Below are 56,126 nucleotides of genomic sequence, written 5' to 3'. Positions count from 1 at the left end.
ACGGCGAAGTCGAGGTCGACCAGCTCCGCGCGAAACATCATGTACACCTGGCTGATGTGCGGCAGGTCGAAGAGGGTATAGAGACTGAGGTCGCGTACCCGCGCGCAGGCCTCTTCCAGGGTCTCGCGGGCCGCTGCCTGTTCGATGGTCTCGCCGTTCTCCATGAAACCGGCCGGCAGGGTCCAGTAGCCACGGCGCGGCTCGATGGCGCGCCGGCACAGCAGGACCTGCTCGCCCCACACCGGCAGGCAGCCCGCGACGATGCGCGGGTTCTCGTAATGCACGGTGGTGCACTGGCTGCACACGTGGCGCATGCGGTTGTCGCCCGCTGGGATCATGCGGGTGACCGGGTTGCCGCACTGGCTGCAGAATTTCATGCCTGATCCTCGTTCATGGCGTTATCTTGGCGGTCCTGGTTCGGGCCGGCAAGCCCGCGATTCTGGCCGGCCAGCCCTTTCGTCGGGGTTGGGCGTGCGGCCGCTTTCATGCCATGATGCCGGGCAAAACAAGACTCCGAGTATGGCCATGCTGGACGAGTTGCTCCATCGCGTGCGCGATTATCGACCGCGCCCTCTGGAGGCCGGGCACAGCTTCCCCGAGGCGGCAGTGCTGGTCCCCATCACCCGTAGCGACGAACCTGAACTGGTGTTGACCCTGCGTGCCAGCGGCCTGTCGACCCACGGCGGTGAGGTTGCCTTCCCCGGTGGGCGTCGTGATCCGGAGGATCGTGACCTGGTGCATACCGCGCTGCGCGAGGCCGAGGAGGAGGTGGGTCTGCCACCGGGGCTCGTGGAGGTGCTCGGACCGCTCAGCCCGCTGGTGTCGCGCCACGGCATCCGCGTCACGCCCTATGTCGGGCTGGTGCCCGATTACGTCGAGTACAAGGCCAACGATGCGGAGATCGCCTCGGTGTTCTCCGTGCCGCTGGAGTTCTTCCGCAGCGACCCGCGCGAAGTCACTCACCGTATCGATTACCTCGGGCAGAGCTGGTACGTGCCGTCCTACACCTATGACCAATATCGCATCTGGGGGCTGACGGCGATCATGGTCGTGGAGCTGGTCAACCTGCTCTACGACTCCGGGATTGCCCTGCACCAGCCGCCCGAACACTTCATACACCTGCGCTGAGGACTGACGAGCATGAAATATCGCCTGGGAGGCTCCCGTGTCGACGCCCATCCCGAAAGCTGGGTCGCGCCCAGCGCCGACCTGATCGGCAAGGTTCGTCTGGACGCGGGGGCCAGTGTCTGGTTCGGCGCCGTGCTGCGTGGCGACAACGAGCTGATCCACATCGGTGAGAACAGCAACGTGCAGGATGGCACCGTCATGCACACCGACATGGGTTTTCCGCTGACCCTGGGCAAGGGCGTCACCGTGGGCCACAACGTGATGATGCACGGCTGCACGGTGGACGATTACAGCCTGATCGGCATCAATGCGGTCATCCTCAACGGCGCGAAGATCGGCAAGAACTGCATCATCGGCGCCAACAGCCTGATTCCCGAGGGCAAGGTCATTCCCGATGGCAGCCTGGTCATGGGCAGCCCAGGCAAGGTGGTGCGTGAGCTCACCGAGCAGCAGAAGAAGATGCTGGAGGCCAGTGCCGCCCATTACGTTCATAATGCCCAGCGCTATGCCCGAGAGCTGGTCGTTGACGATGAATGACGAGAAACCCGTGCGCTCTCCCTGCGTGCATGTCTGCGCGCTGGACGAGCAGGACATCTGCATCGGCTGTCAGCGCACGGCTGCCGAAATCACCCGCTGGGGCCGCATGGACAATGCCGAGCGCCGCGAGGTGCTGCAACGCTGCCTGGAGCGCGCCCGCGCTTCGGGCCATTTACTGATCCCCTCCTGATTCACTGTTCGAGGAACATTCATGCCCCGTATTGGAACCCCTCTATCGCCGAGTGCGACCCGTGTACTGCTCTGTGGTTGCGGTGAGCTCGGCAAGGAAGTGGTCATCGAACTGCAGCGTCTGGGTTGTGAAGTGATCGGCGTCGACCGCTACGCCAACGCCCCGGCGATGCAGGTCGCCCATCGCGCCCACGTGATCGACATGCTCGACGGCGCCGCCCTGCGTGCCGTGATCGAGAAGGAGCAGCCGCACTACATCGTCCCGGAAATCGAGGCCATCGCCACCGCCACGCTGGTCGAGCTGGAGGCCGAGGGGTTCAACGTGGTGCCCACCGCGCGTGCGGCGCAACTGACCATGAACCGTGAAGGCATCCGTCGCCTGGCGGCTGAAGAGCTGGGGCTGCCGACCTCGCCCTATCATTTCTCCGACACCTACGAGGACTACGCCGCGGCGGTGAAGTCCGTCGGCTATCCCTGCGTGGTCAAGCCGATCATGAGTTCCTCCGGCAAGGGTCAGAGCGTGCTGCGCAGCGATGCCGACCTGCAGAAATCCTGGGACTACGCCCAGGAAGGCGGGCGTGCGGGCAAGGGCCGGGTGATCGTCGAGGGCTTCATCGATTTCGACTACGAGATCACCCTGCTCACCGTGCGTCATGCCGGTGGCACCAGCTTCTGCGCGCCGATCGGCCATCGCCAGGAGGGTGGTGACTATCAGGAGTCCTGGCAGCCGCAGCCGATGAGCCCGAAGGCACTGGCCGAGTCCGAGCGCGTGGCGCTGGCGGTGACCGAGGCGCTCGGTGGGCGTGGCCTGTTCGGCGTCGAGTTGTTCGTCAAGGGCGACCAGGTCTGGTTCAGCGAGGTGTCGCCGCGTCCGCACGACACCGGCCTGGTGACCCTGATCTCCCAGGAGCTGTCCGAGTTCGCCCTGCATGCACGGGCCATTCTCGGCCTACCGATTCCGCTCATTCGCCAGATGGGGCCGTCGGCTTCGGCGGTGATCCTGGTCGAGGGCAGCTCGCAGCAGGCCAGCTTCGCCAATCTCGGTGCCGCCCTGAGCGAAGAGGACACGGCGCTGCGTCTGTTCGGCAAGCCCGAGGTCAAGGGGCAGCGCCGCATGGGCGTGGCGCTGGCTCGCGACGAGTCCATCGAAGCTGCCCGGGCCAAGGCCCTGCGCAGCGCGCAAGCGGTTCGCGTCCAGCTGTGAGCCGGCACGCGTTGTGGTGGCTGGCGACTCTGCCATTGCTGCCCATCGCGCTGCCGTTGGCCGTGCATACGCGGCGCACGGCCCTGCGCCTGCCCGTGGCGCAGGGTGAACCTTGCGGACTGGCGGGCGCCGATCGGCCGGGTGAACCGCTACGTCTGTTGCTGATCGGCGAGTCGACCGTGGCGGGCGTCGGTGTGCGGGGTTTCGATCAGGCGCTGGCAAGCTGCCTGGCTGCCGCGCTGGCCGAGCGCCTCGGCCGACCGGTGCAGTGGCGCGCCTGTGGCGAGAACGGCATCACCGCGCGCCAGGCGTGTGAGCGCCTGTTGCCGCAGGCATTGGCCGAGCCGGCTGACCTGGTGCTGCTGGTCTTCGGGGTCAACGACACCACGCATCTCACTCCGGCCAGGCGCTGGCACCAGGCGCTGGTCGAGATGGCCGAGGCTTTCCGGGCGCAGGGCTGTCACGTGGCGTTCAGCGCTGTGCCGCCCCTGCGGCACTTCACGGCGTTGCCCTGGCTGTTGCGTCAGTTGATGGGCTGGCGGGCGAGTCTGCTGGATCGTGAGCTGCAAGCGCTGGCGCAGCGTTCTGGGGCGCTGCATTGCGCACTGGACCTGCCGTTCGAGGCGCGCTACCTGGCCGAGGATGGTTACCACCCTTCGGCATTGGGCTATCGGGTATGGGGCGAGGGCCTCGCCGGGCGACTCAGTCCGCTGCTGCAGCGTCCGTCTTGACCTTTTCCACCTGCCAGACACGCACGCTCTTCACGCGGTTTTCCGCCGCCTGGAGGATTTCCAGGCGGTAGGGGCCGATCTTCAGGCAGACGCTGCTGTCGGGGATGCTCTCCAGCGCTTCGGTGATCAGGCCGTTGAGGGTCTTGGGGCCGTCGCTGGGCAGGTGCCAGCCGAGGGTCTTGTTCACTTCGCGGATGTAGGCAGCGCCATCGATGACCAGGGTGCCGTCTTCCTGCGGGTGGATGTCCGGGCTGCGCAGGCTGTCCTGGTTGCTGAAGTCACCGACGATCTCCTCGAGGATGTCTTCCAGAGTGACGATGCCGATCACGTCACCGTACTCGTCGACGACGATGCCGATGCGGCGCTTCTGCTTCTGGAAGTTGATCAGCTGGGTCGACAGCGGCGTGTTCTCCGGCACGAAGTAGGGTTCGTGGCAGGCCGCGAGCAGGGCTTCCTTGGTCAGCTGGTTGTGGCTCAGCAGGCGGGCGATCTGGCGCATGTGCACCACGCCCTCGATCTGGTTGATGTCGCCGCGGAATACCGGCAGCCGGGTGTGCGGTGTGCTGCGCAGCTGGCCGACGATGCTTTCCAGGTCGTCGTCGAGGTCGATGCCGGCGACTTCGTTGCGCGGAATCATGATGTCGTCGACCGTGACCCGCTCCAGATCGAGGATGCCCAGCAGCATGTTCTGGCGATTCTTCGGCAGCTCGGAACCGGATTCGCGCACCACGCTGCGCAGTTCCTCGGTGGACAGGCTGTCACTGGCGCGCTGCGCCGGGTCGACGCCGAACAGGCGCAGCAGGCCGTTGCTGATCACGCCTGTCAGCCAGACCACGGGATAGAGCACGCGTTGCAGCAGGCTCAGTACGCGGCTGGCGGGGAAGGCCACCAGCTCGGGGCGCAGCGCCGCCAGGGTCTTGGGGGTGATCTCGCCGAAAATCAGCACGACGATGGTCAGGCCGGCCGTCGCGATGGCGATCCCGGCTTCGCCCCACATGTCCACGGCCAGTACGGTGGCGATGGACGCGGCGAGGATGTTCACCACGTTGTTGCCGACCAGGATGGTGCCGAGCATGCGGTCGGGCCGGTCGAGCAGGCGGGTGACACGGCGGGCGCCACTGTGTCCTTCCTTGGCCAGGTGCTTGAGCCGGTAGCGGTTGAGGCTGAGCATGCCGGTCTCGGAGCTGGAGAAGAACGCCGAGCAGAGGATGAGGAAAATCAGCAGGCCGAGCAGATAGCTCGAATGAAGGTCGTCCACGACGGCTGCCTCAGATATGCAGGATGAATTCGCGTACCAGCTTGCTGCCGAAGTAGGCCAGCATCAGCAGGCAGAACCCTGCGAGGGTCCAGCGAATGGCCTTGTGGCCGCGCCAGCCGAGCTGGTGGCGACCCCAGAGCAGAACGGCGAACACCACCCAGGCGAAGCAGGACAGGATGGTCTTGTGCGCCAGGTGCTGGGCGAACAGGTCGTCGATGTACAGCGCGCCGGACAGCAGCGACAGCGACAGCAGCAGCCAGCCCGCGAAGAGGAAGCCGAACAGCAGGCTCTCCATGGTCTGCAGCGGCGGGAAGTTGCGGATGAGCCCAGATGGATGCTTGTGCTTGAGCTGGTAGTCCTGCAGCAGCAGCAGGACCGACTGGAACACGGCGATGGTCAGCATGCCGTAGGCCAGGATCGAGAACAGGATGTGGGCGAGGATGCCGGGGTGTTCGTCGATCGGGTTGATGGTGCCGCTGGGAATGAATTCCGCCGCCAGCACCGTCAGGGTGCCGAGCGGAAACAGCAGCAACAGCAGGTTCTCCACCGGAATGCGTGCGCAGGCCAGGAGGATCAGGGCGATGACGGCGCAGGCGATGAGGCTGGCGGCGTTGAAGAAGTCCAGGTTCAGGCCGTGGGCGTCATACAGCTGGAAGAACAGGCTGACGACATGCAGGCACAGGGCAAGCGTACCGAGCGCTACCAGCAGGCGTTTGTCCGGGATGCTGCGCTTGGTCAGGCGCAGCCCTTGATAAGCAGTGGCGCCGGCATAAAGGAAGGCGGCGGCAAGACTGGGCAACAGAGGGTGCATAAATCCGTGTAAGGCGAGCCCGAAAGGCGCTGAGTGTGGCACAGAAGGGTATCGGCACGAAAGACTGGCGGCGGTGTCGGCCGCTCGGCGACTTCGCTATAATCCGCCGCTTGTCGCACATCCGGTACGCCGGGTCGCACCCTATTCAAGGAACGCGCATGTTCGAAAATCTTACCGATCGCCTGTCCCAGACGCTGCGTAACGTCACGGGCAAGGCCAAGCTGACCGAAGACAACATCAAGGACACCCTGCGTGAAGTGCGCATGGCGCTGCTCGAAGCCGACGTGGCTTTGCCGGTGGTCAAGGAGTTCGTCGGCAAGGTCAAGGAACGCGCCGTCGGCACCGAGGTGTCCAAGAGCCTGACCCCGGGCCAGGCCTTCGTGAAGATCGTCCGCGCCGAGCTGGAAGAGCTGATGGGCGCGGCCAACGAGGACCTGGCGCTGAATGCCGCGCCGCCTGCCGTGGTGCTGATGGCTGGTCTGCAGGGTGCGGGCAAGACCACCACCGCCGGCAAGCTGGCCAAGTTCCTCAAGGAGCGCAAGAAGAAGTCGGTGTTGCTGGTCTCTGCCGACGTCTATCGTCCGGCGGCGATCAAGCAGCTGGAAACCCTGGCTGGCGACCTCGACGTCACCTTCTTCCCCTCCGATGCCAGCCAGAAGCCGGTGGACATCGCCAACGCGGCGATCCGCGAGGCCAAGCTCAAGTTCATCGACGTGGTCATCCTCGATACCGCCGGTCGCCTGGCCGTCGACGCCGAAATGATGGCCGAGATCCAGGCGCTGCACGCGGCGGTCAAGCCGGTGGAGACGCTGTTCGTGGTCGATGCCATGACCGGCCAGGATGCTGCCAACACGGCCAAGGCGTTCAGTGACGCGCTGCCGCTGACCGGCGTGGTGCTGACCAAGGTCGACGGCGACGCCCGTGGCGGTGCCGCGCTGTCGGTGCGACATATCACCGGCAAGCCGATCAAGTTCATCGGTATGGGCGAGAAGAGCGATGCGCTCGAGCCTTTCCACCCTGATCGCATCGCCTCGCGCATCCTCGGCATGGGCGACGTGCTCAGCCTCATCGAGCAGGCCGAGCAGACCCTCGACCGCGAGAAGGCCGAGAAACTCACCAAGAAGCTGAAGAAGGGCAAGGGCTTCGATCTCGAAGACTTCCGCGACCAGCTGCAGCAGATGAAGAACATGGGCGGCCTTGGCGGCCTGATGGACAAGCTGCCGTCCATCGGCGGCGTCAACCTGTCGCAGATGGGCAACGCCCAGGGCGCAGCCGAGAAGCAGTTCAAGCAGATGGAGGCGATCATCAACTCGATGACGCCTGCCGAGCGACGTGACCCGGAGATGATCAGCGGTTCGCGCAAGCGCCGTATCGCGCAGGGTTCCGGCACCCAGGTGCAGGACATCGGGCGTCTGATCAAGCAGCACAAGCAGATGCAGAAGATGATGAAGAAATTCACCGCCAAGGGCGGCATGGCCAAGATGATGCGCGGCATGGGCGGCATGTTGCCTGGCGGCGGCATGCCGAAATTCTGATCTCTGCAGCCCGGTCGATGGCCGGCTGGAAAAAGAGATTTGCAAACCGCCGCATAATCCTTAAAATATGCGGCCTTTCGGGCCTAGGCCCATTTTTAATGTGTGCCTCAAGTTAGCACCGACTATAGGAACGATGTTCACATGGTAACCATCCGTCTTGCTCGTGGCGGCTCCAAAAAGCGCCCCTTCTACCACCTGACCGTGACCAACAGCCGCAATGCGCGCGATGGTCGTTTCGTTGAGCGTATCGGTTTCTTCAACCCGATCGCTGCCGGTGGCGAAGTGCGTCTGTCCGTCGACCAAGAGCGTGCGACCTACTGGCTGGGCCAGGGCGCTCAGCCGTCTGAGCGTGTTGCTCAGCTGCTCAAGGAAGCTGCCAAGGCTGCTGCCTAAGCATCTTTATGAGTACGACGCCGGCCGTCGCCGAGGACCTGATCGTTCTCGGCAAGATTGTCTCGGTGCACGGCGTCAGGGGTGAAGTGAAGGTGTACTCCTTTACCGATCCCATCGATAACGTGCTCGATTACCGAAACTGGACGCTCAAGCGTGACGGTGAGGTAAAGAAAGTGGAACTGGCCAGCGGCCGCCTGCAAGGCAAGGTGCTGGTAGCCAAGTTGAAGGGTCTGGATGATCGCGAAGTCGCGCGTAGCTACGCCGGTTTCGAGATCTGCGTGCCGCGTAGCGAGCTGCCGGATCTGGAGGAAGGTGAGTTCTACTGGTACCAGTTGCAGGGCTTGAAGGTCATCGATCAGGCAGGGCAGTTGCTCGGTGTGATCGACCACTTGTTCGAGACCGGTGCCAACGATGTGATGGTGGTCAAGGCCTGCGCGGGCAGCCTGGATGATCGCGAGCGGCTGTTGCCCTATACGGAGCAATGCGTGCTGTCGATCGACCTGGCCGCTGGCGAGATGCGGGTCGACTGGGATGCGGATTTCTAAGGCTCATGCGCGTAGAAGTCATCACGCTGTTCCCAGAGATGTTCGCCGCCATTGGCGAGTACGGCATCACCAGTCGTGCGGTGAGGCAGGAGCTGCTCAAGCTCAACTGCTGGAATCCGCGGGACTACACAACGGATCGCCACCATACGGTGGATGACCGTCCCTTCGGCGGTGGCCCGGGGATGGTGATGAAGATCAAGCCTCTCGAGGATGCCCTGGCCAGCGCCAGGCAAGCCACGGGGGAGACGGCGAAGGTGATTTACCTGTCGCCGCAGGGGCGTCGTCTGAATCAGGCGGCGGTCCGCGAGCTGGCGCAGGAGGATGCACTGATCCTGATCGCCGGTCGTTATGAAGGCATCGACGAGCGTTTCATCGAGACGCATGTCGATGAGGAGTGGTCGATTGGCGACTACGTCCTGTCCGGCGGTGAGCTGCCGGCCATGGTGCTGATCGATGCGGTGACGCGCCTTTTGCCTGGTGCATTGGGTCATGCCGATTCGGCCGAGGAGGACTCCTTTACGGATGGCCTGCTCGACTGCCCGCACTACACCCGACCGGAGGTGTATGCGGATAAACGTGTTCCTGACGTGTTGCTTAGTGGCAACCACGAACACATCCGGCGCTGGCGTTTGCAGCAGTCCCTTGGTCGGACCTGGGAACGTCGCGCTGATCTTCTGGATAGCCGCTCGCTTTCTGGAGAAGAGAAGAAGCTGCTGGAGGAATACATCCGCCAGCGGGACGATAGTTAACGTATCGATGGCAGGCCGGGAGGCTTGTCTTAGGAGCGCAGCATGACCAACAAGATTATCCAGATGCTCGAAGCCGAGCAGATGAACAAAGAAATCCCGACTTTCGCACCGGGCGACACCGTTGTCGTGCAAGTGAAAGTGAAGGAAGGCGACCGTCAGCGTCTGCAGGCCTTCGAAGGCGTCGTTATCGCCAAGCGTAACCGTGGCCTGAACAGCGCTTTCACCGTGCGCAAGATCTCCAGCGGTGTAGGCGTCGAGCGTACCTTCCAGACCTACTCCCCGCTGGTCGACAGCCTTAGCGTCAAGCGTCGCGGTGACGTGCGCAAGGCCAAGCTGTACTACCTGCGCGACCTGTCCGGCAAAGCCGCGCGCATCAAGGAAAAGCTGTCCTAAGTTCGGACGCTTCTCTGAAAAAAGCAGCCTACGGGCTGCTTTTTTCGTTTCTGGGCCGCGTTGACCGATGGGTTTCGTGGCCAGGTCGATCCATAGAATGAGCAGTCGTGGCATGACCCCGAGAGAGCAGGAAATCCAGCGGCGTACCCAGTTGTCGGAAACCCGCGTGACCAAGGCGGTGTTCCCGCCGACCACCAACCATCACAACACCCTGTTCGGCGGCACGGCGCTGGCCTGGATGGACGAGGTGTCGTTCATCGCCGCCACGCGTTTCTGCCGCCTGCCGCTGGTGACCGTGTCCAGCGATCGTATCGATTTCAAGCATGCGATCCCGGCGGGGTCGATCGTCGAGTTGATCGGTCGGGTGGTCAAGGTTGGCAACACCAGCCTCAAGGTGGAGGTCGAGGTGTTCGTCGAGGGCCTTTACCAGGAGGGGCGCGAGCGGGCCATCAGCGGCAGTTTCAGCTTCGTCGCCGTCGACGAGCAGCAGAAGCCGGTGCCGGTGCTGCCGGGCTTCGCGCAGTAGGCGTGCAGCGGCTCAGGGGCGCAGGCTGACTTTCAGGCTGGCCTGCGACAGGTCGATGTTGTGCAGGCTCAGGTTGCCGAAGCTCTGGCCGGCAGGGGCGCCCTTGACCCGGATGTTGTCGAAGCGCAGCTCACCGATCGAGCTGGGCAGGTTGACGTTGAACGAACCGTCATTGTTCAGCGTCGAGCGCAGCTTGCCGGTGTCGTAGCGCACGTCGCTCAGGCGGGTTTCGGCGTCCAGGTTGTCGAGTACCGGCATCACCAGCTTGGCCAGCTGCTTGACCGTGCCCAGTCCGTCGCCGCTTTCCGCACGCAGCAGCAACCCCTGCAGCGCGTCGTCCAGGCCCTGCGCGCTGACCTCGCTCATCTCGCTGTCGCTCAGTGACTGCATGCCTCGCGGCGTTTCTTCCTGGCTGATGGTGCTGGGGGGCTGCAGGCGCTGGATGTCGGCGCTGGCCATCTGAAAGGGGGTCATCAGCGCGGCCACCAGGGTGGCGGCGAGGCGCAGGTTGCTCTGCTTCTTCAGCGCCTTGCCCAGTTGCTTCTGGGTCAGCAGACCCTGCTCCACCAGCACCTCGCCGAGGCGCTTGTGGCTGGTCAGCTGTACCTTGATGGCAGCATCCAGCTGCGCGGTGCTGATCAGTCCCTTGTTGATCAGTATCTGGCCGAGTCGAGAGTTGACGTGCTGGGACATGACGGGCTACCAAGTGTGTGATGGCATGGTGGAATCATGGGTGTGACATCCCTGTCTGTCACCCAACCAAAGATAGGCTACCCCGCAGTCGATCCCGTGGCCGCGGGTTGTTCCTCTACGGGCGCGGCAGGTGCTGTTTCCTCTGTTTCGATAAGTGCCATCAGCGTCCAGCCCGTGCCGGGTGTGAAGGCCAGCGGCTGGGTGGCGATGTGCAGCCAGCCGTTGGGTGCGCGGGCCAGCAGCAGGGTCGCGCGCTTGCCGTACAGCGCTGTGTAGGCATCCCAATCGAAGGTCTCGCTCAGGGTGGTACTGCGGACCTCGTCGCCACGGGCCAGCCGGCTGGCGAATTGAGGATAGCTCAGCGCCTGGCTGCCGATCGCCGTGCCCCGTACTTCATCGCTGCTGCGATGCTTGTCGCTGCGCCTGCCGTCGGCGCTGGTGGGCAGGGTGAAGCGCCGGTTGCTCGGGAAGTCATGGCGGAAATGCATGCAGGCCAGGGCGTTCAGCTCCGCCGACGGCGCCAGTGCCAGCAGGTGGCCGAGGCCGACCAGGTCCAGGTGCGCTTCGGCGTGTTGCGAGGTCGGGTTGCCGAAGTAGGTGGGCAATCCGGCCATGCGCGCGGCGCGGATGTTTTCCCAGCTCGAGTCGGTCAGCAGGACCTGGCTGCCGAGCCCCTGGATGGCCTTGCCCACTGCGCGGGCGACCGGGTTGGCGCCGACGATCAGGAAGCCGCTCGGCGAGGGTTCCGTCACCTTCAGCAGGCGCGCCAGCGGGCGTGCCGTGGCGCTTTGCAGCACCACGGTGCCGATGATGACCAGGAAGGTCAGTGGCACCAGCAGCTGGGCCTGTTCGTTCCCCTGCTGCTCCAGGCGCAGGGCGAAGATCGCCGAGACCGCTGCGGCGACGATGCCGCGCGGGGCGATCCAGGCCAGCAGGGCGCGTTCACGCCAGTTCAGGCTCGAGCCCAGCGTGCAGGCGAGGATATTCAGCGGCCGGGCGATCAGTTGGATCACGGCGAGCAGCACCAGCGTCGCCGGCCCCAGGGCCAGCAGGGCGTAGAGGTCCAGCCGGGCGGCGAGGATGATGAACAGGCCGGAGATCAGCAGCACGCTGAGGTTCTCCTTGAAATGCAGGATCGGGCGGATGTCCACGCCGCGCATGTTGGCCAGCCACATGCCCATGATCGTCACCGCCAGCAGGCCGGACTCGTGCACCAGCAGGTTGGCGGCGATGAAGATGCCCAGCACGGCGGCCAGCGAGGCGAAGTTGTGCAGGTATTCCGGCAGCCAGCGGCGGCGCAGGACGATACCGAAGGCCCAGCCGGCGGCGGCGCCGAGCAGGCTGCCGCAGGCGATCACAGCGGCGAAGGTGCTGAGGCTCTCGCTCAGCGCATTGCCCTCGCCGTAGCTGACGATGAAGGCGAAGGTCACCACCGCCAGCAGGGCGCCGATGGGGTCGATGACGATGCCTTCCCAGCGCAGGATGTTGGCGACTGCCGACGTGGGGCGAACCACGCGCAGCATCGGGGCGATCACCGTGGGGCCGGTCACCAGCGTCAGGGTGCCGAACAGCAGGGCGAGGTCCCAGGCGAAGCCCAGCAGGTAGTGGCTGGCCAGGCTGATCACGGCCCAGGTGAGCAGGGCGCCGAGGGTCACCAGGCGATGCACGACCTTGCCGATCTCGCGCCATTCGGAGAGGTGCAGGGTCAGGCTGCCTTCGAACAGGATCAGGGCGACGGCCAGCGAGATGAAGGGAAACAGCAACGGGCCGAACAGCTCCTGCGGGTCGAGCAGACCCAGCAGGGGGCCGGCGAGAATACCGCCGAACAGCAGGAACAGAATGGCCGGCAGGCGCAGTCGCCAGGCCAGCCATTGGCTGGCCAGTGCCAGCAGGCCGATGCCGCCCAGGCTCAGCAGGATCTGTGTTTCGCTCATCGAATCTCCCTATCTGGTATTTCTGGAAACTGCCTGCGTGGCCATCACTGCGTCGAAAACAGGCGCAAAGTGCTCATTGCATAGCGGGTAGACTGCACGTCTTCGCCTGTTCTTGCCTTGCGCTGGCTGCCTCGCCCACGGCTATGGAGTTGCCCTATCGCGGTGAGGCTGTGGAAAACTAGCGGCACATTTTGTCATGGGTCGTCGATGTCAACGTTAACTCATCCCCTGATCGAGCGCTTCCTCGAGGCGTTGTGGTTGGAAAAGGGGCTCTCCGCCCATACGCAGGCTGCCTATCGCAGCGACCTGGAGCACTTCAACGCCTGGCTGGATGCGCGTGGCCTGGCGTTGCAGCACATCGGCCGCGACGCGATTCTCGATCACCTGGCCTGGCGCCTGGAGCAGGGCTACCAGGCGCGCTCGACGGCGCGCTTCCTGTCCGGGCTGCGGGGGTTCTACCGTTTCCTGCTGCGCGAGACCCTGATCGGCGAAGACCCGACGTTGCAGGTCGACCTGCCGCAGATCGGTCGGCCGCTGCCCAAGTCGTTGTCGGAGGCCGATGTCGAGGCCCTGTTGCAGGCGCCCGATCTGGACGACCCCATCGGCCTGCGCGATCGCGCCATGCTCGAGGTGCTCTACGCCTGCGGGTTGCGGGTCAGCGAGCTGGTGGGCCTGACGCTGGAGCAGGTCAATCTGCGCCAGGGGGTGTTGCGGGTGTTCGGCAAGGGCAGCAAGGAACGCCTGGTGCCGCTGGGCGAGGAGGCCATCGCCTGGATCGAGCGCTACACGCGCGAGGCGCGCCCGCTGTTGCTCGGCGGCAAGCCCAGTGACGTGCTGTTTCCCAGCCTGCGTGGTGAGCAGATGACCCGGCAGACCTTCTGGCACCGGATCAAGCACCAGGCCCGTGTCGCGGGGATCGCCAAGGCACTGTCGCCGCATACCCTGCGGCATGCCTTCGCCACCCACCTGCTCAACCATGGTGCCGATCTGCGCGTGGTGCAGATGCTGCTGGGGCACAGCGACCTGTCCACCACGCAGATCTATACCCACATCGCCCGCGCGCGTCTGCAGGAACTGCACGCCCAGCATCATCCGCGCGGCTGATCGCGGATGAACGAAACCCCGCCGTCGTTGCCGAGGGCGGGGTGCGTTCTGCCGGTGGTTTATTTCAGGCTGTTCTTCAGCGCCTGGGCGGCCTGGTCCATGGCACTGCGTACCGCCGGGACCTCCGCGACCACGTTGAGCAGCCCGTAGTCATGGATCATGCCGTTGTAGCGCACCGAGGTGACCGCGACGCCGGCGGCGTTCAGGCGGCGGGCGTAGGCTTCGCCTTCATCACGCAGCACGTCCATCTCGGCGGTCTGCACCAGTGCCGGCGGCAGGCCCTGCAGCTGTTCCAGGCTGGCGCGCAGCGGCGAGGCGTAGATCTCGTTACGCTGCTTCGGGTCGCTGGTGTAGTTGTCCCAGAACCATTCCATCATGCCGCGGGTCAGGAAGTGGCCTTCGGCGAACTGGTTGTAGGACGCGTTGTTGAAGTTGGCATCGGTGACCGGCCACAGCAGCAACTGGAAGCGCAGCTTCGGTGTGCCGGCGGCCTTCGCCTTGAGGGCGACCACGGCCGCCATGTTGCCGCCGACGCTGTTGCCGGCCACGGCCAGGCGCGAGCCGTCGACACCGATCTTGCTGCCGTTGTCCGCGACCCATTTGGTCGCTGCATAGGCCTGGTTGATCGCGGTCGGGTACCTGGCTTCCGGCGACGGTGTGTAGTCGACGTAGATCGCCGCGGCGCCGGAGCCCACCACCAGGTCACGGATCAGCCGCTCGTGGGTCGGATAGTCACCCAGTACCCAGCCGCCACCGTGGAAGAACATGAAGCCGGGCAGTACGCCGCGAGCGCCTTCGGGACGCACCACCTTGAGGGTGATGGCTTGGCCGTCCACATCGATCGTCCTGGTCTCCACGGTGATGCCGGACAGGTCCACCTTGACGCTGGCCTGGGCGCCCACCAGCACGCCGCGGGCGTCTTTCGGGGCGAGCGTTTCCAGGGGCTGGCCAGCACCTGCGGCCAGTGCGTCGAGGAAGCCCTGGGTGTTGCGTTCCACGCCGGGGCTGCCGGCGGCGAAGCTGTTGCCGATGGCCAGGGCGAGCAGCCCGGCGGTCAGGGTGCGAGAGATGTTCATGGTCAAACTCCTGTCGTTAGGTAGGGCTGCTGGGTTCAGTTCTGGTTGCTGCACACGCTGGACAGCTGTTCGTAGTCGAGGACGTGCACCTCGCCCGCGCTGTTGCGGTAGGTCATCTTCGCCGTCACGACCTCGCACTGCGGGCTATTCGGCACCTCGATGGCGATCACCTTGGCGATATCCAGGTCCTGCCCGTAGCGATAGGGCGTGGCTTGCGCGCCGTGGGCGACGCTGGTCAGCGAGGCGCCAAGCGAGAGAATCGTCAGGGCGATGGCGAACAGGGGGCGGGTTTTCATGCTGCTTCTCCTCTCGGGCAGCGCTCGGGTCCTGGCCGCGAGCGCTGGCTACTGTCTGTCAGACGATGGTCAGGGTGACGTCGATGTTGCCGCGGGTGGCGTTGGAGTACGGGCAGACGATGTGCGCGCGATCCACCAGGGTCTGTGCGGCTTCAGGGGCGAGGCCGGGCAGGCTGATCCGCAGCTCGACCTCGATGCCGAAGCCGGTGGGGATGGCGCCGATGCCTACGGTGCCTTCGATGAAGGTGTCAGCCGGAATGCTCAGCTTGTCGCGAGCCGCGACGAACTTCAGCGCGCCGAGGAAGCAGGCGGAATAGCCGGCTGCAAACAGTTGCTCGGGGTTGGTGCCGTTGCCGCCTGCGCCGCCGAGTTCCTTCGGGGTGGTCAGGGCGATGTCCAGGATGCCGTCGGAAGAGACGGCGCGGCCTTCACGGCCACCAAAGGCTTCGGCGGTTGCACGGTAGAGAACGTTTTCGATGGTCATGGCGGTAATCCTCTTGGGTTGGGGTTGGATGGAGTGGTTCGCCAATGATTTGTGCGCTAACCATTCCATGGGGCGAACTGTATTGCGCAAAAGATTTGCACGCAAGATAAATTTATCGAGTATTTCGCTATATGGATATTCTGCGCAGGAATAAGTGGCGAAGAGGGGCGCGTAAAATGCCCGTGTGCTGCTGGCGCGTGCGCCGTCTGTTAGCTGTTCGGCTGTCTGCGATGCCATCTGTGGTAGGCTGTTGCGATTTTCACCGGTCCGTCGTTCGACAGGAGTGTTCATGTCCCTGACCCGTATTTCCGCTGCCCTGGCGCTCATGCTGGGCGCTGGCGTCTCGATGGCTGCAGAACCTGACCAGGCCATTCGTCAGGCGCTGAAGTCGCTCGACGCCAACTTGCCGATCGAAGCCATTGCCGAGAGCCCGATGTCGGGCATCTATCAGGTTCAGCTGGAGGGTGGGCGGCAGCTCTACACCAGTGCGGACGGCCAGTTCCTGATCCAGGGCTATCTGTTCCAGGTCAAGGATGGCAAGGCGGTGAACCTCACCGAGATCGAAGAGAGTCGTGCGGTGGCCAAGCAGATCAATGCCATTCCGGCCAAGGAAATGGTGGTGTTCGCGCCCAAGGCGCCGAAAACCCATATCACCGTGTTCACCGACACCGATTGTGGCTACTGCCAGAAGCTGCACAGCGAAGTGCCGGAGCTCAATCGCCTGGGCGTCGAAGTGCGCTACGTGGCCTTCCCGCGCCAGGGCCTGAACAGCCCGGCAGCCAAGGAGCTGGCCAGCGTCTGGTGCAGCAAGGATCGCCAGGCGGCGATGAACCTGGCCAAGACTCGTCAGGCGGTGCCGGAGGCGGACTGCGACAACCCGGTGGCCAAGCAGTATCAGCTGGGCCAGATGATCGGTGTCAACGGTACGCCGGCCATCGTGCTGGCCAACGGCAAGATGATTCCGGGTTACCAGCCGGCGCCGCAGCTGGCCAGGATCGCCCTGGAGTCGAACGATTGAGTGCGGATTGACTAACAAACAGCCGCTTCGTAATGTGCGGCTCTTTTCGGCGGCCGGGGCTTGCTCCGGCCGTTTTATGCAGTGCTGATGGGGATATAGAGCGTGAAGCCGGTCAAAGTGGGTATCTGTGGGCTGGGGACCGTAGGTGGCGGTACTCTGAATGTACTCAAGCGCAACGCCGAGGAAATTACCCGGCGTGCCGGTCGCGGCATCGAGATTGCCCAGATCGCCATTCGTTCGCCCAAGCCGCAATACGACACGACCGGTATCCAGATCACCCGTGACGTCTTCGAGCTGGTCAACAACCCGGACATCGATGTGGTCGTCGAGCTGATCGGCGGCTACACCCTGGCCCGCGAGCTGGTGCTCAAGGCCATCGACAACGGCAAGCACGTGGTCACCGCGAACAAGGCGCTGATCGCCGTACACGGCAACGAGATCTTCGCCCGTGCCCGCGAGAAGGGCGTGATCGTCGCGTTCGAGGCGGCGGTTGCCGGTGGCATTCCGGTGATCAAGGCGATTCGCGAAGGCCTGGCGGCCAACCGCATCAACTGGCTGGCCGGCATCATCAACGGCACCGGCAACTTCATCCTCACCGAGATGCGTGAGAAGGGGCGTGCCTTCGAGGACGTGCTCAAGGAAGCGCAGGCGCTGGGTTATGCCGAGGCCGATCCGACCTTCGACGTCGAAGGTATCGACGCCGCGCACAAGCTGACCATCCTGGCCTCCATCGCCTTCGGCGTGCCGCTGCAGTTCGACAAGGCCTATACCGAAGGCATCACCCGGCTGACCACTGCCGACGTGAACTATGCCGAGGCACTGGGCTATCGCATCAAGCACCTGGGTGTCGCCCGTCGCACCGAGGCCGGCATCGAGCTGCGCGTGCACCCCACGCTGATCCCGGCGGACCGCCTGATCGCCAACGTCAACGGCGTGATGAACGCGGTGATGGTCAATGGCGATGCCGTCGGCAGCACCCTGTACTACGGTGCCGGCGCAGGCATGGAGCCGACCGCCTCGGCGGTGGTGGCGGACCTGGTGGACGTGGTGCGTGCCCTGACCACCGACCCGACCAATCGCGTGCCGCACCTGGCGTTCCAGCCTGACTCGCTGTCCGATCACCCGATCCTGCCCATCGAGCAGTGCGAGAGCGCCTACTACCTGCGTATCCAGGCCAAGGATCACCCGGGTGTGCTGGCGCAGGTGGCGAGCATCCTCTCCGAGCGTGGCATCAACATCGAGTCGATCATGCAGAAGGAAGCCGAGGAGCAGGACGGCCTGGTGCCGATGATCCTGGTGACTCACCGTGTGATCGAGGCGCGCATCATCGACGCCATCGCTGCCATGGAAGCGCTGGACGGCGTGACGTCGCCGGTCATGCGCCTGCGTGTCGAGCAGCTCAACTAACAGTAGCTGCAAGCGCCAGGTCTCAAGCTGCAAGCGGAGCGCTGCTTCTCTTGTGGCTTGGGGCCTGTAGCTTGTCGCTCAAACCGAAGGTTTGAAATACATGCGCTATATCAGTACTCGCGGCCAGGCGCCGGCCCTGAATTTCGAAGACGTGCTGCTGGCCGGCCTGGCCAGTGATGGTGGCCTCTACGTGCCGGAGAACCTGCCGCGCTTCACCGTAGAGGAAATCGCCTCCTGGGCGGGCTTGCCGTACCACGAGCTGGCGTTCCGCGTGATGCGCCCGTTCGTGGCGGGTTCCATCGCCGATGCCGATTTCAAGAAGATCCTCGAAGAGACCTACGGTGTCTTCGCGCACAGCGCCGTGGCGCCGCTGCGCCAGCTGAACGGCAACGAGTGGGTCATGGAGCTGTTCCACGGTCCGACCCTGGCGTTCAAGGACTTCGCCCTGCAATTGCTCGGTCGCCTGCTCGACCACGTGCTGGCCAAGCGTGGCGAGCGCGTGGTGATCATGGGGGCGACCAGTGGTGATACCGGTTCCGCTGCCATCGAAGGCTGCAAGGCCTGCGACAATGTCGACATCTTCATCATGCACCCGCACAACCGGGTGTCCGAAGTGCAGCGTCGGCAGATGACCACCATCCTCGGCGAGAACATCCACAACATCGCCATCGAAGGCAACTTCGACGACTGCCAGGAGATGGTCAAGGCCAGCTTCGCCGACCAGGGCTTCCTCAAGGGCACCCGTCTGGTTGCGGTCAACTCGATCAACTGGGCGCGGATCATGGCCCAGATCGTCTACTACTTCCACGCCGCGCTGCAGCTCGGCGCGCCGGCGCGTTCGGTGGCCTTCTCGGTGCCGACCGGCAACTTCGGCGACATCTTCGCCGGTTACCTGGCGCGCAACATGGGTCTGCCGGTCAGTCAGCTGATCGTCGCCACCAACCGCAACGACATCCTGCACCGCTTCATGAGCGGCAATCAGTACGTCAAGGAAACCCTGCATCCGACCCTGTCGCCGTCGATGGACATCATGGTCTCGTCCAACTTCGAGCGGCTGCTGTTCGACCTGCACGGTCGCAATGGCGCCGCCATCGCCGGTCTGATGGACAGCTTCAAGCAGGGTGGCGGCTTCAGTGTCGAGGAAGATCGCTGGGTCGAGGCGCGCAAGCTGTTCGATTCGCTGGCGGTGAATGATGAGCAGACCTGTGAAACCATCACCGAGGTGTACAAGGAGTGCGGCGAGCTGCTCGATCCGCACACGGCCATCGGCGTGCGCGCAGCGCGTGAGTGCCGTCGCAGCCTGGCTACGCCGATGGTGGTGCTGGGTACCGCGCACCCGGTCAAGTTCCCCGAGGCGGTGGAGAAGGCCGGTATCGATGCGGTTCCGGCGTTGCCGGCGCACCTGGCCGACCTGTTCCAGCGCGATGAGCGTTGCACCGTGCTGGCCAACGACCTGAAGGTCGTGCAGCAGTTCGTCGCGGCGCATGGCAATCGCGGCAAGCCGCTCTGAGTCGTCTGTCAGTATGCAACCGGCGCCCCAGTGGCGCCGGTTTCGTTTGGGCCTGGCTCAGAGGCTGAAGATCAGCACCAGCAGCGCCGTCAGGGCGATCAGCGTCAGCCAGATCAGGGCATTGAGGCGGCTGGCGCGGAGGATGGCGGCGCCGCGCAGGTGGACGGGAGGGTTGTCCTCCAGATACTGGTCGATGCGGCGTTCGGCCTCCTTCTGGTCGGCCGCCAGGTATTCGCTGAGCAGGTCGATGGCGGCCTGGCGCTGCTCGGCATGCAGCAGCTGGCGTACGGCGGGTGGCAGTTCGTTCATGCTGCTGTCGCTCTCCTGTGCGGGTCGGTTGGGGTCATAACTGCGACCGGGTTAGCGCTTTTTTCCGTGCGCCCTGCGTGTGGCTGAGGTTTAATTCGACACGTCGCGAATGGATGCGTTCTAGCCCGATCATGGATGAGTCCTGGCCCCTGCCTCTTTTCTTTTCGTTCCCGTCTGCTGATCGGCTCGTTTCGTGCCGAGGATGACGCCTGCGCGTTCGCCTGACGAACGGCATCACATTTATCACATGTAATCACTTTACGACTCACATGTAAGGGTCTAGGCTGTTGTTCATGGAAAGCAAATCATCAGCCCATTACCAGCGTCTTTATCGTCAGCGCCTGCGCGAGCAGGGGCTGGTGAAGAAGGAAGTCTGGATCTTGCCCGAGCACGCACCGCTGCTGGTTGCGTTCGAGCGCAAACTACGCCAGCCGCAGTCGACGCTGGTTCCGATGGAGAAGGAGGAGGATATGAGCATGCCTCAGGTTTGGACCGCCAAGGCGCTGCATGAGGCGCTGGCGGCAACGGAGTTGTTCCAGAGCGGGCAGGCCGGCATCGAGCTGATTCAGGGCGCCGACGCCAGTCTGCACATCACCATGCGCGAATATGGCGACCTGCCGCTGTTCGTTGCCGTGTTCGGCGAACAGATCATCGTCGAGGCGCTGCTCTGGCCCGCGGCGGACGTGAAGGACGTCGCTGCTTTCAACGAGGAAGTGCTGCGCACCCACAAGCTGTTCCCGCTGTCGTCCATCGGCCTGGAGAAGATGGTCGACGGGCGCGACTGCTACACCATGTTCGGCGCACTGAGCTCCTACTCCACGCTGTCCGATGTGGTGTTCGAGATCGAGTTGCTGGCGGACAACGTGATCAAGGCCACCGAAGCCTACGAAGGCTTCCTCAAGACCGGCGCCTGAGAGGAGAGTATCCATGAACGTCTGGAGCAAATTGCTGACCGCGCTGCGTGGCGGCGCCAACGAGATGGGCGAGGCCGTGGTCGATAGCCAGGCCCTGCGTATTCTCGACCAGGAAATCCGCGACGCCGACAGCGAGCTGCGCAAGTCCAAGGAAGCCCTCGCCGAGATCATGGCCAAGCACAAGCTGGCCAGCGACAAGGTGAGCAAGAGCGCAACCAGCATCGCCGAGTACGAGCAGTACGCTCTCAAGGCGCTGGAAGCGGGCAACGAGACCCTGGCCAAGGAAGTGGCCGAGAAGATCGCCAACCTGGAGGTCGAACAGGCCAGCGAGCGTGAGCAGGCCGAAGGCTTCGCCGCCAGCGTCGCGCAACTGCGCAAGGCCGTGAGTCAGGCCGAGGGCAACATCAAGCGCCTCAAGCAGCAGGTGGATACGGTCAAGGCCACCGAAAGCGTGCAGAAGGCGCAGATGGCCGTGGCCCAGCGCTACGGCGGTTCCCAGGCCAAGCTGCAGACGGCGGTCGAGTCGCTCGAGCGCATCAAGCAGAAGCAGGCCGAGCGCGGCGCGAAGATGGAAGCCTCGGCGGAACTCGCCGCCACCAGCGCGCCGGACGACTCGCTGGAAGCCAAGCTGCGAGCTGCGGGCATCAAGGCCGACAGCGCCAGTGCCGACAGCGTGCTGGCGCGCCTGAAGGACAAGTCCAAGGCCTGATCGAGGCTGCATGAACCGGCAGGGGCGAGTGATCGTCCCTGCCGTATGGATTCAGGACAAGGAAAACCATGGAACTCTTCCTGCAGACCGCGCTGTCGTTTCCCACTGCCATCTACAGCTTCCTGCTGTGCGTGGCGGTCATCTATTGGCTGGTGGTCGCGGCCGGCCTGCTTGATATCGACCTGCTCGACATCGAGGCCGACTCGGTGATGGAGGGCGGCGCACAGACCGAAGGCCTGGCGGGGCTGCTGTACAAGCTCAAGCTCGACGGCGTACCGGCCACGCTGGTGCTGACCCTGCTGTTCTTCTTCGCCTGGTTCGCCTGCTACTTCATCGAACTGTGGCTGCTGCGTCACCTGCCGCTGGGCATCCTGCGCTATCCGCTCGGCCTGGTGGTGATCGTCGCCTCCTTCCTCCTGGCGGCGCCGCTCTGCGCGGCCATCTGCCGGCCGTTGCGCCCGCTGTTCCAGAAAGTCGAGGCGATCAGCAGCAAGTCGGTGCTGGGTCAGGTGGCGGTGGTCCGCAGCGGCAAGGTCACCGAGCGTCACGGCGAGGCGGTGCTGGAAGACGGCGGCGCGGGGCTGATCCTGCGTGTGCGCGCCGACGAGGCACTGGGCTTCAAGCGCGGCGACCGCGTGGTGCTGCTGGAGTACCTGGTTGCCGAACATGCCTACCGGGTCATCACCGAAGAAGAGTTTCGAGGCGTATAGCGTCTGCCGACAATCCGTACGTCACACAGGGCTGGCAGGGTAGGGCATCGCCGAACCTGTCTGCACAATTAGCAAAGGAGTACAGCTGTAATGGAAAACCTCATTCCCTTCATCGTCGGGGCGGGGCTGGTCGTTCTCTTCGTGATCGCCCTGATCGCGCTGTTCAAGGCGTTCTACATCAAGGTTCCGCAGGGCACCGCGCTGATCGTCAACGACATGAGCTCGACACCCAAGGTGCACTTCACCGGTTCCCTGGTGTACCCGGTGATCCACCTCAAGGAGTTCATGAAGATCTCCCTGATCACCCTGGAAGTGGACCGTCGCGCCAAGGACGGTCTGATCTGCCGTGACAACCTGCGTGCCGACATCACCGTGGCCTTCTACCTGCGCGTCAACGAGACCCAGGAAGACGTGCTCAAGGTGGCCAAGGCCATCGGTGTCGACCGTGCCTCCGATCGTGGCGCGGTCAACGAGCTGTTCAATGCCAAGTTCTCCGAGGCGCTGAAGACCGTCGGCAAGCAGTTCGACTTCGTCCAACTGTTCGAGAACCGCCAGGATTTCCGCGACCGCATCGTCGAGGTGATTGGCAACGACCTCAACGGTTACGTGCTGGAAGACGTGGCGATCGACTACCTGGAGCAGACTTCCAAGGTGTCGCTGGACCCGAGCAACATCCTCGACGCCGAGGGTATCCGCAAGATCACCGAGCTGACCGCTGCGCAGAACGTCATCACCAACGAGCTCGAGCGCAACGAAGAGCTGGCGATCAAGAAGAAGAACGTCGAAACCCGCGAAGCGACCCTGTCGCTCGAGCGTCAGCAGGCCGATGCCGAGGCGCGGCAGAAGCGCGAGATCGAAACCATCCGCGCCCGTGAGGAAGCCGAGACCCTCAAGGTCCGTGAAGAAGAGCGCCTGAAGGCCGAGCAGGCGCGCATCCAGACCCAGCAGGAGCTGGACATCCGCGCCGAGAACCATCAGCGCGAAGTGGAAGTGGCGCAGCAGAACCGCCAGCGTGCCGTGGTCATCGAGGTGGAGAAAGTCACCCGTGCCAAGGACCTGGAAGTGGTGGCCCGCGAGCGCGAAGTCGAACTGCAGCGCATCGAGAAGGAAAAGGCGCTGGAAGAAGAGCGCAAGAACATCGCCGGTGTGATCCGCGAGCGCGTGGCGGTCGAGAAGACCGTGGCCCAGGAAGAAGAACGCATCAAGGAAGTACGCGAAGTGTCCGAGGCCGAGCGCCTCAAGCAGGTTACCGTACTCAATGCCCAGGCCGAGGCCGAGCAGGAGCTGGTGCGTCAGGTCAAGCAGGCCGAAGCCGACGAGGCACGTTCCAAGCACAAGGCGGTCGAGATCAACACCCTGGCCCAGGCCGAACTGGAAGCGGCCTCCAAGAGCGCCGAGGCCAAGAAGAAGCTGGCCGAAGGGGTCGAAGCCGAGCGTGCCGCGCCCGGCCTGGCCGACGCCAAGGTGCGCGAAGTCACCGCCGCCGCGAAAGAGAAGGAAGGCCTGGCCGAGGCTCGCGTGCAGGCTGAGCGCCTGATCGCCGATGCCAAGGGCGAGCAGGAAAAAGGTCTGGCCGAAGCCCGTGTGCTGGAGGCGCAAGCCTCGGCGAAGGAGAAGGACGGTCTGGCCGAAGCCAAGGTGCTGGAGGAGAAACTCTCCGCCCAGGCACGCGGCGAGGAGCAACTGGGTCTGGCCAAGGCCAAGGCGACCAAGGAACAGGGTTCGGCCGAAGCCGCGATCCTGCTGGAGCGCCTCAGCGCCGAAGCCGAAGGTCTGGGCAAGAAGTTCGGTGCGCTGGATTCGCTCAGCGACGCGGCACGCGCTCACGAAGAGTTCCGCATGCAGCTGGAGAAGAGCTTCGAAGAGGCCATGGCCGCCATCGACGCCAACAAGGACATCGCCAAGGACCAGGCCGAAGTGCTGGCCGCAGCCATGGCCAAGGCGAAGATCGAGATCGTCGGCGGCGAGGGCGACTTCTTCAACTCCTTCGCCAAGTCGCTGTCGGTGGGCAAGGCCATCGAAGGTGTGGTCGGCAAGAGCCCGGTGGTGCAGGACGTGATTTCCCGCCTGCTGGCCGGCAAGGCCGCATCCGCCGCGCCGGTCGTCGCCCCGAGCGCTGGTTCGGAGCAGGCCTGATAGCAGGGTGGGCGACGCGCAGCATGTCCACCGCTTGCATCGCCAAAGGTGGACAGAAAGCGTTGTCCACCCTGCCGACCATCCATTCATTGCTAGGTCCGGTGGGAGGTGCTTGAGCGGCGATTTTCGCGGCTCCAGCCATCCCGCGGCCCTATCGTTCGACCAATCAGGGACTACGCAATGTCAGAATCAAGAGACTATCTGGAGATGACCTTTCGCTCGATCCAGCGCTTCAGTAACGACGGCCGCCTGGATGCGCAGGAGCTCAAGAGTCTGCTGGAGATCGCCGAGCGCGATGGCGTGATCGACGACAACGAAGTACGGGTGCTGCGCAAGATCATCGCCCAGGTACGCCCCGAGGAAATCGACGCGGCGCTGCGCGACAAGATCGCCATCGTCGAGCAGAAGATCGGCGCGTAACCCACCGGGTGGCTTGCCCACCCGCAGTGTGGCCCTCACCGGCGCACTACGCATTTCTCAGCAGCCTCAGCGCACTGCGCGGGTGAGGCTGCTCGATGCCGCATATCCAGGAAGAACACGATGTCGGACGTACAGACACAGGACGTATTGGACAAGGCCGTCGCCGAGGGCGGCGCCTACGAGGTGCTGCACAAGCGCCTGCAGGAGCAGGGGCAGCGCCTGCGCGGGTTGACCGAGGCGCTCAATGGCCAGCGCCTGGCCGAGTTCGGCAGCAGTGCGATGGAGGCCATCGGCCGGGTCCGCATCCGCACCGAGAACAACTGCATCGCCCGCGATATCGTCCAGGTCGGCGAGTGCCTGCTGTTCGGCTACAACGTGTTCCTCGGCCTGAAGAAGGAAACCACGATCTCCGACGTGTTCTCCCTCTACCGGCTGGTGCAGGGCGCGGAAGGCTTCGATGCCGAGCCGGTGTCCCTGGAGGGCTCCTTCCTGGCGCAGGCCAGCTTCGTTGCCGACTTCAACGAGCTGTACACCTATTACAAGAACACCCGTCTGCTGCAACTGGCGATTCGCGATGGCAAGCTGCTGGCGAGCTTCCAGATCGGTGAACGGGTCAGCGACATCCGTGTGTTCCGCTGGTCGATCTCCACCGACGGCAAGGAAGTTCGCTACATCGATAACCGTGGCGAGCGCGATATCGCCCTGCCGGCGCCGTTCGATTTCGAATGGCAGAAGACGTCCCGCGAGATGGCGGTTACCGGCCGCCATCCGCACATGAACATCCTCGACACGGTATTCGTCGAAACCGTCGGTGGCGACCTCACGATCAAGGTCGAGAACAACACCCAGGACGGCCTGGGCATCTACCGCGAAGCCGTCGTGGACAAGACCCAGTCGCTCGACGACGCGCAGATCGAATACGCCCGCCTGGGCAGCCTGATCCTGCTCAAGGTGCTGCCTTACCGCGAGGAGCAGTGGCGCTACCTGGTGTTCAACAGCCTGACCAACCAGGTCGAGCGCATCGACGCCATCGGCCTGGCCTGCGTACAGCTGCCGGAAGATCACGGCATCATCTTCCCCGGCGGCTACTACCTGCAGAGCGGCGAGTACAAGACCTTCGAACAGCCCATGGACGGCATGCGCTTCAAGCGCTCGGTCCGCTCGCCCAACGGCGAGGACGTGCAGTACATCTTCTACCACCCGGAGGAAGGTCGTTCGGCGCTGTTCACCTACAACATGATCAAGCGTCAGCTGCACAACCCGATCTTCGGCCACGGCTACGCGCGCCTGGAGGACGGGCGCATGGTGATCTTCTCCGCCGAGGGCAGCGAGCCGACCCGCATCCATCCGATGCAGATCTGGCAGACGCCGTTCGAGAGCGACGACTACGCGGCTCGCCAGCCGGCGCGCAGCGGCTTCTTCGGTCGTATCGGCAATGCCGAGCTGGTGCGCGGCGTGTCCGACCTGCTCAACCTGAGCCGCGAGATCGACAGCCGCGAAGTGTCGGTGGCGCGCTACACCCAGCTGTGCCAGAACACCCGTCGCCTGTTCGACGTCTACCACTGGCTGGGTGACGCCCAGTGCGCCGAACTGGCGCCGCTGCTGCGCGAGGTGGCCGCCACCTCCGAACTGGTGCTCGACGAGTTCGAGAAGGTCGAGAGCATTCGCCAGCAATCGGCCCGTGCCATGACCGAGGCCGAGACGCGGCAGAAGAGCCTGCTCGCCGGCCTGCTGGTCGACAGCTGGGACGAGGTGCAGCATTTCGTCGAGGCGCTGAATGCCATCACCGCGCAGCGCGGCCAGCTGCTGACTATCCGTGACTACCGCTACATCGACGTGGCGCGCATCGACGCCATGGAAGCCGAGTTGCTCGAAGCGCAGGAGCGCGTGGCGGCGGCCACTTCGAACTTCCTCGCCAGCGACGCGGCCCTGCAACCCTATGTGCAGCGCCTGGGTGAACTCGATGGCCAGGCGCAGAAGGCCGAGAGCGTCACCCAGCTGAACGAGCCGCTGGTCGAGATGCAGGCCATGGCCGGCAACCTGGACATGCTGTCGAGCCTGATGGCGTCGTTGAAGATCGACGATGCCACCCAGCGCACCCGCATCGTCGAGTCGATCTCCGAGGTCTATGCCCACCTCAACCAGGCCAAGGCGCGTGCCGAACAGCGGCGCAAGGGGCTGGGCTCGGCCGAGACCGTGGCGCAGTTCGGTGCTCAGTTCAAGCTGTTCAGCCAGGGCATCACCAACGCCCTGGCGCTGGCGCAGGACCCGGAGAAGTGCGACGAGCAGCTGTCCCGCCTGCTGGTGCAGCTGGAAGAGCTGGAAAGCCAGTTCGGCGATCACGAGGAATTCCTCAGCGACATCCTGGGCAAGCGCGAAGAACTGCTGGAGACTTTCGAGTCGCACAAGCAGAGCCTGCTCGATGACCGTCAGCGCCGTGCCCAGGGCGTGCTCGACGCCGCCCAGCGCATCCTCGACAGCCTGGGCCGGCGCACCGCGCGCCTGACCCAGATGGAGGAGCTCAACGCCTTCTTCGCTGCCGACCCGCTGATTCTCAAGCTGCGCGAGATGGCGGAGCGCCTGCGCGAGCTCAAGGACAGCGTCAAGGCCGATGACGTCGAGGCGCGCCTCAAGGGCGCCCGCGACCAGGCCGTGCGTGCCCTGCGCGACAAGAGCGAGCTGTTCGAAGAGGGCGGCAACGTCATCAAGCTCGGCCCGCGCCACCGTTTCAGCGTCAACACCCAGGAACTCGACCTGACCCTGATGCCGCGTGGCGATGGCCTGTACCTGCATCTGACCGGCACCGATTTTCTCGAGCCGCTGCGCGACGAGACGCTGGAAGGCCTGCGTGACTACTGGCAGGTGTCGCTGGAGTCCGAGTCGCCGTCGCTGTACCGCGCCGAATACCTCGCCGGGCTGGTGCTCGACGCCGCCGTGGCTGGCCGTGAAGGGCTCAGCCTGGACCTGCTCAAGACTCACCTGGCGCAGCCGCAGAGCCTGACCCGGTTGATCCGCGACTTCGCCGCCCCGCGCTACAAGGATGCCTACGAGAAGGGCATCCACGACCACGATGCGGCGCTGATCCTCAGCCAACTGCTGCCGCTGCGCGAAAGCGCCGGCCTGCTGCGCTTCGCGCCCACCGCGCGCGGGTTCGCCGCGCTGTTCTGGAACCGCTGGGGGGCGGACATCGAGGCCGAACTGTGGCCGGAGCATGCACGCAGCAGCCTGCACCTGCGTCAGCTGTTCGGCAGCAGCGATGGTGTCCGCCGCCTGCAGGACGAAATCGATGCGGCGATGCAGCGCTTTCTCGCCCAGCATCCGCTGCCGGTCGATGCCACGCAGCGTCAGCAGGCGGCGGCCTATCTGATCGAGGAGCTGGCGGCCAAGCCCATCGAGTTCACCTTCAGCAAGTACGCCCGCCAGCTGCTCGACACCCTGCAGCAGCGCATGCAGGCCAGCTACGTGTGGGACGACTACCGCGCTGCCCTCGACAATCTGCGCGGCCGCCCGCAGCAGCGCTGGTCGCTGGTGCAGACCTGGCTCGATGGCCTCTGCGCGCAGGACGAGGCCCTGCGCGAGCTGCTCGACTACGTGCCCGAGGCGATCGCCATCAGCCTGCTCGATGACGATTTCCCCCGGCGTTTCACCGAGGTCGACCTGCGCTTCAGCGTCAGCGGCCTGCTCGGTGACCATCCGCGTCTGCAGGATGCGACCCTGGTGCTGGCCATCGACGATTACTTCGCCCGCCTGCAACAGCATCTGGAGCACTTCGTGCCGCAGCTGCAGCGCTACCAGACGCTGCGTCAGGAGGTCATCAACCGCGAGCGCGAGGCGCTGCGCCTGGCCGAGTTCAAGCCACGGCCGCTGTCGTCGTTCGTGCGCAACAAGCTGATCAACGACGTCTACCTGGGCTTCATCGGCGACAACCTGGCCAAGCAGATGGGCACCGCCGGCGAGAACAAGCGGACCGACCTGATGGGCCTGCTGATGCTCATCTCGCCGCCGGGTTACGGCAAGACCACCTTGATGGAGTACGTGGCGCACCGCCTGGGTCTGATCTTCATGAAGGTCAACGGTCCGGCGCTGGGCCATGAGGTGCGCTCCATCGATCCGGCGCAGGCGCCGGACGCCACCTCGCGCCAGGAGCTGGAAAAGCTCAACCTGGCGCTGGAGATGGGCAACAACGTCATGCTCTACGTCGACGACATCCAGCACACCCACCCCGAGTTCCTGCAGAAGTTCATCTCGCTGTGCGACGGCACCCGGCGCATCGAAGGCGTGTGGAAGGGCAAGACCAAGACCTACGACATGCGCGGCAAGAAGTTCTGCGTGGTGATGAGCGGCAACCCCTACACCGAGTCCGGCGAAGTCTTCAAAATTCCGGACATGCTCGCCAACCGTGCCGACATCTACAACCTGGGCGACACCCTGGGCGGCATGCAGGAGGCCTTCGCGCTGTCCTACATCGAGAACAGCCTGACCTCCAACCCGGTGCTGGCGCCGCTGGCCACCCGCGACATGGCCGATGTCTACCGTTTCGTCGCCAAGGCCGAGGGCAAGCCGTTCTCTGCCAATGAACTGAGCCACACCTACAGCGCCGCCGAGATCAACGAGATTTCCTCGACTCTGCAACGCCTGATGCAGGTGCGCGACGTGGTCGGCCGGGTCAACCAGCAGTACATCGTCAGTGCCGCGCAGGCCGACCAGTACCGTACCGAGCCGCCGTTCAAGCTGCAGGGCAGCTACCGCAACATGAACAAGATGGCGGAGAAGATCAGCTCGGTGATGAACGATGGCGAGTTGCTGCAGTTGATCGCCGACCACTACCAGGGCGAGTCGCAACTGCTCACCACCGGTGCCGAAGAGAACCTGCTCAAGCTCGCCGAGCTGCGTGGCAATCAGACGCCCGAACAGGCCGAGCGCTGGGCGCAGATCAAGCGCGACTTCATGCGCAACAAGGCCATGGGCGGCAGCGACAGCGATGTCGGTGGCCGCGTGGTGGCGCAGCTCAACGACCTGGTGGAAAGCGTGCGTGGCCTGGGCGCCGGCAAGCCGGCGGCCGAGGCGCCCAGCGTGCCCTGGGAGCAGCTGCTGGCGGGGTTGGACAACCTCGGCAAGCTGCGGCCACAGGTGGAAGTGGTTGCACCTGCGCAGCCGGGCACGCAAAAATTGCTCGAGAACCTGGCCGACAGCCTGGAAAACAGCTTCCTGCCGCTGATCAAGGCGATGGACAAGAAGATCGACATCGATTTGCGTACGCACAACCGCATGCTGGAAATATCCACCCAACTGCGCGACCTCGGCACGCTGCTCGGACACGAGCAGCGCAGCGATGTCGCGGATGACGAGGCGCCGTGAGGCGAGGCTGGCTGGTTGAGCTGCGTCCGCTGCTGCTGATCAGTGGTGCGATGCTGCTGCTGCAACTGGCCAACAGCGCCCTTGGCGGCGCCCTGAACGTCTGGGGCCTGGTGCCCCGGCATGTCGAGGCATTGCCGGGCATTCTCTTCGCGCCCTGGCTGCACGGCAGCTGGGCGCACCTGCTCAGCAACCTCAGCGGCCTGCTGGTGCTGGGCAGCCTGGTGCTGTTGCGCTCACGGCGCGACTTCCTGTTCTCCAGCGCCTTCATCATCATCGGCAGCGGCCTGCTGGTCTGGGTGTTCGGCCGTACCGGCCTGCACATCGGTGCCAGTGGCTGGCTGTTCGGCTTCTGGGGCCTGTTGCTGGCGCGCGCCTGGTTCGAGCGCAGCCTGCTCGACCTGCTGCTGGCGGTACTGGTGTTCTTTCTCTATGGCGGCTGGTTCTTCGGCTTGTTGCCGCGTGCCGGCGTTTCTTTCGAATATCACCTGGCGGGAGCGTTCTGCGGCGTTTGTTACGCCGCCATGAGCCGCCGCCGTCTCACTCGATGAAAAGGACTTTGCATGGACTTCAACCATCTCGATCAGCAACTGCGTGACAGCCTCGCCGACCTGCGTCTGAGCAACGAGGAGCGCGACGAACTGCGCCAGCTGGGCAGCGAGCTGAGCAGCGACCAGGTGCGCTTCATGCGCAACCGCGCCTTCGCCCTGGCCCGTGAGCTGATGCGCGAGCCGACCAATGTCGAGCCGGTGCTGAAGTGGCTGGAGCAGGTGATCAAGACCCTCGACAGCGTCGGCAGCGCTCCGCGCGTGGAGCATGCTACGGCGCACTTCAGCCCGGGCGAGAGCTGCCGGCGCAAGATCCGCGACCTCTGCCGCCAGGCGCGCAAGAGTGTGGAGATCTGCGTCTACACCATCTCCGACGATCAGCTCAGCGAAGAGGTGCTCGCCTGTCATGAGCGCGGCATCGCGGTGCGGGTGATCAGCGACAACGAAAAGCAGTTCGATGCCGGCAGCGACATCCAGCGCCTGCGTGACAAGGGCGTGCCGCTGCGCATCGATGCCGGTCCCTTCCACATGCACCACAAGTTCGCCCTGTTCGACGGTCGTCTGCTGCTCAACGGCAGCTTCAACTGGACCCGCAGCGCCAGTACCAGCAACGAGGAAAATCTGCTGGTGATCGACCATCCGCAACTGGTGGCGGCCTACAGCCGCGAGTTCGAGATGCTCTGGACGCGTTACGCAGACAACTGATGACTCAGCCTCACGCCCAACGGCTTCTCGGTTTCTACCGCAGTTGCTACCTGGCCGACAGCCGCGACCTGGACCTGGACAACGTTGCCAGGTTGCCCGGCAAGCGCTGGGCCTGGCTCGACGGGGACGAGGAACTGGCCAGCGGCGGTGTGCCGCTGCTGCCGCTGTCGGCCGAGCTGGGCCGGGAGCTGGCCGAGGCGCAGACGCTGTACCAGCGTGAGCTGCAACTGATCTACGGCGTGCTGCCGATCTGTGGTCGCCAGCAGCTGGACGGCGGCGCATCGCGGGCCATCTGCGGTCCCCTGATGTATTACGAGGCCAGCCTGCAGCCGACTGCCGATGGCCAGGCCCAGTTGCTGGTCATCGATCCGCAGCAGGTGCGTGGCAACTGGCGTCTGCTGCGCAGCCTGTTCGACGAAAGTGGCGCGGACAGCCTGGACGGCCTGCCGTTGCCCAGCGGGGTGCTGGACGCCACGGCACTGGGCCAGTTGCTCGCCTGGGTGGCGCGCCATACGCAGGTGCGTGAGGTCAGCGAGGCGGCGGGCTTCCCCCGGCTGGTCGACGGCGAGGCGCTGGCCAAGGCCCAGCGCCGGCGCAGCCTGTCGTTGCAGGCGGGCGCCTTTGTCGCCCTGGTGCCGCGTGGCAGTGGCAGCCGTGGCATCGCCCATGAGCTGCAGTTGCTGCAGGAGGCGCAGCAGCTGTCGCCGGCCCTGCTGCAACTGCTCGGCGAGGCACCGGACGCGCCCTTGTCCGTGGCCGCGAGCACGCCGCAGCGCCTGCCGGCCCAGCTCAGCCTGGCGCAATGCCGCGCGCTGGACAATGCCGCGCGCCATTGCCTGAGCCAGATCTCCGGCCCGCCCGGCACCGGCAAGAGCTACAGCCTGGCGGCGCTGGCGCTGGATCGTTACCTGCAGGGCGAGAGCGTGCTGCTGGTCAGCCGCAGCGCCCAGGCCGTGCGGGTCATCGCGCAGAAGCTGCGTGAGGACTTCGGCCTGCGCGAGGGTATCCTGGAGGGCGATGGGCAGAGCCTGCGCCAGGCCTTGCGCGACCGCCTGCAGCGCATGCTGCAGGGCGAGATTTCCGATGTCAGCGACCAGCTCGAGGCGCGCCAGCGCAGTGAACTGGAGGTGCTGACCCAGGCCGAGCGCCGCCTTTCCGGCGACTTCGTGGCCCGCTGCGAGCAGGCCGTGCGTTGGAGCCGTCTGCTGCTGCGCGCCGAGCGCGGCAGCCTGGCCTTCTGGCGCCGCTGGCTGCAGGTGCCCTGGGTACGCAGGCGGGTCGGCAGCAGCGTGCGTCCCTGGGCGTTGCTGGACGAGCTGCGTGAATGTCAGCGGCGCCGTCAGCAGCTCAGCCGCGAGCACCTCAACAGCCATCACAGCCTGGCACTCAAGCGTCTGCTGATGACCGACCGCAGCCTGTTCGTGCGCTACAACCAGGCCATCCGGGCGCGCAATTCGCAGCGCCAGCTGGCGCTGTTCGAGGGCATCGATCCGGCGCGCCTGCTGGCCGCGTTCCCGATCTGGGTGGTGACGCTGGACGAGCTGCACCGCCTGCTGCCGTTGCGCGCCGGGTTGTTCGACGTGATGGTGATGGACGAGGCGACCCAGTGCGACATCGCCTCGGCGCTACCGGCCTTCCAGCGCTGCAAGCGCGCGGTGGTGACCGGCGACGCGCGCCAGCTGCGGCATATCTCCTTTCTCTCCCGCGTGCGCGAGGCGCAGCTGCTGCAGCGTGCCGGGCTGCAGGCGGACGAGCGCGAGGCCTGGAGCTACCGCGACAACAGCGTGCTGGACCTGGTCGGCCTGCAACTGGCCAGCCAGGACGCGGTGGTGTTCCTCGACGAGCACTTCCGCAGCCGCCCGGCGCTGATCCGTTTCAGCAACGAGCTGTTCTACGACCGGCGCCTGCGGGTGATGAAGGAACGTCCCGGTGGCGACACCTGCGACAGCCTGCAACTGCTGCGCGTCGAGGGCGCACGCGGGCGCAACGGGGTCAACGAGGCGGAGGTCGAACGGGTGCTGGAGTTGCTGCGCGAGCATTTCGATACCTACCGGGACAGCCCGCTCAAGCCCAGCGTTGGCGTGCTGTCGCCGTTTCGCGACCAGGTCGAGCGTATCCGCGAGCGCATTGGCGAGAGCATGCCGCTGGAGCAGTTGCGCGCGTTTCGCTTGCTGGTGGACACGCCCTACGGCTTCCAGGGCGAGGAGCGCGACCTGATGATTCTCAGCTTCGCCATCGACGTCGAGTCCACCCAGGCGGCCCACTACCTGAACCGCGCCGACCTGTTCAACGTGGCCATCACCCGCGCCCGTGAGCGCCAGGTGCTGCTGTTCAGTGGTGACGAACACCAGTTGCCGGCCACCCATCTGCTGCGCCGTTACCTGGAATTTCAGCAGCAACCGGCGGTCAGTTTGCAGGCAGGGGCCATCGACGTCGCCCGCCAGGATCTGTGCCAGGCGCTCGAAGCGCAGGGCGTCGGGGTGTGGAGCCACTACCCGCTGGCCGGACAGGTGCTGGATCTGTTCTGCCGACGCGGCGACAGATGCCTGGCCATCGACCTGATCGGTTTCCCTGGCGAGGGCGAAGGCTTTCTCGAACTGGAGCGCTACCTGGTGCTGGCCCGCGCCGGTCTTGAAACCCTGCCGCTGAGCTACGGTCTCTGGCAGGAGGCGCCGGACCAGGCCGTGCAGGCGGTGCTGGCGAGGCTCTGAGGCGCCGCTTTGCGGATGCGTCGTCGTGGCGTCGCTTGACGCGTGCGGCGATCGTGGCCTAGGCCTTTGGTAGACCAACACTGTGCCGGGGGGCTCATGACACTGCGCAATGCTGTTCAACTGATCACCTATCCCGACCGCCTGGGGCGCAACCTGGGCGAGCTCTATCAACTGCTCGATCGGCACCTGGGCGATGCCCTGGGCGGCGTGCATATCCTGCCGCTGTATCCGTCCAATGCCGACGGTGGCTTCTCGCCGCTCACCCACATGGAGGTGGACCCGCGCTACGGCGACTGGGCGGATGTCGAACGCATCTCCGCGCGTTTCGACCTGTGCGTCGACCTGGTGATCAGCCATATCGCCGACGAGTCACCGGAGTTCCTCGATTTCGTCTCGCGCGGCCAGGACTCACCCTACGCGGAGCTGTTCGTGCAGGTCGACAGCCTCGGCGAGATCAGCCATGACGACCTGGCCAAGATCCATATCCGCAAGGAGAAGGAGCCGTTTCGCGAGGTGCGGCTGGCCAACGGCGAGACCTGCCGGGTCTGGTGCACCTTCACCGAACGGCAGATCGACCTGAACTACGATTCGTCGCGGACCTACCAGCTGATGGAGCAGTACATGGCCTTCCTCGCCGCGCGCGGGGTCAAGCTGTTCCGTCTGGACGCCTTCGGCTACACCACCAAGCGCATCGGCACCAGCTGCTTCCTGGTGGAGCCGAACGTCTATCGCATCCTCGAATGGTTTCGCGAAACCGGGGCCAAGTACGAGACCGAGATGCTCCCGGAGGTGCACGACCATATCAGCTACCAGTACGCCATCTCGCGCCGGCAGATGCGCCCCTATGCCTTCGCCTTGCCGCCGCTGGTGCTGCATGCCTTGCTCACGGGGAGCAGCCGCTACCTCAAGCACTGGCTGCGCATGTGTCCGCGCAACCAGATCACCGTGCTCGATACCCATGACGGCATCTGCATTCCGGATGTCGAGGGCATGTTGCCCGAGGCGCAGATCCAGTACCTGGTCGACGAGATCTCGACGCGCAGCGCCGACCCGATCCTGCGCCGCTCGGCGGTGAACGTGCACAGCGTGGGCGCCATCTATCAGCTGACCTGCACCTTCTACGAGGCGCTGATGCGCAACGACGAGGCCTACATTGCCGCACGGGCCATGCAGTTCTTCACCCCCGGCATCCCGCAGGTGTACTACGTCGGCCTGCTCGCCGGCTGCAACGATTTCGATCTGCTCGAACGAACCGGCGAGGCCCGCGACGTCAACCGCCACTACTACAGCGTCGAGGAGGCCGAGCAGGCCTTGCAGCAACCGCTGGTGCAGCGCTTGCTGGCGCTGATGCGTTTCCGCTGCCGGCACCCGGCCTTCGAGGGGCGTTTCGAGCAGAACTATTCGGCGGATGACCAACTGCTGCTGGCCTGGCGCCATGGCGAGCATTACTGCCGCCTGCACCTGGACCTGAGCAGCCTGCAGGCGAACATCGAGTACAGCGACGAGCAACGAGGGATCTGCCACATGACCTGCTGAAGGTCGGCGGGGGCCATGCTTTCGCGATAGACTTGCGCTCTTTCGACCAGCCAAGAAGCCCGCCATGGCCCTGCCATCGACCACCTACAAGATCGACCTGAACCTCACCGACATGGATCGCAGCGTCTACCAGACCCTGCGTTTCACCGTCGCCCGCCATCCTTCGGAGACCGAGGAGCGCCTGGCCGCGCGGTTGATCGCCTATGCGCTGTTCTACGACGAGCAACTGGCCTTCGGCCGTGGTCTGTCGGACGTCGACGAGCCGGCGCTGTGGGAGAAGAGCCTGGATGATCGCGTGCTGCACTGGATCGAGGTGGGGCAACCGGACAGCGAGCGCATCACCTGGTGCTCGCGGCGTACCGAGAAGTTCAGCCTGGTGGCCTACGGCAACCTGCGCGTGTGGCAGGGCAAGTGCCTCGACCCGGTGCGCAGCCTGAAGAACATCAACGTCGTGGCCCTGGGGCAGGAGGCGCTGGCCGAGCTGTCGCTGGACCTGCCGCGCTCGCTCAGCTGGAGCGTGATGATCAGCGATGGCGAGCTGTTCGTCACCGACGAGCGCGGCCAGCACGAGATTCCGCTGGAGTGGTTGGCCGGCCAGCGCTGAGCGCTGTAGGGTGGACGAACGGTCTTTTCGTCCAGCACAACGCGTGTGTGGGGTGGATGGATGCAGCGTCGCCCACCCTGCGCATCAGCCCGGCGAGTGTCGAGCCGTAGCCCGGATGCGATCCGGGGCCGCCCCTACCCAATGTCCGGACTGCATCCGGGCCACATCTGAAAAGCGACCTTTTGTTCATGCGTATCGAAGCCCGTCCCTTGCCTGCTCAGTTGCCCGACCTGGGCAACCTGCCGCCCTTGCTGACCCGCCTGTACGCCGCCCGTGGCGTGCAGTCCGCCGAGGAGCTGGACAAGGGCCTGGCGCGGCTGATTCCGTATCAGCAGCTCAAGGGCATGACGGCGGCGGTGGAGCTGCTGGTCGAGGCGCTCGAGCAGCGCCAGCGCATCCTCATCGTCGGTGACTTCGATGCCGACGGCGCCACGGCCAGCAGTGTCGGCGTGCTTGGCCTGCGTCTGCTCGGCGCGGCGCATGTCGACTACCTGGTGCCCAACCGTTTCGAATACGGCTACGGCCTGACCCCGGAGATCGTCGCCGTGGCGCTGCAGCGCCAGCCCGACCTGCTGCTGACCGTGGACAACGGCATTTCCAGCGTCGAAGGCGTGGCTGCGGCCAAGGAGGCCGGGCTCAAGGTGCTGGTGACCGATCACCACTTGCCGGGGCCCGAATTGCCGCAGGCCGACGCCATCGTCAATCCCAACCAGCCCGGCTGCGAGTTCCCGAGCAAGGCCATGGCCGGGGTCGGGGTGATGTTCTACGTGCTGCTGGCGCTGCGGGCACGCCTGCGTGAAAGCGGCTGGTTCGCCACTCGCCAGGAGCCGAACCTGGGCGAGCTGCTCGACCTGGTGGCGCTCGGCAGCGTGGCCGACGTGGTGCCGCTGGATGCCAACAACCGCATCCTGGTCCACCAGGGGCTGGCGCGTATCCGTGCCGGCCGTGCGCGGCCCGGGCTGCGGGCGATTCTCGAAGTGGCTGGGCGCGATCATCGGCGCATCACCTCCACCGACCTGGGGTTCATCCTCGGCCCGCGACTGAATGCGGCGGGGCGCCTGGACGACATGAGCCTGGGGATCGAGTGCCTGCTCTGCGACGACGAAGCGCTGGCCCGCGACATGGCGGTGCAGCTCGACCAGCTCAACCAGGACCGCAAGGCCATCGAGCAGGGCATGCAGCGCGAGGCGCTGGCCCAGCTCAAGGACCTGCCCGTGGCGGACATGCCGTTCGGCCTGTGTCTGTTCGAGCCGGACTGGCACCAGGGGGTGATCGGCATCCTCGCCTCGCGCCTGAAAGAGCGCTACCACCGTCCGGCCATCGCCTTCGCCGATGCTGGCGATGGCATGCTCAAGGGCTCGGCGCGCTCGGTGCCAGGGTTGCATATCCGCGACGCGCTGGACGCGGTGGCGGCGCGACATCCGGGGCTGATCAGCAAGTTCGGCGGACACGCCATGGCCGCCGGGCTGTCCCTGCGGCAAGAACATTTCGGTGCCTTCGCCGCGGCCTTCGATGCCGAGGTGCGCCGTCAGCTCAGCGAGGATGACCTCACTGGCAGGCTGCTCTCCGACGGCCAACTCGACGCCACCGAGTTTCACCTCGAACTGGCTCGTGCGCTGCGCAATGCCGGGCCATGGGGCCAGCATTTCCCCGAGCCGCTGTTCCACGGCGTGTTCCAGATCGTGGGCCAGCGCATCGTCGGCGAGCGTCACCTGAAGCTGGTGCTCAAGACCGAGTGCGGCAGCGTGCAGCTCGACGGCATCGCCTTCAACATCGACCGCGACATCTGGCCCAACCCCACGCTGCGCTGGGCCGAGGTGGCCTACAAGCTCGACCTCAACGAGTTTCGCGGCAACGAGAGCGTGCAGCTGATGGTGGCGCATATCGCCCCGCGCTGAGGCGGGGCAGCGCGCGAGCTAATTCGCCAGGCCTTCGAGTACCTGGCGCAGCTGTTCGCGGTTGGCCGGCGAGCAGGGCAGGATCGGTGCGCGCACCTCGTCGCTGCTCAACCCCAGCAGGGCCAGGGCCGCTTTTACTGCGGCCGGGTTGGCTTCGCAGAAGGCCGCCTGCATCCAGGGCAACAGGCGATAGTGCAATTGCCGGGCGCCGGGCAGATCACCCTGCATGACGCACGCGTGCATGCGCGCATAGAGGTCGGTGCGGACATGCGCCGAGGCCGAGATGGCGCCATGGCCGCCCAGGCACAGGGTGCTGAATATCTGCGTATCCTCACCGGCAAGCACCTGCACCTGTGCGTCCGCGATCAGGGCCATGGTGGTTTCCGCATCGCCTGCACAGTCCTTGATGGCGGCGATATTGGCGTGGCGCACGATGCGGCGCAGCGTGTCGCGTTCGATCCGCACGCCGGTCCGGTAGGGGATGTCGTAGAGCACCAGCGGGACGCTGGCGGCATCGGCCAGGGTGGTGAAGAAGTGCTCCAGCCCGGCCTGGGAGGGGCGAATGTAGTAAGGCGCCGGCACCAGCAGCCCGGCCAGCGGGCGGCGCTGGATCTCCCGCTGCCGATCGAGCAGGGCATTCAGCTGGTTGCCGGCCAGGCCCATGATCACCTGGTGCGGCGCGGCCTGGCGCAACACGGCGTCGAGCACGGCGAGCTGTTCGTCCTCGCTCAAGGCCGCGGCTTCGCCCGTGGTGCCGCACACCACCAGGCCGGCCGCGCCATCGGCGAGCAACCGCTGCACCAGCCGATCGAGGCTGGCGAAGTCGATCTCACCGTTGCGCAACGGGGTGGCCAGGGCGACCCAGATACCACTGAAACTGGACATGTGAAACTCTCCTTGCGACTGACCGTCTGGTCGCCGTCAGGGAGGGTGCGGGAGAGGTGCTGGAGGGTATGAACCTGGCGCCTGGTGTCCTGTCAGCCCATCTGACGGGACAGCGCGCCCCGGTCAAATGAGCGACTGTTTCTTGGATTTCTTGGCAACGACGACGCACGCGCACTGGCAGGCACGGAAGCCTGGGAGCAGTGAGCTGTGGTCGAAGGTGGCGTACATGGGAGGCCCGTTGCATGAATCGTTCGCCGATGGTGCTTGGCCCGGCGCGCGGCTGTCAAGCCGCCTCCGCAATTCAGCTGCCCGGTGTGGCGCAGCGGCGCCACACCGGGGGCTTGCGGGTCAGTGCTTGAACATCACATGGCGAATGGCGGTGTAGTCCTCCAGGCCGTACATCGACATGTCCTTGCCATAACCGGAGCGTTTGACACCGCCGTGTGGCATCTCGCTGACCAGCATGAAGTGCGTGTTGACCCAGGTGCAGCCATATTGCAGGCGCGCCGCCAGGCGATGGGCACGGCCCACGTCACGGGTCCAGACCGAACTGGCCAGGCCGTAGCTGGAGTCGTTGGCCCAGGCCAGCACCTGCGCCTCGTCGTCGAAGGCCGTGACGGAGATCACCGGGCCGAACACCTCGCGCTGGACTATCTCGTCGTCCTGGCGGGCATCGGCCAGCACGGTTGGCTCGAAGAAGAAACCGGGGCGTTCGGCACGCTTGCCGCCAGTGACCAGGCGAATGTGTGGCAGCGCCTTGGCGCGCTCGACGAAGCCTTCGACACGCTGCAGGTGCTGTTCGGTGATCAACGGGCCGAGTTCGACGCCGTCTTCGTCCTGCAGGCCCATCTGCAGCGAGCCGACCGCTTCGCCGAGGCGCTGCACCACTTCGTCATACACGCCCCGCTGAACGTACAGGCGGCAGGCGGCGGTGCAGTCCTGGCCGGCGTTGTAGAAGCCGAAGCTGCGAATGCCGTCGACCACCGCGTCGAGGTCCGCATCGTCGAACACCAGCACCGGCGCCTTGCCACCCAACTCCATGTGCATGCGTTTCACGCTCTCGGCGGTGCCGGCGATGATCCGCGAACCGGTGGGGATCGAGCCGGTGAGCGAGACCATGCGCACCTTGTCATGGCTCACCAGCGGTTCGCCAACGCTCGGGCCACGGCCGAAGACGATGTTGACCACGCCGGCAGGGAACAGAGGGGCGATCAGCTCGCCGAGGCGCAGGGCGCTCAGTGGCGTTTGCTCGGACGGCTTGAGCACCACGGTATTGCCGGCAGCCAGGGCCGGGGCCAGTTTCCACGCGGCCATCATCAACGGGTAGTTCCATGGCGCGATGGAGGCGACCACGCCGACCGGGTCACGGCGGATCATCGAGGTGTGTCCGGGCAGGTACTCGGCGGCTGCCGAGCCCTGCAGGCAGCGCGCGGCGCCCGCGAAGAAGCGAAACACGTCGGCGATGGCCGGCAGTTCGTCATTGCGTGCGGCACTGTAGGGTTTGCCGCAGTTCTGCGATTCCAGGCGGGCCAGTTCATCGGCGTTGGCGTCGATGGCGTCGGCCAGTGCCAGCAGCAGCGCCGAGCGCTGGCCGGGAGTGCTCTGCGACCACTGCTCGAAGGCTGCGTCGGCGGCGCATACGGCAGCGTCGACCTGCGCGGCGCTGGCCTCATGGATCTGCAGCAGGGGCGTGCCCAGAGACGGGTTGAGTACGGCCTGCGCTTCGCCCAGGCCGGTGACCAGTTCACCGTTGATCAGCAATTTGCTTTGCATGCATGGAACCTCGCTAGAAAGTGGGCGTTGGTGGATGGTCGAAGGTCATTTGCCACTGCCGGCAACGCCTTCGCTGTCCTTGGTCAGGTAGTAGGCGCCGAGGATCGGCAGCATGGTCACCAGCATCACGGCCATGGCCACCACGTTGGTCACCGGTACGTCACGCGGGCGCGACAGCTGGTTGAGCAGCCATAGCGGCAGGGTGCGTTCGTGACCGGCGGTGAAGGTGGTGACGATGATTTCGTCGAACGACAGGGCGAAGGCCAGCATGCCGCCCGCCAGCAGTGCCGAGCCTAGGTTGGGCAGGACGATGTAGCGGAAGGTCTGCCAGCCGTCGGCGCCCAGGTCCATGCTGGCTTCGATCAGGCTCTGGCTGGTACGGCGAAAGCGGGCGATGACGTTGTTGTAGACGATCACCACGCAGAAGGTGGCGTGGCCGATGACGATGGTGAGGATGCCCGGCTCGATGCCGAAGGTCTTGAATGCCGCGAGCAGGGCAATGCCGGTGATGATGCCGGGCAGCGCGATCGGCAGGATCAGCATCATCGAGATGCTCTCCTTGCCGAAGAAGTCCCGGCGATACAACGCCGCGGCAGCCAGTGTGCCGAGCAGCAGGGCGATCAGCGTGGCGATGGAGGCCACCTGCAGTGACAGCTTGATGGCCTCGAGCACGTCGGTGCGGGCGAAGGCCACGGCGAACCAGTCCAGGGTCAGGCCCTTGGGCGGAAAGCTGAAGCCGGCGCTCTCGGTGTTGAAGGCATACAGCGCGATGATCAGGATCGGGAAGTGGAGGAACAGCAGGCCGCCCCAGGCGGCGGTCTTGAGCCCCCAGGAGGCTTTCTCAGAGTGCATCGAAGGCCCCCAGGCGTTTGACGATGGACAGGTACACGGCGATCAGCACGATCGGCACCAGGGTGAAGGCGGCGGCCATCGGCATGTTGCCGATCGAGCCCTGCTGCGAATAGACCATGTTGCCGATGAAGAAGCCGGGCGGGCCGACCAGTTGCGGGACGATGAAGTCGCCCAGGGTCAGGCTGAAGGTGAAGATCGAGCCGGCTGCGATACCCGGAATCGACAGCGGCACGATCACCTGGGCAAAGGTCTGCGCCGGGCGGGCGCCGAGGTCGGCGGAGGCCTGCAGCAGGGAGGGCGGCAGGCGCTCCAGGGAGGCCTGGATCGGCAGAATCATGAACGGCAGCCAGATGTAGACGAACACCAGGAAGCGGCCGAAGTTGGAGGTGGACAGGGTGTTGCCGCCGACCCCGGGGGTGGCCAGCAGCAGGTTGAGGAGTGGCTCCAGGCCCAGGTGCTGGACGAACCACATGGCCACGCCCCCCTTGGCCAGCAGCAGCGTCCAGGCGTAGGCCTTGACGATGTAGCTGGCCCACATCGGCAGCATGACCGCGATGTAGAAGAAGGCCTTGGTCTTGCCCGTGGTGTAGCGGGCCATGTAGTAGGCGATGGGAAAGGCCAGCAGGGCGCTGGCGATCGAGACCGCCACGGCCATGCTCAGGGTGCGCAGGATGATGTCGAAGTTGGCGGGCTGGAACAGCGCCTTGAAGTTGGCCAGGGTCAGGTCCGGAGTCACCGTCATGCTGAAGTCATCGAAGGTGTAGAAACCTTGCCACAACAGGGTCAGCAGCGAGCCCAGGTAGATCGCGCCGAACCACAGCAGCGGCGGTACCAGCAGCAGCGACAGGTACAGCATCGGCTTGCGGTAGAGCAGGTCGGCCACGCGGTGCAGGAGGCCGCCGCTGGCAGGCAGAGTGCTGACGCTCATCTCATGCTTCCTCGCGCAGGCTGACCATGGCGGCGCGCGGCCAGCGGATCTGCACCGGCTGGCCGGTGCGTGGCGATGCAGCGCTGGTTTGCCACGGGTTGTTGGGCTGGCTGACCGCGAAGGTCTGGCCGTTATCCAGGCCAACCTCGTAGCGTGTGCTGGCGCCCTGGTACTGGATATCCTGCAGCACGCCGCTGATCTGCAACTCGTCACTGGTCAGCGGCTCGTCACCGCACAGGCGCGTATGTTCCGGTCGTATCGACAGGGGCCGAGGGCTGCCGGCCAGCTGCTGGGCCAGCTCGCCACGCAGGACGTTGGAGGTGCCGACGAACTCGGCGACGAACGCCGTGGCCGGTTGCAGGTAGAGGTTGCGCGGGGTGTCCACCTGTTCGATGCGGCCCTTGTTGAACACCGCCACGCGGTCGGACATCGACAGCGCTTCACTTTGGTCGTGCGTGACGAAGATGAAGGTGATGCCAAGCTGGCGCTGCAGCTTCTTCAGCTCGCTCTGCATCTGCTCGCGCAGCTTCAGGTCGAGCGCGCCGAGCGGCTCGTCGAGCAGCAGCACGCGTGGCCGGTTGACCAGGGCGCGGGCCAGCGCCACACGCTGGCGCTGGCCACCGGACATGGCTGCCGGCTTGCGCCCGCCGAAACCGCCCAGGGCGACCATGGCCAGCGCTTCTTCGGCGCGGGCAAGGCGTTCGGCCTTGGCCACCCCCTTGACCTTGAGGCCGTAGGCGACGTTGTCCAGCACGCTCATGTGGGGGAATAGCGCATAGTCCTGGAACACTGTGTTGACGTCGCGGCGGTAGGGCGCCAGACCTGCCGCTTCCTCGCCGTGGATGCGGATCGAGCCGGCACTGGGTTGCTCGAAACCGGCGATCAGGCGCAGGCAGGTGGTCTTGCCCGATCCCGACGGGCCGAGCATGGAGAAGAATTCGCCATCCTGGATGTCGATGGACACCTGGTCGACGGCCTTGACGTCGCCGAACAGGCGCGACACATCGGTAAACTGCACAGCAAACGTCATTTCCAACACTCCAGGAAAAACCACCCAGTACCTCCCTTGCCAGGGTTTGCTGACACGAGGCAGGCCGGTGATGGGTGTACGACGGTGAGATCAAACGCAGGGGCGATGGTCGGACGCGGCAACGTCCGACCGTTGTTCAGCTCGGCTGACTGGAGGCGGGCCGTGCCCTTACCTGCCACCCATGATGGCGATGTAGTCCTGGGTCCAGCGGCTGTAGGGCACGTACTTGCCGCCCTCGGACTGTGGCGTCTTCCAGAAGGCGATCTTGTCGAAGTTGTCGAAACCGTTGACCTTGCAGCCCTCCGCCCCGAGCAGCTGGTTACCCTGACAGGCGGCTGGCACGGCTGGCAGCGAGCCGAACCAGGCGGACACGTCGCCCTGCACCTTGTTCTCCAGCGACCAGTTCATCCACTTGTAGGCGCAGACCGGATGCTTGGCCTCGGCGTGCAGCATGGTGGTGTCGGCCCAGCCAGTGGCGCCTTCGCTGGGTACGGTGGAGGCGACCGGCTGGTTCTCCAGCTGCAGGGCGTTGACCTGATAGGGCCAGGCACCGGACGCGACCACGCCTTCGTTCTTGAAGTCGTTCATCTGCACGGTGACGTCGTGCCAGTAGCGATGGATCAGCGGTTGCTGCTGGCGCAGCAGGGCCAGTACGGCGGCATATTGCTGCTCGTTCAGCAGGTAGGGATCGTCGATGCCCAGCTCGGGCTGGTGCGCCTTCAGATAGAGGGCTGCATCGGCGATGTAGATGGGCCCGTCATAGGCTTGCACGCGGCCCTTGTTGGCCTTGCCGTCGGCCAGGTTCTGGGCTTCGAACAGCACGTTCCAGCTGCTGGGGGCCTGCTTGAACACCTGGGTGTTGTACATCAGCACGTTCGGTCCCCACTGGTAGGGCGTGCCGTAATGCTTTCCGGCGACGGTATGCCAGGGGGCGTCCTTCAGGCGCTCGTCGACCTTGCTCCAGTTGGGGATCAGGTCGGTGTTGATCGGTTGTACGCGCTTGCCGGCAACCAGGCGCAGCGAGGCGTCACCGGAAGCGGTGACCAGGTCGTAACCGCCCTTGGCCATCAGGCTGACCATCTCGTCGGAGGTGGCGGCAGTCTTGACGTTGACCTGGCAGCCCGACTCCTGCTCGAACTGGGTCACCCAGTCATAGGCCTTGTCCGTCTCGCCGCGCTCGATGTAGCCGGGCCAGGCGATGATATCGAGTTGACCCTCTGGTGCTCCCAGGGCAGTCAGCGGTTCGGCGGCCTGCACGGCGCAGATGCTGAGCAGGGCGGTGGTCAGTGCGCTTAGCGCGGCGGTTTTGTGCGCGGACATCGTGTTTCCCTCTTCTTAATATCGTTGTGGGGCAGTGGAATGTCGTCGGCGCTACCGCCGGCGTTGGTCAGTCTAGTTGTTGTCCGTGGCGCACCATGATGTGGCGCGCCACGCTGTAGTCATGCAGCGAGTCGCTGGACAGGTCCTTGCCATAGCCGGAGCGCTTGAGGCCGCCGTGGGGCATTTCGCTGGTCAGCATGAAGTGCGTGTTGATCCAGGTGCAGCCGTACTGCAGGCGCCCGGCAAGCTGGAAGGCCTTGTCCAGGTCGCGTGTCCACACCGAGCTGGCCAGGCCGTACTCGGAGTCGTTGGCCCAGTCCAGCGCCTGAGCGGGTTCGTCGAAGCGGGTGACGGTGACCACCGGACCGAACACTTCGCGCTGGACGATCTCGTCGCTCTGCCGGCAGCCGGCCAGCAGCGTGGGCTGATAATAGAATCCGGGGCCGGAGTGCACGGCCGCGCCGGTGACGCGCTCGATGTGTGGCTGGCCGAGGGCGCGTTCGACGAAGCTGGCCACGCGATCGCGCTGGCGTGCGCTGATCAGCGGGCCGATCTCGTTGTCAGCGTCCTTGCGCCGGGCAAAGCGGATGCTGGCCACGGCATCGCCCAATGCCGCGACGAGGCGGTCGTGGATGCCGGCCTGGGCATAGATGCGGCAGGCAGCGGTGCAGTCCTGGCCGGCGTTGTAGTAGCCATGGGTGCGAATGCCCTGCACCACGGCGTCGAGGTCGGCATCGTCGCAGACGATGACCGGCGCCTTGCCACCCAGTTCAAGGTGGGTGCGTTTGACCGTACGCGAGGCGGCCTGAAGGATCTTCTGCCCGGTGACGATATCGCCGGTCAGCGAGACCAGGCGCACGCGTGGGTGACTGACCAGCGTGCTGCCAACGCTCTCGCCGCCACCGCAGAGGATGTTCAGCACACCGGCCGGGAGGATGTCGCGCAGTGCAGGGGCCAGTGCCAGGATCGACAGCGGCGTGTGTTCCGATGGCTTGAAGACCAGGCAGTTGCCAGCAGCCAGGGCGGGAGCGATCTTCCAGGCAGCCATCATCAGTGGGTAGTTCCAGGGGGTGATGGAGGCGACCACGCCGATCGGGTCGCGACGCACCATGCTGGTGTGTCCGGGCAGGTACTCGCCGGCCAGCTGACCCTGCTGGCAGCGTACCGCGCCGGCGAAGAAACGGAACACGTCGGCGCTGGCCGGTATGTCGTCCTGACGCGCCAGGTACAGGGGTTTTCCGCAGTTCAGCGACTCCAGGGCTGCCAGGGGCTCGGCCAGGGCTTCGATGCTGTCGGCTATCGCGAGGAGGACACTGGCACGCTGTGCCGGGGTGCTGCGTGACCAGCTAGGGAAGGCGCGGTGCGCCGCCTGCACTGCGCTTTCCAGTTGCTCCGGCGAGGCTTCGGCGACGTCGCACAGCAGCTCGCCCGTGGCCGGATTGAGGATGGCCTCGGCCATACCTTGCCCGGCGACCAGTTGGCCGTCGATCAGCAGTGCGCTGTGCAGGGTGGGTGGACTCATCTTCGCGTTTCTTCTTTTTGGGGTTGCGCTTGGCATGGCGACTCCTGAGCGATGCGGAGTGCCTGCGTCCCTGAGGAAACGAGACTAGATTCCGGCACCTGGGCTTACAAATTCTAAATACTGAATGCTGCATTCGATTAAATCGAAACCTTGCGACTGGCCGGCTGCTCGCGAGCCAGGGTCAGGAACGGGTCGACCAGCACCGGCCGGGCCGTACCGCGACGCCAGGCCAGGCCGACATCGAGTGGCTCGACCAGGTCGACCAGCGGACGCGCTTCGATGATGTCGCCCTCCAGCGACCAGGGGCGGTAGGTCATGTCCGGCTGGATCGACAGGCCGAGGCCGGCAGCCACCAGGCTGCGCACGGCCTCCACCGACGCGGTACGCAGGCTGACCTGTGGCGTCAGCCCGGCGCGGCTCCAGATGCGCTGAGTGTGCAGGCCCATTTCGTCGGCGTTGAGCTGGATCAGCGGCTCGCCCGCGACATCGGCGAGGCCGATGCTGTCGCGCTCCAGCAACGGGTGGCGGGCCGGTAGCCAGAGGCGGTGCGGCGAGTGTGTCAGCACTTCGGTCTGCAGGGCGTGACGGTCTTCCAGGTTGGAAAGGATCAATACACCGACATCGATTTCCCCGGCGACCAGCAGGTGCTCGATATACGGCCGTTCATCCTCGACCACGCGGGTCTTCACGTTGGGGTAGGCGCGCTGGAAGCGGGTGATCAGGTCAGCCAGGTAATAGCCGGCCACCAGGCTGGTCACGCCGATGGTCAGGCTGCCGGCGACCTGGTCGGTGCTCTGCTGCAGGCTGCGCTTGGCATTCTCCACCGTCGCCAGGATCAGGTGCGCCTGACGCAGGAACTGGTGGCCCTGATGAGTCAGGCTCATGCCCTTGGCGTGGCGGTTGAACAGAGTGACGCTGATCTCTTCTTCCAGTTGCTGGATGGCTTGCGTCAGCGTCGACTGCGAGATGAACACGGCCTGCGCGGCGGCGGAGATCGAACCGGTCTCGGCCACGGCGATGAAGTGGCGGATCTGGCGCAGCGTCATCATGAGGGCGGGGCTCCGGGCAGATTATGGCCTGATGATTTAACGAATCATGTCTCTTGCATTCTTTTAAACCGAATGTCTGCTCTTGTCAGGCGCGGGGTCAGCAATATCTGGAATTGATCTCCTCGTCGGCACCCTGGAGGCCAGGCTTAGAATCGGGTGATTTCAGATGATGAGGAACAGCTCAATGAATACCCGTGGCTTGCTCGATCAACTGCTCAAATCCGGTCAGGACCTGCTGCAACAGAAAGGGGCGGGCGGTGCGTCGTCGGGGCTGGGCGGCGCGCTCGGTGGGTTGCTCGGTGGTGGCGCAGGTTCCGGCAGCAAGGGCGGCAGCGATCTCGGCGCCATGCTCAAGGGCGCTGGTGGCGGTGCGGCGCTGGCCATGCTGCTGGGCAACAAGCGGGTGCGCAAGGTGGGCGGCAAGGTGGCGGTCTACGGTGGCCTGGCTGCGCTTGGCGTGCTGGCCTACAAGGCTTACGGCAACTGGCAGGCGCAGCAGGCCCAGCAGGGGGGCGCGCAGCCGCTCGAGCCGCAGACCCTGGACCGTCTGCCGGCGCCGCAGGCCGAGCAGCACAGCCGGGCGATTCTCAAGGCGCTGGTGGCAGCGGCCAAGGCCGACGGCCATGTGGACGCCCGCGAGCGTCAGTTGATCGAGGAGGAACTCGGCAAGCTGGCGCAGGACGCCGAGCTGCAGGGCTGGCTGCACACCGAGCTGAACAAGCCGCTCGACCCCGCCGATGTCGCCCGCGCCGCGACCACGCCGGAAATGGCCGCCGAGATGTACCTGGCCAGCGTGCTGATGGTGGACGAGGAGCACTTCATGGAGCGTGCCTACCTCGAGGAACTGGCGCGCCAGCTGCAACTGGCGCCGGCGCTGAAGGCCGAGCTGGAGGCGCAGGTGCGTCAGGAGCTGTCCGGCGTCCGCTGAGGCGGCGTGCGCATCAGTCCCTGTGCCAGGCGCGGCCCGGCACTGTGTTCTCGGCCTGCCAGTCGACGTCATGATCGGCGAGGTAGGCGTCGACTGCGGCGCCTACCGTGGGCTGGATACGCTGTTCGCGGTTTTCCCGCAGGAGCCCGAAGCGTCTGAACTTGTCCTTGACCGGCCCCTTGACCTCGGCGAAATGCAGTTCGATACCGGCCTCGGCCAGCATCTGCTCCAGTTCGGCGAGCATGTCGGCGGAGGTGACGTCGATGCTGGTCACCGGCTCAGCGGCGATGACCAGGCGACGCACCGGCGTCGGCGAGCGGGTGATCGCCTGCAGCACGCACTGCTGGAACTGTTCGGCATTGGCGAAGAACAGCGGCGCATCCCAGCGCAACAGCAGCAGGCCGGGTATCAGGCGGGCTTCCGGGTGGCGCTGGATATCGTGAAAGCCCCGTACGCCGTCGACCTGGCCCAGCACCGCGTAGTGCGGACGCCAGCCATCCCAGAGAAACTCGATCACCGCCAGCAGCACGGCAATGCCGATGCCGGGGATGGCGCCGAAGGTGGCGACGCCGGCGAAGCAGGCCATCGACAGCCAGAACTCCCACTGTTGCACGCGATAGATGCGGATAAGGTCTCGCACCTCGAACAGGCCGATCACGGCAGCGATCACCACCGCCGCCAGGGCGCTGGTGGGCAGGTGCTGCATCAGGTTGGGGGCGGCGACCAGCAGCAGGGCGACCGCCAGGGCGCCGACCACGCCGGCCATCTGCGTCTGTGCCCCGGCGGCCTCGGCTACCGGTGTGCGTGACGAGCTGCTGCTGATCGGGAACCCCTGGAAGAAGCCGCCGATCAGGTTGGCGGCCCCCAGGCCGACCATCTCCTGGTTGGGGTCGACATGGCGGCCACTGCGCGCGGCATAGGTGCGCGACAGCACGCTGGTGTCGGCGAAGGCGACCAGCGCCGCCGCCACACCGCCGAGCACGACGGCGGACAGATCGATGCCGCTGAGCCAGGGCAGGGTGAAGCCCGGCAGCCCCTGCGGCAGTTCGCCGAGGACGCTGGCGCCGTGGCGGGCGAGGTCCAGCAGCTCCACCGCCAGGGTGGCGAGGGTGACGGCGATGAGGATGCCGGGCAGGCGCTTGAAGCGCCGCAGCAGCAGGATCAGCGCCAGCGTGCTGCCACCGATGGCCAGGCTGGCCCAGTTAAATTGCGCGTCCAGCACGCCGCCGACGATGGCCCAGATATCCTGCAGCGGTCCCTGGCTGTCGATGGAGAAGCCGAGCAGCTTGGGCGTCTGGCTGATCACCACGCTCAGAGCGATGCCGTTCATGTAGCCGTAGCGAATCGGCTTGGACAGCAACTCGGTGATGAAGCCCAGGCGCAGCAGGCCGGCGGCGATGCAGGTCAGGCCGGCCACCACGGCCATCATGCTGGCCAGGGTGATCGCCCGCAGCGGGTCACCTCCCGACAGCGGCAGGACCACGGCGAGAATCACTGCGGTCAGGGCCGAGTCGGGGCCGAGCACCAGGATGCGGCTGGGGCCGAACAGGGCGTAGGCCAGCAGCGGCACGATGGTGGCGTACAGACCGTAGATGCCGGCGACGCCCGAGGCTTCGGCATAGGCGATGCCCACCGGCACCAGCATGCTGGTCAGCACCAGGCCGGCGGCGATGTCCCTGGGCAGCCAGCCCAGGCGATAGTGAAGCAGCGTGTGCAGACCAGGGAGCCAGCGTCGCCAGCCGCGTTGCTGCACGATGACGGGAAGCGATCTGTAGTGAGGGGCGGGCATCGCATGGCGCTCGGGAGACATCTGCCTAGTAAAGCGCAGAGTAGGGGCGCCTCACCAGCCTGGCGGCGTTGCGCTGTCTTGCCGGTGTTTCCGCAGAGGTTCTGCAGGGATATTCACGCGCTGCATGTCAGACCAAAAGATCATACTGTTGCGACGCGATGCCCGTTAGGCTCGGGGTTCCGATCCGCCGCCTCGCGAGGATGCTCATGGCGCAGTTGCCCCTGGATAGTTACGACTACCTGATCGTCGGTGCCGGCCCGGCCGGTTGCCTGCTGGCCAATCGTCTGTCCGCAGACCCCTCCGTCAGCGTGTTGCTGATCGAGGCCGGCGGCCCGGACAACTACCCCTGGATCCACATCCCGGTCGGTTACCTCTACTGCATCGGCAACCCGCGTACCGACTGGTGCTACAGCACCGAGGCGGACCCCGGCCTGCACGGTCGTTCGCTGAAGTACCCGCGTGGTCGGGTGCTCGGCGGCAGCTCCTCGATCAACGGCATGATCTACATGCGCGGGCAGGCTGCCGACTATGACGGCTGGGCGGCGGCGGGCAACCCGGGCTGGGCCTGGCGCGACGTGCTGCCCCTGTTCAAACGCTCGGAGAACCACTTCGCCGGAGCCAGCGAGCTGCACGGCGCTGATGGCGAGTGGCGGGTCGAGCGCCAGCGCCTGTCCTGGGAGATTCTCGAGGCCTTCCGCCACGCGGCGGCGCAGCGCGGCATCGCCAGCATCGACGACTTCAATGGCGGCGACAACGAAGGGTGCGGTTACTTCCAGGTCAATCAGCGACACGGCGTGCGCTGGAACGCCTCGAAAGCCTTCCTGCGCGATATCGGCCAGCGCCCCAATCTGCAGGTGCTGACCGGTGCCGAGGCCGAGCGCCTGGAACTGGAGCAGGGCCGCGCCAGCGCCGTGCAGCTGCGCTGGCAGGGGCGGGTGCTGCGCATCGCCGCGCGCCGCGAAGTGCTTCTGTGCGCCGGCGCCATTGGCTCGCCGGCCTTGCTGCAGCGCTCGGGTATCGGCCCGCGACCGCTGCTGGAACAGCTGGGAATCGGTGTGCGCCACGAACTGCCAGGGGTGGGCGCGAACCTGCAGGACCACCTGCAGCTGCGCCTGATCTACCGCATCGAGGGGGTGAAGACGCTGAACCGCATCGCCGCCACGCCCTGGGGCAAGCTGGGCATGGGACTGGAGTACCTGCTCAAGCGCAGCGGGCCGCTGTCGATGGCGCCCAGCCAGCTCGGCGCCTTCGCCAAATCCGACCCCGGTCAGGCGCGCGCCAACCTGCAATATCACGTGCAGCCGTTGTCGCTGGAACGCTTTGGCGAGCCATTGCATGACTTCCCCGCGTTCACCGCGTCGGTCTGCAACCTGCGCCCGGAGAGCCGTGGCTGCGTCGAAATCCGCTCGGCGGACGCCAGTGTCGCGCCGGCGATCCGCCCCAACTACCTGAGTGACGAGCGCGATCTGCAGGTGGCCGCCGATGCGATTCGCCTGACCCGCGAGATTGCCGCGGCCCCGGCACTGGTCCCCTACCACCCGCAGGAATACAAGCCGGGGCCGGACTATCGCAGCGACGCGGACCTGCGGCAGGCGGCGGGGGAGATCGGCACCACCATCTTCCACCCCGTCGGCACCTGTGCGATGGGCCAGGGGCGCGACGCTGTGGTCGATGCGCGTCTGCGCGTGCACGGCATTGCCGGGCTGCGCGTGGTCGATGCGTCGATCATGCCGAGCATCACCTCCGGCAACACCTGCTCGCCGGTACTGATGATCGCCGAGAAGGCCGCGCAGATGATCGCCGAGGATGCGCAGCGCCCGGCGAGCGTCGTTGCGTCCCAGACCGTCGCGCTCAGCTGAGGTCAGCCGGCCGCCAGGCGACGTGTCTCGCGCGGGGCGTGCGGCGCCTGCAGCCTGTGCTGGTTGTCCAGGAGGCGCAGTATGGAGGTTCGCGGTGTCTGGCGAATCTGCTGGCTGATCAACGACCCCAGCAGGGCGCAGAGCAGGCTGACCAGAATGGCGATGAACAGGGCGATGTGGCTGCGCATGCTGTGTGATGGGAGCATGGGGGCGGGCTCGTCTGAGATCGTCGGCCCAGTATATGCACCGTTGATCCAGAGAGTTGCGATTGACTGCCGATAGTGGGCTGCCAGCCTGGGCCGGCTCGGGTATAATCGCCGGCTTTTCCGTCCGATTTGCCGCGAGCGCCGACCACCATGGAAATCAATCCGATCCTCAACGCCATCAAGGACCTGTCCGAGCGAACCCAGTCGATTCGGGGGTATCTTTGACTACGATCACAAGCATGATCGCCTGGTCGAAGTAAACCGCGAGCTGGAAGACGCCAGCGTCTGGAACAAGCCCGAGTACGCGCAGAGCCTGGGCCGTGAGCGCGCCATGCTGGCGCAGATCGTCGAAACCATCGATGACCTCACCGGCAGCCTGGCCGACTCCAGGGACCTGCTGGAAATGGCCGCCGAAGAGAACGACGAAGGCGCGGTGAGCGATATCGCCGCCGAAGTCGAGCGCCTGCGCGAGATTCTCGAGAAGCTGGAGTTCCGCCGCATGTTCAGCGGCGAGATGGACCCGAACAACTGCTACCTGGATATCCAGGCCGGCTCCGGCGGCACCGAGGCCCAGGACTGGGCCAACATCCTCCTGCGCATGTACCTGCGCTGGGCCGACAAGCGCGGCTTCAGTGCCGAGATCGTCGAGCTGTCCGAGGGTGAGGTCGCCGGTATCAAGGGCGCCACCGTGCACATCAAGGGCGAGTACGCCTTCGGCTGGCTGCGCACCGAGATCGGCGTGCACCGCCTGGTGCGCAAGAGCCCGTTCGACTCCGGCGCGCGCCGCCACACCTCGTTCTCGGCGGTGTTCGTCTCGCCGGAGATCGACGACAAGGTGGACATCGAGATCAACCCGTCCGACCTGCGCATCGACACCTACCGCTCCTCCGGGGCCGGTGGTCAGCACGTCAACACCACCGACTCGGCGGTGCGGATCACCCACGTGCCGACCAACACCGTGGTGGCCTGCCAGAACGAACGTTCGCAGCACGCCAACAAGGACACCGCCATGAAAATGCTGCGGGCCAAGTTGTACGAGCTGGAGATGCAGAAGCGCAACGCCGCTTCGCAGGCACTGGAAGACAGCAAGTCGGACATCGGCTGGGGTCACCAGATCCGCTCCTACGTGCTCGACGATTCGCGGATCAAGGACCTGCGTACCGGCGTCGAGCGTAGCGACTGCCAGAAGGTGCTCGATGGCGATCTCGACGGTTACCTCGAGGCCAGCCTCAAACAGGGCCTGTAAGCCTTACCCTGTAGGAGCCAGCTTGCTGGCGATGCTCTTCGGGAGCGTGATCGCCAGCAAGCTGGCTCCTACCAAACCCCATTTGATCTAGACGCCAGGCAGATAAAGCGACCATGAGCGACCAACAACTCGACCAGAACGAACTGCAACAGGAAGAAAACAAGCTGATTGCCCAGCGCAAGGAAAAGCTTGCTGCCGTCCGTGAGCAGGGCATTGCCTTCCCCAACGATTTCCGCCGCGACAGCCTGTGCGCCGAGCTGCAGAAACAGTACGAGGGCAAGAGCAAGGAAGAGTTGGAGGCCGCTGCCATCCCGGTGAAGATCGCCGGGCGCATCATGCTCAACCGTGGCGCCTTCATGGTGCTGCAGGACACCTCCGGTCGTCTGCAGGTCTACGTCGACCGCAAGGGCCTGCCGGCCGAGACCCTGGAAGCGATCAAGAGCTGGGACCTGGGCGACATCATCGCCGCCGAAGGCACCCTGGCGCGCTCCGGCAAGGGTGACCTGTACGTGCACATGACCGACGTGCGCCTGCTGACCAAGTCGCTGCGCCCGCTGCCGGACAAGCACCACGGCCTGACCGACACCGAGCAGCGCTACCGCCAGCGCTACGTCGACCTGATCGTCAACGAGGAAACCCGCCACACCTTCCGCGTGCGTTCGCAGGTGATCGCGCACATCCGTCGCTTCCTCAACGAGCGCGGCTTCCTCGAAGTCGAAACCCCGATGCTGCAGACCATTCCCGGTGGCGCCGCGGCCAAGCCGTTCGAGACCCATCACAACGCGCTGGACATGGCCATGTTCCTGCGTATCGCCCCGGAGCTGTATCTCAAGCGCCTTGTTGTTGGCGGCTTCGAGAAAGTGTTCGAGATCAACCGCAACTTCCGTAACGAGGGCGTGTCGACCCGGCACAACCCCGAGTTCACCATGCTCGAGTTCTACCAGGCCTACGCCGACTACCGCGACAACATGGACCTCACCGAGGAACTGTTCCGCGAGCTTGCCCTGGCCGTGCTGGGCAGCACCGACGTGCCGTACGGCGACAAGGTGTTCCACTTCGGCGAGCCGTTCGTGCGCCTGTCGGTGTACGACTCGATCCTCAAGTACAACCCGGACCTCACCGAGGCCGACCTCAATGACGTCGACAAGGCCCGTGCCATCGCCAAGAAGGCCGGCGCCAAGGTGCTCGGCCACGAAGGCCTGGGCAAGCTGCAGGTGATGATTTTCGAGGAACTGGTGGAGAGCAAGCTGGAGCAGCCGCACTTCATCACCGAGTACCCGTTCGAGGTCTCGCCGCTGGCCCGTCGCAACGATGACAACCCCAGCGTCACCGACCGTTTCGAGCTGTTCATCGGTGGCCGCGAGATCGCCAACGCCTACTCCGAGCTCAACGACGCCGAAGACCAGGCCGAACGCTTCCTCGCTCAGGTGGCCGAGAAGGACGCCGGCGACGACGAGGCCATGCACTACGATGCCGACTTCGTGCGCGCGCTGGAGTACGGCATGCCGCCGACCGCCGGTGAGGGCATCGGCATCGACCGCCTGGTGATGCTGCTGACCAACTCGCCGTCGATTCGCGACGTCATCCTGTTCCCGCACATGCGCCCGCAGGCCTGATGTTCCAGCAAGAAGCCGCCCAAGGGCGGCTTCTTGCTATCTGTTTTCTGCTCGCGGTTCGTTGACGGTGCGACAGGCAGGCGCATCCGGCCTTTTGGTTGATCGGCGAACCCAGTACTCTGCCCCTCATAATCAGAACGTAGAGGTCTTCCCGCCGTGAGTCCTGTGCCTGCGTCCCCGAATGCCAGTCAGGCGGCCAGCGCCGTCGTCGAGAGTGTCCAGTATCAAGGGCGCAAGGCCAGCCGCCAGGGCAGCGAGCAGCGGCGCCAGGCGATTCTCGACGCGGCCATGCGCATCATCGTGCGTGACGGCGTGCGCTCGGTGCGTCATCGCGCGGTGGCGGCCGAGGCTCAGGTGCCGCTGTCCGCCACGACCTACTACTTCAAGGACATCGATGACCTGATCACCGATACCTTCGCCCAGTTCGTCGAGCGCAGCGCCGCGCAGATGGCGGCATTCTGGGCCGGTACCCAGGGCGTGCTGCAGGAGCTGGTCGGGCGTCTCGACGGCAGCGAGCGGGCGCGCCGGCAACTGGCCGACGAGATCGCCGAGCTGGCGGTGCAGTACGTCCAGCGCCAGCTGCGTGATCGGCGTGACCACCTGATCGCCGAGCAGGCGTTCCAGCAGGAAGCCTTGCTCAACCCACGTCTGAGCGACCTGGTGCGGGCGCATCGGCAGATTCTCCAGCAGGGCGTCACCCACTTCTTCGAGGTGCTCGGTTCGCGCCAGCCGGAGCAGGATGCCGTGCTGTTGACGGCCACCATCATGCGGATGGAGTATCAGGGCTTGTTGGACGGTGTCGAGCATCTGGACAGCCAAGGAATGCTGGCCATCCTTAAGCGCTACATGAACCTGGTTCTGGGGTTGTAAGTCCTCGATCTCGCGGTCGAGGGTTTTTCACAAGGAGAGCGAAATGAAAGCCTGGCGCGCACTGGTCGCCCTGTCCTTCCTGCTGTTGAGTGGCTGCCTGGTCACCTTCAAGGACCCGATTCCGGCCAACGAGGCGGCACCCATGCCACTGCTGGGCGAATGGAGCCGCGAGGACGA

The 56,126-nt window shown here is 65.3% G+C and carries 52 protein-coding genes (2 of these 52 running past the window's edge); 33 read left to right on the top strand and 19 right to left on the bottom strand.

Annotated features, from left to right (window positions below; all coding sequences use genetic code 11):
* On the bottom strand, window positions 1-377 hold the 5' portion of the coding sequence (locus tag EWH21_RS18320; RefSeq protein WP_037049459.1) for an NUDIX hydrolase. The gene continues 178 nt to the left of window position 1, outside the view; the window shows 377 of its 555 coding nt (coding positions 1-377); its start codon is at window positions 375-377; its stop codon lies off the left edge, out of view.
* 148 nt (window positions 378-525) lie between these two features.
* On the opposite strand from EWH21_RS18320, the gene EWH21_RS18315 reads away from it, so the two are divergent.
* From EWH21_RS18315 to EWH21_RS18295, 5 genes are read left to right on the top strand one after another with little or no spacing between them, the layout of a single operon-like run.
* Window positions 526-1,128: a CoA pyrophosphatase gene (locus tag EWH21_RS18315; RefSeq protein ID WP_277699008.1), complete on the top strand. Its 603-nt coding sequence runs from the start codon at window positions 526-528 to the stop codon at window positions 1,126-1,128.
* Between the two features lie 12 nt (window positions 1,129-1,140).
* Window positions 1,141-1,665 carry a gamma carbonic anhydrase family protein gene (locus EWH21_RS18310; RefSeq protein WP_037049457.1) on the top strand — a complete coding sequence of 175 codons (525 nt, stop codon included), beginning with the start codon at window positions 1,141-1,143 and terminating at the stop codon, window positions 1,663-1,665.
* Window positions 1,658-1,855, top strand: a complete 198-nt coding sequence (locus EWH21_RS18305) for a DUF1289 domain-containing protein (RefSeq protein ID WP_047589956.1) — start codon at window positions 1,658-1,660, stop codon at window positions 1,853-1,855. Before EWH21_RS18310 ends, EWH21_RS18305 begins: the two co-directional genes overlap by 8 nt.
* Window positions 1,856-1,876: 21 nt before the next feature.
* Window positions 1,877-3,058: a formate-dependent phosphoribosylglycinamide formyltransferase gene (gene purT / locus EWH21_RS18300; RefSeq protein ID WP_047589954.1), complete on the top strand. Its 1,182-nt coding sequence runs from the start codon at window positions 1,877-1,879 to the stop codon at window positions 3,056-3,058.
* On the top strand, window positions 3,055-3,789 hold the full coding sequence (locus tag EWH21_RS18295) for an SGNH/GDSL hydrolase family protein (RefSeq protein WP_277699007.1): 735 nt from the start codon (window positions 3,055-3,057) through the stop codon (window positions 3,787-3,789). Before purT ends, EWH21_RS18295 begins: the two co-directional genes overlap by 4 nt.
* Here the strand turns inward: EWH21_RS18295 and EWH21_RS18290 are convergent.
* Both EWH21_RS18290 and ccsA read right to left on the bottom strand, forming a co-directional pair.
* Window positions 3,761-5,047 (bottom strand): HlyC/CorC family transporter, encoded by a 1,287-nt coding sequence (locus EWH21_RS18290; RefSeq protein WP_037049445.1) that lies wholly within the window; start codon window positions 5,045-5,047, stop codon window positions 3,761-3,763. The two genes, EWH21_RS18295 and EWH21_RS18290, sit on opposite strands and share 29 nt — an antisense overlap.
* Window positions 5,048-5,057: 10 nt before the next feature.
* Window positions 5,058-5,858: a cytochrome c biogenesis protein CcsA gene (ccsA, locus tag EWH21_RS18285; RefSeq protein ID WP_037049443.1), complete on the bottom strand. Its 801-nt coding sequence runs from the start codon at window positions 5,856-5,858 to the stop codon at window positions 5,058-5,060.
* Between the two features lie 158 nt (window positions 5,859-6,016).
* Between ccsA and ffh the strand changes: the two genes are divergently transcribed.
* From ffh to EWH21_RS18255, 6 genes are all read left to right on the top strand, one after another.
* Window positions 6,017-7,393: a signal recognition particle protein gene (gene ffh, locus EWH21_RS18280; RefSeq protein WP_037049441.1), complete on the top strand. Its 1,377-nt coding sequence runs from the start codon at window positions 6,017-6,019 to the stop codon at window positions 7,391-7,393.
* Window positions 7,394-7,534: 141 nt separating this feature from the next.
* The gene (rpsP, locus tag EWH21_RS18275; RefSeq protein ID WP_003246162.1) at window positions 7,535-7,786 is read left to right on the top strand and encodes a 30S ribosomal protein S16; all 252 of its coding nucleotides are present in this window, start codon (window positions 7,535-7,537) and stop codon (window positions 7,784-7,786) included.
* 8 nt (window positions 7,787-7,794) lie between these two features.
* The gene (gene rimM, locus EWH21_RS18270; protein WP_037049438.1) at window positions 7,795-8,331 is read left to right on the top strand and encodes a ribosome maturation factor RimM; all 537 of its coding nucleotides are present in this window, start codon (window positions 7,795-7,797) and stop codon (window positions 8,329-8,331) included.
* Between the two features lie 5 nt (window positions 8,332-8,336).
* A complete protein-coding gene (gene trmD, locus EWH21_RS18265) occupies window positions 8,337-9,080 on the top strand; it encodes a tRNA (guanosine(37)-N1)-methyltransferase TrmD (RefSeq protein WP_277699006.1) in 744 nt (247 codons plus the stop codon).
* Between the two features lie 42 nt (window positions 9,081-9,122).
* On the top strand, window positions 9,123-9,473 hold the full coding sequence (rplS, locus tag EWH21_RS18260) for a 50S ribosomal protein L19 (RefSeq protein WP_003246155.1): 351 nt from the start codon (window positions 9,123-9,125) through the stop codon (window positions 9,471-9,473).
* A 112-nt stretch (window positions 9,474-9,585) separates the two neighbouring features.
* Window positions 9,586-9,999: an acyl-CoA thioesterase gene (locus EWH21_RS18255; RefSeq protein WP_037049434.1), complete on the top strand. Its 414-nt coding sequence runs from the start codon at window positions 9,586-9,588 to the stop codon at window positions 9,997-9,999.
* Window positions 10,000-10,011: 12 nt separating this feature from the next.
* Here EWH21_RS18255 and EWH21_RS18250 read toward each other — a convergent pair whose 3' ends face one another.
* Window positions 10,012-10,692: a hypothetical protein gene (locus tag EWH21_RS18250; RefSeq protein WP_277699003.1), complete on the bottom strand. Its 681-nt coding sequence runs from the start codon at window positions 10,690-10,692 to the stop codon at window positions 10,012-10,014.
* A gap of 77 nt (window positions 10,693-10,769) precedes the next feature.
* Complete coding sequence (locus EWH21_RS18245) at window positions 10,770-12,626, bottom strand: sodium:proton antiporter (RefSeq protein WP_175252772.1); 1,857 nt, start codon at window positions 12,624-12,626, stop codon at window positions 10,770-10,772.
* A gap of 207 nt (window positions 12,627-12,833) precedes the next feature.
* Here EWH21_RS18245 and xerD point away from each other — a divergent pair, with 207 nt between their 5' ends.
* Window positions 12,834-13,730 carry a site-specific tyrosine recombinase XerD gene (xerD, locus tag EWH21_RS18240; RefSeq protein ID WP_037049426.1) on the top strand — a complete coding sequence of 299 codons (897 nt, stop codon included), beginning with the start codon at window positions 12,834-12,836 and terminating at the stop codon, window positions 13,728-13,730.
* Between the two features lie 59 nt (window positions 13,731-13,789).
* Here xerD and EWH21_RS18235 read toward each other — a convergent pair whose 3' ends face one another.
* Genes EWH21_RS18235 through EWH21_RS18225 form a run of 3 tightly spaced genes read right to left on the bottom strand, consistent with a single transcriptional unit; the run spans window position 13,790 to window position 15,586 of the window.
* Window positions 13,790-14,806: an alpha/beta hydrolase gene (locus EWH21_RS18235; protein ID WP_152489399.1), complete on the bottom strand. Its 1,017-nt coding sequence runs from the start codon at window positions 14,804-14,806 to the stop codon at window positions 13,790-13,792.
* Window positions 14,807-14,841: 35 nt separating this feature from the next.
* On the bottom strand, window positions 14,842-15,102 hold the full coding sequence (locus tag EWH21_RS18230; protein ID WP_277699001.1) for a DUF2790 domain-containing protein: 261 nt from the start codon (window positions 15,100-15,102) through the stop codon (window positions 14,842-14,844).
* A gap of 58 nt (window positions 15,103-15,160) precedes the next feature.
* On the bottom strand, window positions 15,161-15,586 hold the full coding sequence (locus EWH21_RS18225; protein WP_036994554.1) for an organic hydroperoxide resistance protein: 426 nt from the start codon (window positions 15,584-15,586) through the stop codon (window positions 15,161-15,163).
* Between the two features lie 289 nt (window positions 15,587-15,875).
* Here EWH21_RS18225 and EWH21_RS18220 point away from each other — a divergent pair, with 289 nt between their 5' ends.
* The 3 genes from EWH21_RS18220 (at window position 15,876) to thrC (ending at window position 19,521) form a co-directional block, all read left to right on the top strand.
* Entirely contained in the window at window positions 15,876-16,604 is a 729-nt protein-coding gene (locus tag EWH21_RS18220) for a thioredoxin fold domain-containing protein (protein ID WP_047589945.1), read from the top strand.
* 102 nt (window positions 16,605-16,706) lie between these two features.
* Window positions 16,707-18,011: a homoserine dehydrogenase gene (locus EWH21_RS18215; protein ID WP_037049416.1), complete on the top strand. Its 1,305-nt coding sequence runs from the start codon at window positions 16,707-16,709 to the stop codon at window positions 18,009-18,011.
* 100 nt (window positions 18,012-18,111) lie between these two features.
* On the top strand, window positions 18,112-19,521 hold the full coding sequence (gene thrC / locus EWH21_RS18210) for a threonine synthase (RefSeq protein ID WP_277699000.1): 1,410 nt from the start codon (window positions 18,112-18,114) through the stop codon (window positions 19,519-19,521).
* A 57-nt stretch (window positions 19,522-19,578) separates the two neighbouring features.
* On the opposite strand, the gene EWH21_RS18205 is transcribed toward thrC, so the two are convergent.
* On the bottom strand, window positions 19,579-19,830 hold the full coding sequence (locus tag EWH21_RS18205; protein ID WP_277698999.1) for a hypothetical protein: 252 nt from the start codon (window positions 19,828-19,830) through the stop codon (window positions 19,579-19,581).
* A gap of 293 nt (window positions 19,831-20,123) precedes the next feature.
* Between EWH21_RS18205 and EWH21_RS18200 the strand changes: the two genes are divergently transcribed.
* From EWH21_RS18200 to recJ, 12 genes are all read left to right on the top strand, one after another.
* Window positions 20,124-20,744 (top strand): YjfI family protein, encoded by a 621-nt coding sequence (locus EWH21_RS18200; RefSeq protein WP_277698998.1) that lies wholly within the window; start codon window positions 20,124-20,126, stop codon window positions 20,742-20,744.
* Window positions 20,745-20,757: 13 nt separating this feature from the next.
* Window positions 20,758-21,453 carry a PspA/IM30 family protein gene (locus tag EWH21_RS18195; protein WP_037049412.1) on the top strand — a complete coding sequence of 232 codons (696 nt, stop codon included), beginning with the start codon at window positions 20,758-20,760 and terminating at the stop codon, window positions 21,451-21,453.
* A gap of 68 nt (window positions 21,454-21,521) precedes the next feature.
* Entirely contained in the window at window positions 21,522-22,163 is a 642-nt protein-coding gene (locus tag EWH21_RS18190) for an OB-fold-containig protein (protein ID WP_037049409.1), read from the top strand.
* A gap of 90 nt (window positions 22,164-22,253) precedes the next feature.
* Window positions 22,254-24,299, top strand: coding sequence for a flotillin family protein (locus tag EWH21_RS18185; RefSeq protein ID WP_277698997.1), 2,046 nt, complete (start codon window positions 22,254-22,256; stop codon window positions 24,297-24,299).
* 180 nt (window positions 24,300-24,479) lie between these two features.
* Window positions 24,480-24,719, top strand: a complete 240-nt coding sequence (locus EWH21_RS18180; RefSeq protein WP_277698996.1) for a hypothetical protein — start codon at window positions 24,480-24,482, stop codon at window positions 24,717-24,719.
* Between the two features lie 120 nt (window positions 24,720-24,839).
* Complete coding sequence (locus EWH21_RS18175; protein ID WP_277698995.1) at window positions 24,840-30,077, top strand: DNA repair ATPase; 5,238 nt, start codon at window positions 24,840-24,842, stop codon at window positions 30,075-30,077.
* Complete coding sequence (locus tag EWH21_RS18170) at window positions 30,074-30,625, top strand: rhomboid family intramembrane serine protease (RefSeq protein WP_277698994.1); 552 nt, start codon at window positions 30,074-30,076, stop codon at window positions 30,623-30,625. The genes EWH21_RS18175 and EWH21_RS18170 overlap by 4 nt, the downstream gene beginning before the upstream one ends.
* Before the next feature lie 12 nt (window positions 30,626-30,637).
* Complete coding sequence (locus EWH21_RS18165) at window positions 30,638-31,327, top strand: phospholipase D-like domain-containing protein (protein WP_037049398.1); 690 nt, start codon at window positions 30,638-30,640, stop codon at window positions 31,325-31,327.
* Window positions 31,327-34,038 carry an AAA domain-containing protein gene (locus EWH21_RS18160; RefSeq protein WP_277698993.1) on the top strand — a complete coding sequence of 904 codons (2,712 nt, stop codon included), beginning with the start codon at window positions 31,327-31,329 and terminating at the stop codon, window positions 34,036-34,038. Before EWH21_RS18165 ends, EWH21_RS18160 begins: the two co-directional genes overlap by 1 nt.
* Before the next feature lie 96 nt (window positions 34,039-34,134).
* Window positions 34,135-35,574: a sucrose phosphorylase gene (gtfA, locus tag EWH21_RS18155; protein WP_277698992.1), complete on the top strand. Its 1,440-nt coding sequence runs from the start codon at window positions 34,135-34,137 to the stop codon at window positions 35,572-35,574.
* A gap of 64 nt (window positions 35,575-35,638) precedes the next feature.
* Window positions 35,639-36,178, top strand: a complete 540-nt coding sequence (locus EWH21_RS18150) for a YaeQ family protein (protein WP_037049391.1) — start codon at window positions 35,639-35,641, stop codon at window positions 36,176-36,178.
* Between the two features lie 188 nt (window positions 36,179-36,366).
* Entirely contained in the window at window positions 36,367-38,076 is a 1,710-nt protein-coding gene (gene recJ / locus EWH21_RS18145; RefSeq protein ID WP_150606094.1) for a single-stranded-DNA-specific exonuclease RecJ, read from the top strand.
* Between the two features lie 18 nt (window positions 38,077-38,094).
* On the opposite strand, the gene dapA is transcribed toward recJ, so the two are convergent.
* The 8 genes from dapA to EWH21_RS18105 form a co-directional block, all read right to left on the bottom strand.
* On the bottom strand, window positions 38,095-38,961 hold the full coding sequence (dapA, locus tag EWH21_RS18140) for a 4-hydroxy-tetrahydrodipicolinate synthase (protein WP_277698991.1): 867 nt from the start codon (window positions 38,959-38,961) through the stop codon (window positions 38,095-38,097).
* A 348-nt stretch (window positions 38,962-39,309) separates the two neighbouring features.
* The gene (locus EWH21_RS18135; RefSeq protein ID WP_047589547.1) at window positions 39,310-40,734 is read right to left on the bottom strand and encodes a gamma-aminobutyraldehyde dehydrogenase; all 1,425 of its coding nucleotides are present in this window, start codon (window positions 40,732-40,734) and stop codon (window positions 39,310-39,312) included.
* A 45-nt stretch (window positions 40,735-40,779) separates the two neighbouring features.
* Window positions 40,780-41,586 carry an ABC transporter permease gene (locus EWH21_RS18130; protein ID WP_047589545.1) on the bottom strand — a complete coding sequence of 269 codons (807 nt, stop codon included), beginning with the start codon at window positions 41,584-41,586 and terminating at the stop codon, window positions 40,780-40,782.
* Window positions 41,576-42,514, bottom strand: a complete 939-nt coding sequence (locus EWH21_RS18125) for an ABC transporter permease (protein ID WP_277698990.1) — start codon at window positions 42,512-42,514, stop codon at window positions 41,576-41,578. The genes EWH21_RS18130 and EWH21_RS18125 overlap by 11 nt, the downstream gene beginning before the upstream one ends.
* Window position 42,515: 1 nt before the next feature.
* The gene (locus EWH21_RS18120) at window positions 42,516-43,544 is read right to left on the bottom strand and encodes an ABC transporter ATP-binding protein (protein WP_277698989.1); all 1,029 of its coding nucleotides are present in this window, start codon (window positions 43,542-43,544) and stop codon (window positions 42,516-42,518) included.
* Window positions 43,545-43,712: 168 nt separating this feature from the next.
* Window positions 43,713-44,864 carry a putative ABC transporter substrate-binding protein YdcS gene (gene ydcS / locus EWH21_RS18115; protein WP_277698988.1) on the bottom strand — a complete coding sequence of 384 codons (1,152 nt, stop codon included), beginning with the start codon at window positions 44,862-44,864 and terminating at the stop codon, window positions 43,713-43,715.
* 67 nt (window positions 44,865-44,931) lie between these two features.
* Window positions 44,932-46,386, bottom strand: a complete 1,455-nt coding sequence (locus tag EWH21_RS18110; RefSeq protein ID WP_277698987.1) for a gamma-aminobutyraldehyde dehydrogenase — start codon at window positions 46,384-46,386, stop codon at window positions 44,932-44,934.
* 137 nt (window positions 46,387-46,523) lie between these two features.
* Entirely contained in the window at window positions 46,524-47,435 is a 912-nt protein-coding gene (locus tag EWH21_RS18105; RefSeq protein ID WP_277698986.1) for a LysR family transcriptional regulator, read from the bottom strand.
* Window positions 47,436-47,619: 184 nt separating this feature from the next.
* Here EWH21_RS18105 and EWH21_RS18100 point away from each other — a divergent pair, with 184 nt between their 5' ends.
* A complete protein-coding gene (locus EWH21_RS18100; protein WP_150606090.1) occupies window positions 47,620-48,363 on the top strand; it encodes a tellurite resistance TerB family protein in 744 nt (247 codons plus the stop codon).
* A gap of 13 nt (window positions 48,364-48,376) precedes the next feature.
* Here EWH21_RS18100 and EWH21_RS18095 read toward each other — a convergent pair whose 3' ends face one another.
* Complete coding sequence (locus tag EWH21_RS18095; protein WP_277698985.1) at window positions 48,377-50,152, bottom strand: SulP family inorganic anion transporter; 1,776 nt, start codon at window positions 50,150-50,152, stop codon at window positions 48,377-48,379.
* Window positions 50,153-50,367: 215 nt separating this feature from the next.
* Between EWH21_RS18095 and EWH21_RS18090 the strand changes: the two genes are divergently transcribed.
* On the top strand, window positions 50,368-52,011 hold the full coding sequence (locus EWH21_RS18090; RefSeq protein ID WP_277700631.1) for a GMC family oxidoreductase N-terminal domain-containing protein: 1,644 nt from the start codon (window positions 50,368-50,370) through the stop codon (window positions 52,009-52,011).
* Window positions 52,012-52,013: 2 nt separating this feature from the next.
* Here the strand turns inward: EWH21_RS18090 and EWH21_RS18085 are convergent, their stop codons facing one another.
* Entirely contained in the window at window positions 52,014-52,217 is a 204-nt protein-coding gene (locus tag EWH21_RS18085) for a hypothetical protein (protein WP_277698984.1), read from the bottom strand.
* A 150-nt stretch (window positions 52,218-52,367) separates the two neighbouring features.
* On the opposite strand from EWH21_RS18085, the gene prfB reads away from it, so the two are divergent.
* From prfB to EWH21_RS18065, 4 genes are all read left to right on the top strand, one after another.
* A protein-coding gene (prfB, locus tag EWH21_RS18080; RefSeq protein WP_134677070.1) for a peptide chain release factor 2 occupies window positions 52,368-53,463 on the top strand; the annotation gives its coding sequence in 2 pieces (ribosomal slippage) (window positions 52,368-52,439 and window positions 52,441-53,463; 1,095 coding nt in all).
* A gap of 113 nt (window positions 53,464-53,576) precedes the next feature.
* Window positions 53,577-55,079, top strand: coding sequence for a lysine--tRNA ligase (gene lysS / locus EWH21_RS18075; protein ID WP_037049380.1), 1,503 nt, complete (start codon window positions 53,577-53,579; stop codon window positions 55,077-55,079).
* Window positions 55,080-55,235: 156 nt separating this feature from the next.
* Complete coding sequence (locus tag EWH21_RS18070) at window positions 55,236-55,949, top strand: TetR family transcriptional regulator (RefSeq protein WP_037049378.1); 714 nt, start codon at window positions 55,236-55,238, stop codon at window positions 55,947-55,949.
* 43 nt (window positions 55,950-55,992) lie between these two features.
* A protein-coding gene (locus EWH21_RS18065) for a hypothetical protein (protein WP_277698983.1) crosses the window boundary here: on the top strand, window positions 55,993-56,126 show its start. Its footprint extends 418 nt past the window's final position; only the first 134 of its 552 coding nucleotides appear in the window; its start codon is at window positions 55,993-55,995; its stop codon lies off the right edge, out of view.

It is taken from the genome of Pseudomonas sp. REST10 (assembly GCF_029542605.1).
GTDB classification, from domain to species: Bacteria; Pseudomonadota; Gammaproteobacteria; order Pseudomonadales; family Pseudomonadaceae; genus Aquipseudomonas; species Aquipseudomonas khazarica.
Note: the sequence above shows the minus strand (reverse complement) of the source record. Positions and strands in the feature narration are given on the sequence as shown.

Bases quoted from the DNA above. Each gene is read 5' to 3' on its own strand.
- EWH21_RS18315 (WP_277699008.1), top strand. From the start codon at position 526: ATGCTGGACGAGTTGCTCCATCGCGTGCGCGATTATCGACCGCGCCCT.
- EWH21_RS18310 (WP_037049457.1), top strand. From the start codon at position 1,141: ATGAAATATCGCCTGGGAGGCTCCCGTGTCGACGCCCATCCCGAAAGC.
- EWH21_RS18305 (WP_047589956.1), top strand. From the start codon at position 1,658: ATGAATGACGAGAAACCCGTGCGCTCTCCCTGCGTGCATGTCTGCGCG.
- purT (WP_047589954.1), top strand. From the start codon at position 1,877: ATGCCCCGTATTGGAACCCCTCTATCGCCGAGTGCGACCCGTGTACTG.
- ccsA (WP_037049443.1), bottom strand. From the start codon at position 5,858: ATGCACCCTCTGTTGCCCAGTCTTGCCGCCGCCTTCCTTTATGCCGGC.
- ffh (WP_037049441.1), top strand. From the start codon at position 6,017: ATGTTCGAAAATCTTACCGATCGCCTGTCCCAGACGCTGCGTAACGTC.
- rpsP (WP_003246162.1), top strand. From the start codon at position 7,535: ATGGTAACCATCCGTCTTGCTCGTGGCGGCTCCAAAAAGCGCCCCTTC.
- rimM (WP_037049438.1), top strand. From the start codon at position 7,795: ATGAGTACGACGCCGGCCGTCGCCGAGGACCTGATCGTTCTCGGCAAG.
- trmD (WP_277699006.1), top strand. From the start codon at position 8,337: ATGCGCGTAGAAGTCATCACGCTGTTCCCAGAGATGTTCGCCGCCATT.
- rplS (WP_003246155.1), top strand. From the start codon at position 9,123: ATGACCAACAAGATTATCCAGATGCTCGAAGCCGAGCAGATGAACAAA.
- EWH21_RS18255 (WP_037049434.1), top strand. From the start codon at position 9,586: ATGACCCCGAGAGAGCAGGAAATCCAGCGGCGTACCCAGTTGTCGGAA.
- EWH21_RS18250 (WP_277699003.1), bottom strand. From the start codon at position 10,692: ATGTCCCAGCACGTCAACTCTCGACTCGGCCAGATACTGATCAACAAG.
- EWH21_RS18245 (WP_175252772.1), bottom strand. From the start codon at position 12,626: ATGAGCGAAACACAGATCCTGCTGAGCCTGGGCGGCATCGGCCTGCTG.
- xerD (WP_037049426.1), top strand. From the start codon at position 12,834: ATGTCAACGTTAACTCATCCCCTGATCGAGCGCTTCCTCGAGGCGTTG.
- EWH21_RS18235 (WP_152489399.1), bottom strand. From the start codon at position 14,806: ATGAACATCTCTCGCACCCTGACCGCCGGGCTGCTCGCCCTGGCCATC.
- EWH21_RS18230 (WP_277699001.1), bottom strand. From the start codon at position 15,102: ATGAAAACCCGCCCCCTGTTCGCCATCGCCCTGACGATTCTCTCGCTT.
- EWH21_RS18225 (WP_036994554.1), bottom strand. From the start codon at position 15,586: ATGACCATCGAAAACGTTCTCTACCGTGCAACCGCCGAAGCCTTTGGT.
- EWH21_RS18220 (WP_047589945.1), top strand. From the start codon at position 15,876: ATGTCCCTGACCCGTATTTCCGCTGCCCTGGCGCTCATGCTGGGCGCT.
- thrC (WP_277699000.1), top strand. From the start codon at position 18,112: ATGCGCTATATCAGTACTCGCGGCCAGGCGCCGGCCCTGAATTTCGAA.
- EWH21_RS18205 (WP_277698999.1), bottom strand. From the start codon at position 19,830: ATGAACGAACTGCCACCCGCCGTACGCCAGCTGCTGCATGCCGAGCAG.
- EWH21_RS18200 (WP_277698998.1), top strand. From the start codon at position 20,124: ATGGAAAGCAAATCATCAGCCCATTACCAGCGTCTTTATCGTCAGCGC.
- EWH21_RS18195 (WP_037049412.1), top strand. From the start codon at position 20,758: ATGAACGTCTGGAGCAAATTGCTGACCGCGCTGCGTGGCGGCGCCAAC.
- EWH21_RS18190 (WP_037049409.1), top strand. From the start codon at position 21,522: ATGGAACTCTTCCTGCAGACCGCGCTGTCGTTTCCCACTGCCATCTAC.
- EWH21_RS18185 (WP_277698997.1), top strand. From the start codon at position 22,254: ATGGAAAACCTCATTCCCTTCATCGTCGGGGCGGGGCTGGTCGTTCTC.
- EWH21_RS18180 (WP_277698996.1), top strand. From the start codon at position 24,480: ATGTCAGAATCAAGAGACTATCTGGAGATGACCTTTCGCTCGATCCAG.
- EWH21_RS18175 (WP_277698995.1), top strand. From the start codon at position 24,840: ATGTCGGACGTACAGACACAGGACGTATTGGACAAGGCCGTCGCCGAG.
- EWH21_RS18165 (WP_037049398.1), top strand. From the start codon at position 30,638: ATGGACTTCAACCATCTCGATCAGCAACTGCGTGACAGCCTCGCCGAC.
- EWH21_RS18160 (WP_277698993.1), top strand. From the start codon at position 31,327: ATGACTCAGCCTCACGCCCAACGGCTTCTCGGTTTCTACCGCAGTTGC.
- gtfA (WP_277698992.1), top strand. From the start codon at position 34,135: ATGACACTGCGCAATGCTGTTCAACTGATCACCTATCCCGACCGCCTG.
- EWH21_RS18150 (WP_037049391.1), top strand. From the start codon at position 35,639: ATGGCCCTGCCATCGACCACCTACAAGATCGACCTGAACCTCACCGAC.
- recJ (WP_150606094.1), top strand. From the start codon at position 36,367: ATGCGTATCGAAGCCCGTCCCTTGCCTGCTCAGTTGCCCGACCTGGGC.
- dapA (WP_277698991.1), bottom strand. From the start codon at position 38,961: ATGTCCAGTTTCAGTGGTATCTGGGTCGCCCTGGCCACCCCGTTGCGC.
- EWH21_RS18135 (WP_047589547.1), bottom strand. From the start codon at position 40,734: ATGCAAAGCAAATTGCTGATCAACGGTGAACTGGTCACCGGCCTGGGC.
- EWH21_RS18130 (WP_047589545.1), bottom strand. From the start codon at position 41,586: ATGCACTCTGAGAAAGCCTCCTGGGGGCTCAAGACCGCCGCCTGGGGC.
- EWH21_RS18125 (WP_277698990.1), bottom strand. From the start codon at position 42,514: ATGAGCGTCAGCACTCTGCCTGCCAGCGGCGGCCTCCTGCACCGCGTG.
- EWH21_RS18120 (WP_277698989.1), bottom strand. From the start codon at position 43,544: ATGACGTTTGCTGTGCAGTTTACCGATGTGTCGCGCCTGTTCGGCGAC.
- ydcS (WP_277698988.1), bottom strand. From the start codon at position 44,864: ATGTCCGCGCACAAAACCGCCGCGCTAAGCGCACTGACCACCGCCCTG.
- EWH21_RS18110 (WP_277698987.1), bottom strand. From the start codon at position 46,386: ATGAGTCCACCCACCCTGCACAGCGCACTGCTGATCGACGGCCAACTG.
- EWH21_RS18105 (WP_277698986.1), bottom strand. From the start codon at position 47,435: ATGATGACGCTGCGCCAGATCCGCCACTTCATCGCCGTGGCCGAGACC.
- EWH21_RS18100 (WP_150606090.1), top strand. From the start codon at position 47,620: ATGAATACCCGTGGCTTGCTCGATCAACTGCTCAAATCCGGTCAGGAC.
- EWH21_RS18095 (WP_277698985.1), bottom strand. From the start codon at position 50,152: ATGCCCGCCCCTCACTACAGATCGCTTCCCGTCATCGTGCAGCAACGC.
- EWH21_RS18085 (WP_277698984.1), bottom strand. From the start codon at position 52,217: ATGCTCCCATCACACAGCATGCGCAGCCACATCGCCCTGTTCATCGCC.
- lysS (WP_037049380.1), top strand. From the start codon at position 53,577: ATGAGCGACCAACAACTCGACCAGAACGAACTGCAACAGGAAGAAAAC.